General features: G+C 74.8%; 50 protein-coding genes (1 of these 50 running past the window's edge). 36 read left to right on the top strand and 14 right to left on the bottom strand.

Annotated features, from left to right (window positions below; all coding sequences use genetic code 11):
* Positions 1–79 precede the first annotated feature (79 nt).
* Entirely contained in the window at positions 80–721 is a 642-nt protein-coding gene (locus ACFQ8T_RS00480) for an HAD family hydrolase (RefSeq protein WP_430544611.1), read from the bottom strand.
* Positions 722–880: 159 nt separating this feature from the next.
* Between ACFQ8T_RS00480 and ACFQ8T_RS00475 the strand changes: the two genes are divergently transcribed.
* Both ACFQ8T_RS00475 and ACFQ8T_RS00470 read left to right on the top strand, forming a co-directional pair.
* On the top strand, positions 881–2,104 hold the full coding sequence (locus ACFQ8T_RS00475) for a hypothetical protein (protein ID WP_430544610.1): 1,224 nt from the start codon (positions 881–883) through the stop codon (positions 2,102–2,104).
* 191 nt (positions 2,105–2,295) lie between these two features.
* Positions 2,296–3,759 carry a zf-HC2 domain-containing protein gene (locus tag ACFQ8T_RS00470; protein WP_430544609.1) on the top strand — a complete coding sequence of 488 codons (1,464 nt, stop codon included), beginning with the start codon at positions 2,296–2,298 and terminating at the stop codon, positions 3,757–3,759.
* 72 nt (positions 3,760–3,831) lie between these two features.
* On the opposite strand, the gene ACFQ8T_RS00465 is transcribed toward ACFQ8T_RS00470, so the two are convergent.
* Positions 3,832–5,463 (bottom strand): M20/M25/M40 family metallo-hydrolase, encoded by a 1,632-nt coding sequence (locus tag ACFQ8T_RS00465; RefSeq protein WP_430544608.1) that lies wholly within the window; start codon positions 5,461–5,463, stop codon positions 3,832–3,834.
* A 131-nt stretch (positions 5,464–5,594) separates the two neighbouring features.
* Positions 5,595–6,860 carry a 23S rRNA (uracil(747)-C(5))-methyltransferase RlmC gene (gene rlmC / locus ACFQ8T_RS00460; RefSeq protein WP_430544607.1) on the bottom strand — a complete coding sequence of 422 codons (1,266 nt, stop codon included), beginning with the start codon at positions 6,858–6,860 and terminating at the stop codon, positions 5,595–5,597.
* A 153-nt stretch (positions 6,861–7,013) separates the two neighbouring features.
* Between rlmC and ACFQ8T_RS00455 the strand changes: the two genes are divergently transcribed.
* Positions 7,014–7,538, top strand: coding sequence for a hypothetical protein (locus ACFQ8T_RS00455; RefSeq protein WP_430544606.1), 525 nt, complete (start codon positions 7,014–7,016; stop codon positions 7,536–7,538).
* Between the two features lie 34 nt (positions 7,539–7,572).
* Here ACFQ8T_RS00455 and ACFQ8T_RS00450 read toward each other — a convergent pair whose 3' ends face one another.
* Positions 7,573–7,995, bottom strand: a complete 423-nt coding sequence (locus ACFQ8T_RS00450; RefSeq protein WP_430544605.1) for a VOC family protein — start codon at positions 7,993–7,995, stop codon at positions 7,573–7,575.
* A complete protein-coding gene (locus tag ACFQ8T_RS00445) occupies positions 7,992–8,621 on the bottom strand; it encodes a DinB family protein (protein ID WP_430544604.1) in 630 nt (209 codons plus the stop codon). Before ACFQ8T_RS00445 ends, ACFQ8T_RS00450 begins: the two co-directional genes overlap by 4 nt.
* Before the next feature lie 183 nt (positions 8,622–8,804).
* Here ACFQ8T_RS00445 and ACFQ8T_RS00440 point away from each other — a divergent pair, with 183 nt between their 5' ends.
* The 8 genes from ACFQ8T_RS00440 (at position 8,805) to ACFQ8T_RS00405 (ending at position 18,153) form a co-directional block, all read left to right on the top strand.
* Positions 8,805–9,452 carry a heme oxygenase (biliverdin-producing) gene (locus ACFQ8T_RS00440; protein ID WP_430544603.1) on the top strand — a complete coding sequence of 216 codons (648 nt, stop codon included), beginning with the start codon at positions 8,805–8,807 and terminating at the stop codon, positions 9,450–9,452.
* Positions 9,453–9,626: 174 nt separating this feature from the next.
* Positions 9,627–10,802, top strand: coding sequence for a hemin ABC transporter substrate-binding protein (locus tag ACFQ8T_RS00435; RefSeq protein ID WP_430544602.1), 1,176 nt, complete (start codon positions 9,627–9,629; stop codon positions 10,800–10,802).
* Entirely contained in the window at positions 10,799–11,905 is a 1,107-nt protein-coding gene (locus ACFQ8T_RS00430) for a FecCD family ABC transporter permease (protein WP_430544601.1), read from the top strand. The genes ACFQ8T_RS00435 and ACFQ8T_RS00430 overlap by 4 nt, the downstream gene beginning before the upstream one ends.
* A complete protein-coding gene (locus tag ACFQ8T_RS00425; protein WP_430544600.1) occupies positions 11,902–12,720 on the top strand; it encodes a heme ABC transporter ATP-binding protein in 819 nt (272 codons plus the stop codon). Before ACFQ8T_RS00430 ends, ACFQ8T_RS00425 begins: the two co-directional genes overlap by 4 nt.
* Positions 12,717–13,976, top strand: coding sequence for a hypothetical protein (locus ACFQ8T_RS00420; protein WP_430544599.1), 1,260 nt, complete (start codon positions 12,717–12,719; stop codon positions 13,974–13,976). Before ACFQ8T_RS00425 ends, ACFQ8T_RS00420 begins: the two co-directional genes overlap by 4 nt.
* The gene (locus ACFQ8T_RS00415; RefSeq protein WP_430544598.1) at positions 13,973–15,352 is read left to right on the top strand and encodes a hypothetical protein; all 1,380 of its coding nucleotides are present in this window, start codon (positions 13,973–13,975) and stop codon (positions 15,350–15,352) included. Before ACFQ8T_RS00420 ends, ACFQ8T_RS00415 begins: the two co-directional genes overlap by 4 nt.
* A 79-nt stretch (positions 15,353–15,431) precedes the next feature.
* On the top strand, positions 15,432–17,111 hold the full coding sequence (locus ACFQ8T_RS00410) for an HtaA domain-containing protein (protein WP_430544597.1): 1,680 nt from the start codon (positions 15,432–15,434) through the stop codon (positions 17,109–17,111).
* A gap of 7 nt (positions 17,112–17,118) precedes the next feature.
* Complete coding sequence (locus ACFQ8T_RS00405; protein ID WP_430544596.1) at positions 17,119–18,153, top strand: WxL protein peptidoglycan domain-containing protein; 1,035 nt, start codon at positions 17,119–17,121, stop codon at positions 18,151–18,153.
* 56 nt (positions 18,154–18,209) lie between these two features.
* Here ACFQ8T_RS00405 and ACFQ8T_RS00400 read toward each other — a convergent pair whose 3' ends face one another.
* Positions 18,210–19,997: a SpoIIE family protein phosphatase gene (locus tag ACFQ8T_RS00400; protein WP_430544595.1), complete on the bottom strand. Its 1,788-nt coding sequence runs from the start codon at positions 19,995–19,997 to the stop codon at positions 18,210–18,212.
* Between the two features lie 92 nt (positions 19,998–20,089).
* Between ACFQ8T_RS00400 and ACFQ8T_RS00395 the strand changes: the two genes are divergently transcribed.
* From ACFQ8T_RS00395 to ACFQ8T_RS00385, 3 genes are all read left to right on the top strand, one after another.
* Entirely contained in the window at positions 20,090–20,917 is an 828-nt protein-coding gene (locus ACFQ8T_RS00395; RefSeq protein ID WP_430544594.1) for a type II CAAX prenyl endopeptidase Rce1 family protein, read from the top strand.
* A 100-nt stretch (positions 20,918–21,017) separates the two neighbouring features.
* Positions 21,018–23,252, top strand: a complete 2,235-nt coding sequence (locus tag ACFQ8T_RS00390) for a SpoIIE family protein phosphatase (RefSeq protein WP_430545079.1) — start codon at positions 21,018–21,020, stop codon at positions 23,250–23,252.
* Between the two features lie 352 nt (positions 23,253–23,604).
* Positions 23,605–24,483 (top strand): LysR family transcriptional regulator, encoded by an 879-nt coding sequence (locus ACFQ8T_RS00385; RefSeq protein WP_430544593.1) that lies wholly within the window; start codon positions 23,605–23,607, stop codon positions 24,481–24,483.
* A 9-nt stretch (positions 24,484–24,492) separates the two neighbouring features.
* Here the strand turns inward: ACFQ8T_RS00385 and ACFQ8T_RS00380 are convergent, their stop codons facing one another.
* Positions 24,493–25,218: a DUF305 domain-containing protein gene (locus tag ACFQ8T_RS00380; protein WP_430544592.1), complete on the bottom strand. Its 726-nt coding sequence runs from the start codon at positions 25,216–25,218 to the stop codon at positions 24,493–24,495.
* Between the two features lie 157 nt (positions 25,219–25,375).
* Between ACFQ8T_RS00380 and ACFQ8T_RS00375 the strand changes: the two genes are divergently transcribed.
* The 5 genes from ACFQ8T_RS00375 to ACFQ8T_RS00355 all read left to right on the top strand — a co-directional run bounded on the left by ACFQ8T_RS00375 (position 25,376) and on the right by ACFQ8T_RS00355 (position 33,134).
* Positions 25,376–26,791: an LVIVD repeat-containing protein gene (locus tag ACFQ8T_RS00375; protein ID WP_430544591.1), complete on the top strand. Its 1,416-nt coding sequence runs from the start codon at positions 25,376–25,378 to the stop codon at positions 26,789–26,791.
* Between the two features lie 504 nt (positions 26,792–27,295).
* Positions 27,296–28,279 (top strand): ABC transporter permease, encoded by a 984-nt coding sequence (locus tag ACFQ8T_RS00370; RefSeq protein ID WP_430544590.1) that lies wholly within the window; start codon positions 27,296–27,298, stop codon positions 28,277–28,279.
* 16 nt (positions 28,280–28,295) lie between these two features.
* Positions 28,296–29,231, top strand: a complete 936-nt coding sequence (locus ACFQ8T_RS00365) for an ABC transporter permease (RefSeq protein WP_430544589.1) — start codon at positions 28,296–28,298, stop codon at positions 29,229–29,231.
* Complete coding sequence (locus tag ACFQ8T_RS00360; RefSeq protein WP_430544588.1) at positions 29,228–31,321, top strand: dipeptide ABC transporter ATP-binding protein; 2,094 nt, start codon at positions 29,228–29,230, stop codon at positions 31,319–31,321. Before ACFQ8T_RS00365 ends, ACFQ8T_RS00360 begins: the two co-directional genes overlap by 4 nt.
* A 49-nt stretch (positions 31,322–31,370) precedes the next feature.
* Positions 31,371–33,134 carry an ABC transporter family substrate-binding protein gene (locus ACFQ8T_RS00355; RefSeq protein ID WP_430544587.1) on the top strand — a complete coding sequence of 588 codons (1,764 nt, stop codon included), beginning with the start codon at positions 31,371–31,373 and terminating at the stop codon, positions 33,132–33,134.
* Positions 33,135–33,227: 93 nt separating this feature from the next.
* Here the strand turns inward: ACFQ8T_RS00355 and ACFQ8T_RS00350 are convergent, their stop codons facing one another.
* The gene (locus tag ACFQ8T_RS00350) at positions 33,228–34,244 is read right to left on the bottom strand and encodes a DMT family transporter (protein WP_430544586.1); all 1,017 of its coding nucleotides are present in this window, start codon (positions 34,242–34,244) and stop codon (positions 33,228–33,230) included.
* Positions 34,245–34,295: 51 nt separating this feature from the next.
* Here ACFQ8T_RS00350 and ACFQ8T_RS00345 point away from each other — a divergent pair, with 51 nt between their 5' ends.
* On the top strand, positions 34,296–35,507 hold the full coding sequence (locus ACFQ8T_RS00345; RefSeq protein WP_430544585.1) for a YibE/F family protein: 1,212 nt from the start codon (positions 34,296–34,298) through the stop codon (positions 35,505–35,507).
* Here the strand turns inward: ACFQ8T_RS00345 and ACFQ8T_RS00340 are convergent.
* On the bottom strand, positions 35,500–36,390 hold the full coding sequence (locus ACFQ8T_RS00340) for a hydrolase (RefSeq protein WP_430544584.1): 891 nt from the start codon (positions 36,388–36,390) through the stop codon (positions 35,500–35,502). The genes ACFQ8T_RS00345 and ACFQ8T_RS00340 overlap by 8 nt on opposite strands.
* Before the next feature lie 72 nt (positions 36,391–36,462).
* Here ACFQ8T_RS00340 and ACFQ8T_RS00335 point away from each other — a divergent pair, with 72 nt between their 5' ends.
* From ACFQ8T_RS00335 to ACFQ8T_RS00325, 3 genes are all read left to right on the top strand, one after another.
* The gene (locus ACFQ8T_RS00335) at positions 36,463–37,854 is read left to right on the top strand and encodes a sensor histidine kinase (RefSeq protein WP_430544583.1); all 1,392 of its coding nucleotides are present in this window, start codon (positions 36,463–36,465) and stop codon (positions 37,852–37,854) included.
* 68 nt (positions 37,855–37,922) lie between these two features.
* Positions 37,923–38,531 (top strand): response regulator, encoded by a 609-nt coding sequence (locus ACFQ8T_RS00330; protein WP_430545078.1) that lies wholly within the window; start codon positions 37,923–37,925, stop codon positions 38,529–38,531.
* A gap of 101 nt (positions 38,532–38,632) precedes the next feature.
* Entirely contained in the window at positions 38,633–39,619 is a 987-nt protein-coding gene (locus ACFQ8T_RS00325; protein ID WP_430544582.1) for a hypothetical protein, read from the top strand.
* A gap of 51 nt (positions 39,620–39,670) precedes the next feature.
* Here ACFQ8T_RS00325 and ACFQ8T_RS00320 read toward each other — a convergent pair whose 3' ends face one another.
* Positions 39,671–40,114, bottom strand: coding sequence for a nitroreductase/quinone reductase family protein (locus tag ACFQ8T_RS00320; RefSeq protein WP_430544581.1), 444 nt, complete (start codon positions 40,112–40,114; stop codon positions 39,671–39,673).
* Positions 40,115–40,324: 210 nt separating this feature from the next.
* Here ACFQ8T_RS00320 and ACFQ8T_RS00315 point away from each other — a divergent pair, with 210 nt between their 5' ends.
* From ACFQ8T_RS00315 to ACFQ8T_RS00285, 7 genes are all read left to right on the top strand, one after another.
* The gene (locus ACFQ8T_RS00315; RefSeq protein WP_430544580.1) at positions 40,325–41,218 is read left to right on the top strand and encodes an ABC transporter ATP-binding protein; all 894 of its coding nucleotides are present in this window, start codon (positions 40,325–40,327) and stop codon (positions 41,216–41,218) included.
* Positions 41,215–42,474 (top strand): ABC transporter permease, encoded by a 1,260-nt coding sequence (locus ACFQ8T_RS00310; protein ID WP_430544579.1) that lies wholly within the window; start codon positions 41,215–41,217, stop codon positions 42,472–42,474. Before ACFQ8T_RS00315 ends, ACFQ8T_RS00310 begins: the two co-directional genes overlap by 4 nt.
* Before the next feature lie 70 nt (positions 42,475–42,544).
* Positions 42,545–42,745, top strand: a complete 201-nt coding sequence (locus tag ACFQ8T_RS00305) for a DUF4177 domain-containing protein (protein ID WP_429763096.1) — start codon at positions 42,545–42,547, stop codon at positions 42,743–42,745.
* Between the two features lie 106 nt (positions 42,746–42,851).
* On the top strand, positions 42,852–44,162 hold the full coding sequence (locus ACFQ8T_RS00300; RefSeq protein WP_430544578.1) for a cytochrome ubiquinol oxidase subunit I: 1,311 nt from the start codon (positions 42,852–42,854) through the stop codon (positions 44,160–44,162).
* A complete protein-coding gene (locus ACFQ8T_RS00295) occupies positions 44,159–45,145 on the top strand; it encodes a cytochrome d ubiquinol oxidase subunit II (protein ID WP_430544577.1) in 987 nt (328 codons plus the stop codon). Before ACFQ8T_RS00300 ends, ACFQ8T_RS00295 begins: the two co-directional genes overlap by 4 nt.
* Before the next feature lie 114 nt (positions 45,146–45,259).
* Positions 45,260–45,472, top strand: a complete 213-nt coding sequence (locus ACFQ8T_RS00290) for a hypothetical protein (protein ID WP_430544576.1) — start codon at positions 45,260–45,262, stop codon at positions 45,470–45,472.
* 78 nt (positions 45,473–45,550) lie between these two features.
* Entirely contained in the window at positions 45,551–47,308 is a 1,758-nt protein-coding gene (locus tag ACFQ8T_RS00285; protein WP_430544575.1) for a PQQ-binding-like beta-propeller repeat protein, read from the top strand.
* On the opposite strand, the gene ACFQ8T_RS00280 is transcribed toward ACFQ8T_RS00285, so the two are convergent.
* Positions 47,279–47,998 (bottom strand): PadR family transcriptional regulator, encoded by a 720-nt coding sequence (locus ACFQ8T_RS00280; RefSeq protein ID WP_430544574.1) that lies wholly within the window; start codon positions 47,996–47,998, stop codon positions 47,279–47,281. The two genes, ACFQ8T_RS00285 and ACFQ8T_RS00280, sit on opposite strands and share 30 nt — an antisense overlap.
* A gap of 204 nt (positions 47,999–48,202) precedes the next feature.
* On the opposite strand from ACFQ8T_RS00280, the gene ACFQ8T_RS00275 reads away from it, so the two are divergent.
* Positions 48,203–50,119: a cation:proton antiporter gene (locus ACFQ8T_RS00275; protein ID WP_430544573.1), complete on the top strand. Its 1,917-nt coding sequence runs from the start codon at positions 48,203–48,205 to the stop codon at positions 50,117–50,119.
* A 22-nt stretch (positions 50,120–50,141) separates the two neighbouring features.
* Here the strand turns inward: ACFQ8T_RS00275 and ACFQ8T_RS00270 are convergent, their stop codons facing one another.
* Together ACFQ8T_RS00270 and ACFQ8T_RS00265 are read right to left on the bottom strand one after the other, a co-directional pair.
* Complete coding sequence (locus ACFQ8T_RS00270; RefSeq protein WP_430544572.1) at positions 50,142–50,951, bottom strand: ABC transporter permease; 810 nt, start codon at positions 50,949–50,951, stop codon at positions 50,142–50,144.
* Entirely contained in the window at positions 50,948–51,859 is a 912-nt protein-coding gene (locus tag ACFQ8T_RS00265) for an ABC transporter ATP-binding protein (RefSeq protein WP_430544571.1), read from the bottom strand. Before ACFQ8T_RS00265 ends, ACFQ8T_RS00270 begins: the two co-directional genes overlap by 4 nt.
* Positions 51,860–51,989: 130 nt before the next feature.
* Here ACFQ8T_RS00265 and ACFQ8T_RS00260 point away from each other — a divergent pair, with 130 nt between their 5' ends.
* The 3 genes from ACFQ8T_RS00260 (at position 51,990) to ACFQ8T_RS00250 (ending at position 54,355) form a co-directional block, all read left to right on the top strand.
* Positions 51,990–53,234 carry a sensor histidine kinase gene (locus ACFQ8T_RS00260; RefSeq protein WP_430544570.1) on the top strand — a complete coding sequence of 415 codons (1,245 nt, stop codon included), beginning with the start codon at positions 51,990–51,992 and terminating at the stop codon, positions 53,232–53,234.
* 10 nt (positions 53,235–53,244) lie between these two features.
* Positions 53,245–53,907 (top strand): response regulator, encoded by a 663-nt coding sequence (locus ACFQ8T_RS00255; RefSeq protein ID WP_430544569.1) that lies wholly within the window; start codon positions 53,245–53,247, stop codon positions 53,905–53,907.
* A gap of 67 nt (positions 53,908–53,974) precedes the next feature.
* On the top strand, positions 53,975–54,355 hold the full coding sequence (locus ACFQ8T_RS00250; protein ID WP_430544568.1) for a hypothetical protein: 381 nt from the start codon (positions 53,975–53,977) through the stop codon (positions 54,353–54,355).
* 22 nt (positions 54,356–54,377) lie between these two features.
* Here the strand turns inward: ACFQ8T_RS00250 and ACFQ8T_RS00245 are convergent, their stop codons facing one another.
* Entirely contained in the window at positions 54,378–55,169 is a 792-nt protein-coding gene (locus ACFQ8T_RS00245) for a deoxyribonuclease IV (protein WP_430544567.1), read from the bottom strand.
* Positions 55,170–55,231: 62 nt separating this feature from the next.
* Here ACFQ8T_RS00245 and ACFQ8T_RS00240 point away from each other — a divergent pair, with 62 nt between their 5' ends.
* Positions 55,232–56,056 carry a hydroxymethylpyrimidine/phosphomethylpyrimidine kinase gene (locus tag ACFQ8T_RS00240; RefSeq protein ID WP_430544566.1) on the top strand — a complete coding sequence of 275 codons (825 nt, stop codon included), beginning with the start codon at positions 55,232–55,234 and terminating at the stop codon, positions 56,054–56,056.
* A gap of 21 nt (positions 56,057–56,077) precedes the next feature.
* Positions 56,078–56,114, top strand: partial view of an acyl-CoA dehydrogenase family protein gene (locus tag ACFQ8T_RS00235; protein WP_430544565.1) — the 5' portion only. It continues 1,631 nt past the right edge of the window; 37 of the gene's 1,668 nt are visible here — the first part of the coding sequence; it begins with the start codon at positions 56,078–56,080; its stop codon lies off the right edge, out of view.

Genomic DNA, 56,114 nt, shown 5'->3' with positions numbered 1-56,114 from the left:
CCCGGGGCCCCCCCGGGCGCCCCCCCCCCCCCCCGGGCGGGCCCCCCCCCCCCGGGGGGCCCCCCCCGCCCGGCGCCGGTCACGCGCCGTCGCGCACGAGGGCCGGGAGCTCCGCGAGGGTGCGGATCCGGTGGCTGGCGGTCGAGAAGTCCTGCGAGGCCGTGAAGTCGTGGTGGACGACGGCGCAGTCGATGCCCGCCGCGACCGCGGCGGCGAGGCCCCGCGACGAGTCCTCGACGACCACCGCCTCCTCCGGCGCGGCCCCGAGGGCCCGCAGGGCGGTCAGGTACGGCTCCGGGTGCGGCTTGGCGTGCACGTAGTCCTCGCGCACGAGCACGACGTCCATGAACGGCAGGATGTCGCGGCCCTCGTGGATGAGGTCGAAGTCCACGCGACGTGACGTCGTCACGATCGCCATGCGGACGTGCGGCGCCAGCGCCGCCAGGACGTCGAGGACGCCGTCGATCTCGATGGCCTCCGTGCGCAGGTACTCCTGGTAGTAGCGGTCGCGGACCGCCCGCTGGCGGTCGATGGTCGCCTCGTCGATCCCGGCGGCCCGCGCCTGGGCCCAGGTGGCCTGGCCGTGGTGCATGTCGCGCAGGTACCGGTCCCGGTCCTGCGTGAACCCGACGTCCGCGAGGGCCCGCTCCCCGGCCCGGTAGTACCAGGGCTCGGTGTCCACCAGGACGCCGTCGTGGTCGAAGAGCACGTACTCCTTCACGTCCCCGAGCCTGCTCCACCTCCGCGCGGGCGTCACCGTCGTCCCGCCCCCTGAGACCTGCCTGGACGGGGGCTTGCCGGGACCCTGGGGTGCGCTGCCATCATGAGCCCCGCGAGCGCGCCGTCGGCGCGCCGCTCGAGACCCAGAGACGGGGGCACCGTGACCGAGACCGGCGGTGACGACGCGCCGGCGCGCGCGGGCTATGTCGACGACGCGATCCGGCGGATGCGGGTCGCCGCCGCGGCCGCCGGGCGCGGGGGAGCGCCCGGCGCGGCCGGGACCGCCGACCCCGAGGTGCTGCGCACCGCCCTCGCGACCCTCTCGCCCGACGACCGGCGCCTGCTGTGGGCCACGCACGTGCAGCGGCAGGGGCCGTCGGCCGTCGCCGCCGCGCTCGGCACGCACCCCCGCGCGGCGGCCCGCCTCCTCCCGCAGGCGGAGCAGGCCCTCGCGACCGCGCTCGCCGACGCGCACGCGCCGGGCTGCCCGCCGGGCTGCGCCGGGACGCGGCGTGCTCTCCTCGACCTCGTCCAGGGCCGGCTCGCGGCCGGGCAGGAGACCGGGGTCGAGGACCACCTCCTGGACTGCGCCGCCTGCCTGCGGGCGTTCGTCGACGTGCGTGAGCCCGCCTGGGCGCTGCGGGACGCCGGGCCGCGGCTGCTTGCGGGCGGGTGGCACCCTCCCGCGGTCGCGGTCGCGGTCGTGGCGGCCGCGGAGACCTCGTCCGACGCGACGTCCGACACGGCGTCCGGCACTGTGGCGGGCGCCGCCCCGCGGCCCGCGCGCCGACAGAGCTGGCTGATCGTCGCGGGCACGGTCGCGTGCGTCGCCGTGGCGGCCGTCGCGATCGCGCTCGGCAGCGGCGACGCGGCGCCCGCGGCCCCGGAGACCGGCTCGTCTCCGGGGGCGACCCTCGTGGGGACCGTGCCCGCCGGCGCGACGTCGCCCGGGGCGACCCCGTCGCCGGCCTCCCGCGACGACGGCCCGAGCGCGGGGCCGACGCCGTCCGTGGACCCGTCGGCGACGCCGTCGGGCGAGCCCTCCCCGACCGTGTCGTCGGACGACGACGCCCGGACGTCCGACCCGTCCACGTCGCCCACGTCGTCGGCCGGGCGCGACGACGAGCCGACCTCGTCGTCGAGCTCCCCGTCGACAGGGTCGTCCGGGTCGTCCACGTCGGATCCGTCGACGCACGACCCCGGCACGTCGACCGGCGACCCCGACCCCGAGCCCTCCGACACGGAACCGTCGGAGCCCGCGCAGGAGCCCACGGAGGAGCCCGCGCCGACGCCGACCCCGACGGACTCCGCGACCCCGCCGACCACGCCGACCGCGACCCCCGATCCGGAGCCCACGGACGAGACCGACCCGCCCACGGAGTAGCCAGAAGTGCCGGTTCGCGGACCATTCCGCGGCCCCGGCGGGCGTCACCACGCCGCGCACCCCTCGGGGCAGGGGATTTGCCATCGCCCCGTAGGCCGCTGCGATCATGTCCCCCGGCGCGCCCGTGCCGCGCGCCCTGGACGGCCCGCGACGACGGGCACCCACGAGCATCGGCAGGACGGGGGCGTCGCGTGACCGCGATCCACGACGGCGACGCGCCCGCGCGCCGGGGCGCCGTCGACGACGCCATCCGGAAGATGCGCGCCGCGGCCGCGGCGGACGGGCGCGACGACGCCCCCGGGGCCGCCGGCACGGTCGACCCCGCGGTGCTCCGCACGGTGCTCGCGACGCTGCCCCACGACGACCAGCGGCTGCTGTGGGACAGGCACGTCGTCGGCCGCGAGGTCTCGGCGATCGCCACCGAGCTGGGCATGCACGCCCGCGCGGTGCTGCGCCGCCTGCGCCAGGCCGAGGAGCGGCTCGGCGCCGCGTTCGCCGCGGCCCACGCCCGTGCGTGCCCGCCCGGCTGCCTCGACACGCGGCAGTCGCTGCACTCCTACGTGCGGCACCGGCTGTCGCCCCCGCGCCGCACCGTGCTCGAGGCGCACCTCTTCGGCTGCCAGGGCTGCATGCGTGCCTTCGTCGACGTGCGTGAGGCCGGCTGGGCGGTGCGCGACGCCGCCCCCCTGCTGCTCGCGGGCACGGCCGCCGGGGCTGTCGCGGGCGCCCCCGTGGTCGTCGGCGCGCTCGGCGCCGGCACGACCGGCGCCGGGGCGGTCGCGTGGTCCGGGCCGGTCGGGGCCGCGCTGCTCGCGGCCTGGGAGTGGGTGCGGGCGCTCGCGCTGCGGCTGGGCCAGCTCGGCAAGGCCGGGATGATCGGCGCGGGCACCGTGGCGGGGGTCGCGGTCGCGGCCGTCGCGGTGGCCCTGAGCGGCGGGGCCGGCGGGCCTGCGGCGGCTCCGCCCGTGCCCGGTCCGACGTCGTCGGCAGCGGCGCCCGCCCCGGGGCCCGGCGACACGGCCTCGCCCGACGCCCTGCCCGGGCCCGAGCCGAGCGCGTCCACCTCCGCCGAGCCGGCTCCGTCCGAGGACCCCTCGGCACCACCGGCGACCGACGGCCCGACGACGGCCCCGACGACCGAGCCGACGACGCCCGGCACCACGCCGACCACGCCGCCTCCGGCCACGCCACCGGGCACCCAGCCGGGCACGCCGCCGTCGTCGCCGCAGCCCAGCGGCCCGGAGACCGAGCCGACGCCGTCCCCGGCGCCGTCCGGCTCCGCCGGCCCCTCGCCGACGACGTCGCCCAGCCCGTCGCCCTCCACGCCGACCTCGACGCCGACGGCCCCCACTCCCACCCCGACGCCCACGCCCACCCCGACGCCGACCCCCGTGCGGACGACGGTCACGGTCACCACGTCCGGTCTGCGCGGCGTCGACGCGGTCACGACGACCGACCCGGACGCGACCGTCGTCAAGGTCGCCGAGGACCGCCGCTGGCTCCGGGCCAAGCAGTGCGACGGCGGCTGGTACGTGGCGTCGTGGCGCAACGACGTCGGCGAGCTGACGGTCACGGTGGAGGCGCCTCCGGGGGTCGACCCCGGCGTGACCGTCAAGCGCACCTACAACTGGCCGGCGTGGATCTGGTCCTGCTGACCGACGCAGGTCGAGCCCGCCGGGACCGGATCCCGACGGGCTCGACCGGCGTGCGGTGCAGGTCGGCTGAGGTCAGCGCGTGGCGAAGCCGTGCGCCCCGCGGTGGTGACCCCCGCCGTGGCCGTGGCCATGACCGTTCCCGTGGCCATGACCGTGGCCATGACCGTGGCCGTGGCCGTGGCCGTGGCCGTGGCCCGGCCGACCGGGCTCGACGCCGTTGACGGCCTCGGTGCTCCACGCCAGCTGCTGCGCGGCGTGCCCGATCGCGCGGGACATGATGTCCAGCGCCTCGAGGCTCACGTTCGACAGGTCGTCGCCCGCGGAGTGGTAGTTCTGGTCGAGGGCCTCGCCGGCGACGCCGCCGAAGATCGCGGCCTCCTCCTCCGTCTTGATCGCGTCCGCGCCGGTGAACAGGCCGGAGGCCGGGATGCCGTTGCTGATGAACGCGTCGTAGTCGGAGCGGCCGGAGAACTCCGAGTCCACCCACGCCTGGTCGATCCCGTCGAAGTAGTCCGTGAACACGGCCTCGGTCGCGACGGAGCCCTCGGGTACCTCGACCGGGGCGGGGAACGTCGACTCGTTCGCGTCGTACACGCCGATCGTGTAGTTCGGCGAGCCGACCATGTCGAAGTTGAGGTAGGTCGCGATGTCGTCGAGGGCCTCGGGGTCGTTCGTCACGAGGTCGTCGACGTAGTGCGCCGACCCGACCAGCCCGAGCTCCTCGGCGCCCCACCACGCGAACCGCACGGCGTTGTTGAGCTTGGCGCTCTTCTTGTTGAGCTGGACGGCGGTCTCCAGGATCGCCGCCGAGCCGGTGCCGTTGTCGTTGATGCCCGGGCCCTCCGGCACGCTGTCGAGGTGCGCGCCCAGCATGACCACGTTGTCGTGCCGCCCGCGCTTCGTCTCCGCGATGACGTTGAACGTCTCGGCGGTGCCGATCACGGCCTGGAGGTCGAACGAGACCTGGAGCGCGGGGTCGGCCTCGATCGCCGCGACGATGGCCGCGCCCTCCGCCTGCGTGACGCCCACGGTCGGCGCGTAGCCGTCGTTGCGCTCGCCCAGCGTCCCGTTGAGGGCACCGTCGGTGTTGTTGTAGATGATGAGCCCGGCGGCGCCGGCCTCACCGGCCGCGAGCGCCTTCGCGGCGAACGCGCACGCCCCGCGCTGCACCACGGCGATCTTGCCGGTGGCGTCCACGCCGGCCCACGAGTCGTCGTGGGGTGCCTCGGGGTCGTCGCTGGCCGGGCAGCCGTCGGCGATCGCGGGCTGCACCGCGGCCGCGGTGACGCCGTCGTCGGGCGTGGACGTCGAGTACGTCATCGGCACGGGGTCGAACTCGACGCCGGGGACGGTGACGGACAGGTCGAGCACGTCGAAGGTGTCGAACTCGAAGTACTGCCGCTCCGGCTGGTACCCGGCCTTGCGCAGGGTCTTCTCGACGTACCGGGCAGACGCCTCGTAGCCGGGGGTGCCGGCGGCGCGGTTGCCGTCGTTGTCGTCGGCGATCTCCTGGAACGCCACGAGGTGCCGGAAGACACGCTCGCCGGTGACCTTCTTCGACAGGTCGGGGCCCGGCACGTGGGTGCCGTGCCGGCCGGTGGCGACGGCGGGTGCCGCCGTCGCCGTGGGGGTGAGGGACGCCGCGACGACGAGCCCGCCGAGGGCTGCGGTCGCGACGGCCGTGCTGAACGTCCTTGTTCTCACGGTCGACCTCCTGGTGGTGACCCCGCGCGCCCGGGTCGGGCTCACGACGCACGGCGCGACGCTGCGGGGTGCGGTTGGCGCGAGCGTAGGCCCGGGAGGCGCTGCAGGAAACCCCTGGGGCGCGACGTCCCTCAGCCGCGCTCGAGCAGGACGAGCACCTCGTAGTGGCTGGTCTGCGGGAACATGTCGAGCAGGCGCGCGCGGGTCGGACGCAGCGAGGGCATCCGCGCGAGGTCCTCGGCGAGCGTGACGGCGTTGCAGCTGGAGTAGAGCACGTGCCCGACGGCGGACTCCTCGAGCCGGCGGGACAGGTCGGCGCCGATGCCGCGCCGCGGGGGGTTGACGACCACCAGCTCGGGGGCGACGCCGTCGCGCGGGGACCCGGGCACGAGCTCGGTGGCGTCGCCGGCGGCGAAGCGGACGCCGGCCACGGCGTCGGCCCACCACGCCGCGTCGTGCCCGGCGACGACGGCGTCCGCGGGCAGCGCGGCGAGCCCGTCGCGGGTGGCGCCCGCGCTCGTCACGGCCTCCGCGGAGATCTCGATCCCGGTGACGGCGCGCCCGGGGGCGGCGCAGTGCAGCGCGAAGCCGCCGACGCCGCAGTAGAGGTCCCACAGGGACGCGGGCGCCACCTCGTCCACCCACGCCCGGGCCTGCGCGTACAGGGCGGTGGCGACGGCGGTGTTGGTCTGGAAGAAGCTCTGCGGGCGCAGGTGCAGCGTGATGCCGTCCGCGCCGACGCGCATCGGCAGCGCGTGCCGCTCGGTGAGCACGATCTCCAGGTCGCCCTCGAGGACGGCGGCGTGCACCGGCTGCACGTTGACGCTCACCACGGCGACCTGCGGCAGCTCGTCGAGCAGCCACGGCAGGTGCTTGCGCAGGCGCGCCACGGGCTCCTGGCTGCGCAGCACGAACCGCACCATGAGCTCGCCGTCCGGGGAGAGGGTCACGAGCACGTGCTTGAGCTCGCCCCGCCACGCGGACTCGCGCGGCGGCTCGCGGCGGCGTGCCCCGCGCGACGGCGAGGTCGCGTCGTAGGGCTGCAGCCGCGCCCGCGTGATCAGCGCGGCCAGGACGGGGAACGACTCCTGCAGCGCGGGCGGGTACAGGCCGCAGTCGGTGAGGTCGATCCCCTGGCCGGCGAACGGGCCCGCCGCCGACCCGAGGATGCCGAGCACCGGCTCCTCGACGGTGCCGCTGACCACCATCTTCGCCTTGTTGCGGAACCCGGACTCCGGGCCGGTGACGGCGGGGAGCCAGTCGATGCGGGCCTCAGGGACGGCGGAGCCGAGCAGCGCGCGCACGTGCGCCACCTTCTCGTCCACCTGCGTGGGGTACGGCGTCGCGAGGAGGGTGCACGAGTGGCAGCGGCCGGCGTCGAAGTGGGGGCACTGCACGGGTCTATTGTCGCCGGGCCCGGGCCTGCTGTCGCCCACGGCAGCGCTCGGGTGAAGCTCGTCACGAGAGCGGGTGAAACGAGGCCGCGACGACCGTCGGGGTGGGCCGACGACCGTACGCTTCCCGGACCCGACTCGTCGAAAGGCCCTCCCATGCTCCGTCGCATCGTCGTGGTGCTCGTCGCGGCCGTCGTCGGCCTCGGTGCCGCCCTGCCAGCGCAGGCCGCCACGGTCTACCCGACCAGCCTGACCCTCAACGCCAAGCCGGAGCCGGTCGCGGTCGGCGGCACGGTCACCATGTCCGGCACGCTGAAGTACAAGAAGGCCGGGCGTTGGGTGGTGCCGAGTGCCGGCAAGAAGCTCGCCGTGTACTTCGACCCGGCGGGTGACGCGAAGCCGGTGCGGATCACCACGCTCAAGACGAACAGCAAGGGCGCCTACAGCTACAAGCACTCGCAGTCGCGCTCGGGCACGTGGGTCGTCAAGTACGCCGGTCAGTACAACCTCGCGGCCGACCGCGCGACGGACTATGTGCGCGCGTACGTGAAGGGCCCGTGGAACTACCCCGGCCCGGACCTCGACTGCTCCGACGTCCGCAAGAAGGTCTGGGTCGGCAGCACCGACTACCACCGCCTCGACGCGGACGGCGACGGCTGGGGCTGCGACTCCTGGGGCTGAGCCCCTCCGCACGGCTCGGCCCGGAGGCCTCGGATCAGCCCACGAAGAGGCAGAACGGGTGGCCCGCCGGGTCGGCGTAGACCCGCAGCGGCTCCTCCGGGTCGTCGGACCGGTCGAGCAGGAGCCGCGCACCGAGCGCGAGGGCGCGCTCGTGCTGGCGGTCCAGCGCGGCGACGTCCGGAACGGTCGCGTCGAGGTGCAGCTGCTGCGGCACGCCGTCGTCGGGCCAGGTGGTCGGCGGCAGCGACGCCACCTGCTGGAACGCGAGCGGCACGCCGCCCGGGTTCCGCAGCACCAGCCAGTCGGCGCCGCGCTCGTCCGGTTGCCCGGGGCCGGGTGGCTCGTCGCCGGCGCGGTACGCGAGCCCGAACAGCTCGCGGTAGAACTCCGCGAGCCGGCGCGCGTCGGTGGTGTCGAGCACGACCTGCCGGATCGTGGGGACGTCCGGGGCGCTCATCGGGCGGCCCCGGGGAACTGCTCGGCGGTGCCGCGCAGCCTGGTGGTGAACGCGGCGTAGTCGAAGCCGTCGGCGAGGTTGTCGTTGCCGGCCCGCATCCCGACGGCGCCGTCGGCCTCCTCCCGGAGGATGTCGGCGTGGCCGGCGTGCCGGCTCAGCTCGGTGGAGACGTGCACCAGGATCTGGTGCAGCGTGACGTCGCGGTTCCCCTCGCGCCACCACCAGACGCGCCCGGGCGCGTCCAGCGGCAGGGCGTCGATGGTGGCGTCGGCGAAGTCCCACACCTGCCGGTACAGGCCGACGATCTGCTCGACCGACTCGTCCTCGGTGGCGAAGAACTCCGCCTGGAGCGCGTCCGCGTCGGCGTCGGGAGCGTCGGCCGCGGCCAGCCACGGTGCGTCCTCGGGACGCGGCCAGGGGCGGCCGAAGACGTCGCCGAAGTAGCCGATCTCCACCGTGGCCGCGTGCTTGACCAGCCCGAGGAGGTTGGTGCCGGTCGGGGTGCGTGGCATCCGTGCCTCTCGCTCCGACAGCCCCTCCACCTTCCACAGCAACGCTTCGCGCGCACCGCGCAGGTAGCGGTGCAGCACGGTCTTGGCGTCCGGGGGCAGCTCGCTCGTCGTCATCGGCCCAGCCTGCCGGGCGGCACCGACAGTCCGCGCGACGGGTCCCGCCGACCACCGTGCAAGACCAGGGTAGGCAACCCTTACTTCGGCTGTTATGGTGACGCCCGGTCGTGACGAGCTGTCACTACCTCGGTACCTGCCGGTCGTCCATGGCCTGGCACGACACCCGATGCTGGAGGTCCCATGACGGTGCTCGCGGACGTGACCGCGCTCTCGACCCGACTGCGCGAGGGCACACGCGCCGAGCACTCGCAGGCGGAGTCCGAGGGCTTCGTCGAACGGCTCCTGTCGGGCGGGCTCGACGTCGCCGCGTACGCCGACCTCGCCGCGCAGCAGCTCGCCGTCTACACGGCGCTCGAGCGGGCGAGCGAGCGGATGCGGCAGGACGAGCGCGGCGCCGCCCTCGTCTTCGACGAGCTCACCCGCGTGCCCGCCATCGAGCGGGACCTGGCCCACCTGTACGGCGCCGGCTGGCGCGACGTCGTGCGGGCGCTGCCCGCGACCGAGCGCTACGTCGCGCGGCTCGACGCCGTCGGCGGCGACGTCGCCTGCTACGCGGCGCACGCCTACACGCGGTACCTCGGCGACCTCTCGGGCGGCCAGGTCATCCAGCGGATGATGCAGCGCCACTACGGCATGGGCGCGGCGGGCCTGGAGTTCTACGACTTCCCCGAGATCCCCAAGGCCAAGCCGTTCAAGGACGTGTACCGCGAGCGCCTCGACGGGCTCGACCTCGACGACACCGAGGTCGCGCTCGCCGTCTCCGAGGCGCAGGAGGCGTTCCGCCTCAACCGCGCGATGTTCGTCGAGCTGGGCGTCGCGCACCCCTGACCCCCGCGGGCGCGGGCCCGGGTGACGTGGATCACCCGGGTCGACGCCTGCCTCGCGCGTGACAACTAAGGCCAGCCTCGCCTAAGTTAGGCATGCCTCAGCAGGACTCCGGCGCGAGGTCGCGTCCGGCCCGGCCCCCTCTCGGCGGCCGCCCCACCAAGGAGAGAACCCCGCATGTCCTCCCGCCCGGTCCGGCACGCCCGCCGCGCCCTCGCCGCCCCGCTCGCGCTGCTGGTCGCACCGCTGGTCGCGCTGGTCCTCACGGGCTGCACCGCCCTCGGTCCGGGCGGCGTCGTCGAGCAGGCGGCCGCCGTGGACACCACGCCGCTGTCCGAGCTGGACGTGCTCGACGACCCGCGGGAGTGGACCGGGGAGACGGTCGCGCGCACGGCCGAGACGCCCGTCGCCCCCGTCGCGGACGACCCGCAGCCACAGCTCCCGGTCACCGTCACCGACGCCCAGGGCACCGAGGTCACCGTCACCGACACGAGCCGGATCCTGGCCCTCGACCTGTACGGCACCCTGTCACGCACCGTCTTCGAGCTGGGCCTGGGCGACCGGGTGGTGGGTCGCGACACCTCCTCGACCTTCCCCGAGATCGCCGACCTGCCGCTGGTGACGGCGAACGGCCACGAGCTGACCGGCGAGGCCGTCCTGGAGCTCGCGCCCACGGTGATCCTCACCGACACGACGCTCGGCCCGTGGGACGTGCTCATGCAGATGCGCGACGCCGGCATCCCCGTCGTCGTGCTCGACCCGCACCGCAGCGTGAAGACGTCGGGCGACCTCGTGCGGTCCGTGGCGGAGGCGCTCGGGGTCCCCGAGGAGGGCGCGGAGCTCGCCGAGCGCACGCAGGCCGAGGTCGACGACGTCGTCGCGCAGATCGCGGAGCTCGCGCCGCCGGAGAAGGACGACCGGCTGCGCGTCGCCTTCCTCTACGTGCGCGGCCAGGCCGGGGTCTACTACCTGTTCGGCGAGGGCTCCGGCGCGGACTCCCTGGTCGAGTCGGTCGGCGCCGTCGACGTCGCGTCCGAGATCGGCTGGCAGGGCATGCGGCCCGTCAACGACGAGGGCATCGTCGCCGCGCAGCCCGACGTGCTCCTCATGATGTCGAAGGGCCTCGAGTCCGCGGGCGGGGTCGACGGGCTCCTGGAGCGGCTGCCGGCCCTCGCCCAGACCCCGGCAGGGGAGAACCGCCGCATCGTCGCCATGGACGACTCGCAGATCCTCGCGTTCGGCCCCGAGACGGCCGCCGTGCTCGACGCGCTCGCCCGCGCGCTGTACGCCCCCGAGAGCCTGGCGCCCACGAGCGTCTCCACCGGGGGCCCGGCCGCCGGGAGCCACGGGTGACCGCGACCGCGCCGCGCGCCCCGCGCGCGGCCCTGCCCGACGCCGACCCGGCACCGCTGCCCCCGGCCGTCCCCGCCCGCGTGGCCTGGTTCTTCGGCGGCCTGACGGCGGCGCTGCTGGCGCTCGCCGTGGTCGCGGCGGGCTCGGGGCACCTGCACATCCCGCCCGCCGAGGTGCTCGGCGGGCTGGCCCGGGGCCTCGGCCTCGAGCTGGGGCCGGAGCCCTCCCACCCGAACGGGTACGCGGCCCTGTGGACGATCCGCTTCCCGCGCGTGGTCATGGCGATGCTCGTGGGGGCGGCCCTCGCCGCCGCGGGCGCGCTCATGCAGGGCGTGTTCGGCAACCCGCTCGCTGAGCCGGGAGTCGTCGGCGTCTCGTCCGGCGCGGCCGTCGCGGCGTCGGCGACCATCGTGCTCGGCGTGAGCGTCGCGGGTCCCTGGACGACGGCGGGCGCCGCCTTCCTCGGCGGGCTCGTCGCGACCTTCGCGGTCTACGCGCTCGCCCGTTCCGGCGGGCGCACGGAGGTCGTGACGCTGGTCCTCACCGGCGTCGCGATCAACGCTGTGTGCGGCGCGGTGCTGGCCCTGTTCACCTTCCTGGGCGACACCCAGGAGCGCGAGCAGATCATCTTCTGGCAGCTCGGGTCCCTCAACGGCACCCGGTGGGCGTACGTCGCGATCGTCGCGCCGCTGGTCGTCGTCGGGCTCCTCGCGGCGGGCGCGATGGCGCGCCGGCTCGACCTGCTCGCCCTCGGGGAGCGCTCCGCCCGGCACCTGGGGGTGGACGTCGAGCGCCTGCGCGTCGTCGCCGTCGTCGTGGTCGCGCTGCTCACCGCCGCGGCCGTCGCGTTCTGCGGGATCATCTCGTTCGTCGGGCTGGTGGTCCCGCACCTGGTGCGCATGGCCGTGGGCCCCGGGCACCGCGTGCTCGTGCCCGCCAGCGCGCTGGGCGGCGCCGTCCTGCTGCTTGCCGCCGACCTGGTCGCGCGCACCGCCGTGCCCTACGCGGACCTGCCGATCGGCATGCTCACCGCGCTCGTCGGCGGGCCGTTCTTCCTCTGGCTCGTGCGGCGCACCCGCCGGCAGGCGGGGGGCTGGGCATGAGCGCGCTGCTCCAGGTGCGGGGCGCCACCGTGCGGGTGGACGGGCGCGCCGACGGCGCCACCCTGCTCGACGCCGTCGACGTCGACGTGCTCGTCGGCGAGGTGCTCGTCGTCGTCGGCCCGAACGGCGCGGGCAAGTCGACGCTGCTGTCGGTGCTCGCCGGGGACCGGCGGCCCGACGAGGGCACCGTGACGCTCGACGGCGCCCCCGTCGCGGCCGTCCGACCGGCGGAGCTCGCCCGCCACCGCGGCGTGCTGCTGCAGGAGAACCAGGTCAGCTTCCCGTTCCGCGTCGTCGACGTCGTGCGCATGGGCCGGGCGCCCTGGCGTGGCACCGACGCGGAGGACCGTGACGACCTCGTCGTCGCGGACGCCCTCGCCGACGCCGACGTCACGCACCTCGCGGCGCGCCGCTACCCGACGTTGTCCGGGGGCGAGAGGTCGCGCGCGTCGTACGCCCGCGTGCTGGCCCAGGAGCCGCGGCTCCTGCTGCTCGACGAGCCCACCGCCGCGCTCGACGTCCGGCACCAGGAGCGCGTGCTGGCCCGGGCCCGCGACCATGCCCGCGCCGGCGGCGCCGTCGTCGTCGTCCTGCACGACCTGGCGCTCGCCGCGGCGTGGGCCGACCGCGTCCTCGTGCTCGCGGGCGGCCGCGTCGCCGCGCACGGCGTGCCCGCCGACGTGCTCACCGGCGCGCTGCTCACCGACGTCTACGACCACCCCGTCGACGTGCTGCCCCACCCCGTCACCGGGTCGCTGCTCGTGCTGCCCCGGCACGGCGCGCCGCTCCCCACGCTCGCCGAGGACCTCGCATGAACCCCACCCGTCCCGCCGCCCGTCTCTCGGCGCTGCTGGCGCTGCTGCTCACCGTGGCCCTCGGCGCCGGCACGCTGGTCGCCACCGCCCCGACCGCGCAGGCCGCGGCGCGCGTGTCCGTCTCCGGCCTGGACGGCGCCGCGCGCGCCGCCGCCGACGGCCCCACGACGCTCACGCTGCACGGCAGCGGGTTCCAGTCCGTGAAGAACGCCTTCGGCGGCGTCTACGTGCTGTTCGGCTGGGTGTCCGACCCGTCCGGCGGGTCGTGGCGGCCCAGCGCGGGCGGGGCCACCGGCGAGACGTTGCGGTACGTGCCCGACTCCGAGGCCGCCGACAACGCGGGCTACCAGCGCTTCGTGGCGTTCCCCGGGTCGAGCACCGCGGCCGAGGCCAACGGCGGCACCATCGCGTCCGACGGCTCGTGGTCCGCGACGCTCGTCGTGCCCGGCGCGCGCTTCCAGACGGTCGACCGGTCCGGCAGCGCCGTGGACGTGGACTGCACGCAGGTGCGGTGCGGGGTCATCACCATCGGGGCGCACGGCGTCGCGAACGCTGCCAACGAGTCGTTCACGCCCGTGTCGTTCGACGGTGCGGACGCGCCCACGGCCTCCGGCACCGGCGGGGACGGCGGCTCCGGCGGTTCTGGCGGATCCGGCGACGACGCCCCGGGCAGCGAGAGCGCGACCCCGGGCGAGAGCGCGCAGGGGACCTCGGGTGAGGCCGCGCCTGCGGACGGCGGGACCTCGTCGGGCGCCGGCGCGAAGGCCGAGCTGCCCGGCAAGGCCACCGTGGGCGTGGACAGGGCGACCGCCGTGGCGGGCCGGGTGCTGAGCTTCGCCGGGCAGGGCTTCGAGCCGGGGGAGCAGGTGGTCGCGACCCTCGACGACGGGGTGCTCGCCGTCGGCCCGCTCGGCGCGGGCACCCACGGCGAGGTGGCGGGCCTGCTCGAGCTGCCGTCCGACCTGCGGCTCGGCACCCACGTGCTCCGGCTGACGGGCGCGTCGTCCGGGCGGGAGCCCGAGGTCGAGGTGACCGTCACACGCGACCCCGCCGAGGCGGAGGCCGCCGACGCCCTGGTCGCGGCGGCGAGCGCAGACGGAGGCGCCGGGGGCGCCGGGCCGCTCGGCCTGGCGTACAGCCCCGCCGAGCTCGCCGTCGGTGCCGCCGCCCTGCTGCTCCTGCTGCTCGTCGTGACGTCCGCCGTCACCGCCGCGCGGCGGCGCCGTGCGGCCCGCGCCGCGGAGGTGCGGCCGTGAGCGCGCGCCGCGCCCGCGCGGCCCTCGGCGCGGCGGCACTGCTCGCGCTCCTCGCCGTCCCCCCGGCCCCGGCGCTCGCGGCGGACGACCCGGACGACGTCATCCCCCTCACCGTCACCGTGCCCCGGCGCGACGGGGACGGCGACGGCGGCGGCTCCGCGACGCTGACCGACGCCGAGCTGCGGTGGGCCGTGAACACCGAGGCGGGCTCCGGCAACTACGTGGGCTGCAACTTCCTCATGGCCGGCACGCCGGGCACGGACGGGAACACGGGCGGCAGCCGGATCTGGGACGACGGCGACGCGGCGCTCTACCACGGCCGCGCCGGGGACGTGCGGGTGCTGCGCACGGTCGGCACGGGCGCCGCCGCGACGCAGCGGCAGGCGACGTTCGGCACCCGGTGCACCGGGCCGACCGGCGAGCAGGTCACGCTCTCCACCACCACCGGCGCGGAGGTCGTGCTGGCAGGCGGCCGGGGGACGCGGGCCGCCGACGGGTCCGTGGAGATCCGCTGGGCCGGCTCGTTCACGGTCGTGTTCTACGGCGGTATGACGTACTGGTGGGCCGGCGACCCGGTGCTGCGGCTCGACGCCGACGGGGACGGCACGCTCACCGCGACCGCCGGCGGGTACGCCGCCGACCGGGAGGACGTCACGCGGTGGGGCCGGCTGCCCGCGACGCGGGTGACGCTGGCGCGGTTCGACGGCGAGAAGCTCACCGGCAGCAAGGGCGGGTTCCTGCGGCCCGCGTACTGCGGGGTGCGCGCCGACGTCGGCAGCAGCGCCGCGCAGGTGCGCCAGGACCCGGCCGGGTCGTGCTGGGGCTCGTTCCCGCAGAGCCTCGTCGACTTCCAGCAGCGCACCGGGCAGGCCTCGTACTGGTACTCCTCCGGGCACCGCGACGCCGCGAAGCCGCCCGCCGTCGTCGGCGTGAGCTTCGACGCCGCGCAGAGCATCGGCAGCACGCCGCCGGTGAGCGGCGTCGGCACGGGGTCCGGCACCGGGTCGGGCGCGGGCGACGGCTCGTCCGCGCCTGCCGGTCCCGGCCCGTCGGGCGGCGCGTCCGGCCCCGTCGGTGCGCCGGGCCCCGGGACCGACGCGCTCGGCGGACCGGGCGGGCTCGGCGCCGCCGGCCCCGCCACGCCCCGCTCGCCCGGCGCAGCGACGCTCGCGGCGGCCCCGCTCACCGCGTTCCCCGCGGTGCAGGCGGCGACGCTCGGCGGCGCGGCCGCACCGCTCGTGCCCGACCTCCTCCGCACCGCCGACGGCACCGGAACCGACCGCCTCGCCGTCGCCACCACCGGGCTGCTGCTCGCCGCGTCGGGGGCCGTCGTCGGCTTCCGCCGACGCTGGCTCGTGCTGCCCTTCCGGCCCTAGCCGGCAGCGCGCCCAGCGGCCGCTCAGACCCCCGCCCCACCCCACCTCCCCTCCCTCCACGAACGAACGGACAACAGACATGTCGAAGACCTTCGGTCCGGCCCGGTACGGCCGGCTGGTCGCGGGCGCCGGGGCGCTCGCCGTCGGGCTCGGGGCCGCGCTCGTCGCGGCGCCCGCCGCCCAGGCCGCCGAGCCGCGGGACGTCGTCGCGGACAGCGGCAGCGCCTCGTGGGGCTTCCGCGAGAGCTTCCGCCGCTACGTCGGGCTCCAGACCGCGGCCCTCCCGCCCGTCGGCGCGGTGCCGGTGGGCGAGCGCATCACCCTCGTCGAGCCGGCGACGTTCGACGTGGACGGCACCCCCGCCGCCACCGTCGACACGACGCCGCCGAACGAGACGCTGCCCTACCTGCTGCCCGTCACGGGCGGCAGCGTCACGGACGCCGACGACCTCGCCGTCGAGACCTCCGGCGGCGCGGTGTTCCACTTCCCGTCGCACGCCTTCACGGTCACGGTCGAGAACGTGGGCATCGAGGTCACGGGCGGCGTCGGGAAGGTCGTGGGCGACCTGAGCGTCGTCATCCCGGAGAACAACCTGGACTACGAGCCGGGCACCTACGGCGGCGACGACGTCGTCCTCGGCGACGTCGCCACCACGACCGTCGACGTGTCGGGCGACCAGGTCTCCGTCACCGCCGACGGCGTGACGCTCACCGCGGCCGGCGCGTCCGCGCTGCAGGACTTCCTCCAGGCGGGCGCCGAGCTCGACGACCTCACGGTCACGGCGGACCTCGCGGCCCCCGCACAGACCTGGAACCCGGCGGTGTCGCTCTCGAAGAGCGACGGCTTCGACCCCGCGACGACCGGCACCCTCACCGTGACGGGCAGCGGCTTCGACCCGGCCGCCAACATGGCCACCCGCCCGCCGATCACCACCGGCCAGCCGACCGGCGTGTACGTCGTCTTCGGGAAGTTCGCGCAGGACTGGCGGCCGTCGGACGGCGTCGCGTCGTCGGCACGCACGGTCGTCAGCCAGAAGTGGGCGCTGCCGGAGCCGTCGTACTCGCAGCTCAAGGCGTCCAACCCGAACGTCGCCGACCAGCTCGTGCTGCTGAAGGAGGACGGCACGTTCTCCGCAGACCTCCAGGTGAAGACGGACGACGCCGACGGCGTCTACGGCGTGTACACATACGCCGCGGGCGGCGCGGCCGCCAACGCCGCGCAGGAGCTCGCCGTGCCCGTGGCGTTCACGCCCGCCGGTGGCGACGGCGAGAACGTCGACGTCGAGGTCACGGTGCCCGAGGGTGACGGCGGTGGCCCGGTGGAGCCGGAGCCCGGCGAGTTCACGTGGACCATCGCGTCCGGCGGGGCGGTCAGCCTCGGCACCGCCACGCAGGGCGACGCGGCCTTCACCGCGAGCGGCGACCTGCGCCGCGTCACCGTCACCGACACGCGCGCCGGCAGCCCGGCGTGGAGCCTCACTGGCACGGTGACGGACTTCTTCGCCGGCAACCGGTCGTTCAGCGGCTCCGCCCTCGGCTGGACGCCGGCGCTCGGCGCCAACACCGGGGGTGCCGTCGCGGGCGCCGAGGTCGTCGCGGGCTCCGGCTCCGGGCTCAAGGGCGGCGCGACGCTCGTCTCCGCACCCGAGGGGCACGCGGCCGGCTCGGTCGCCGTGGACGCCGGTCTCGACCTGAGCATCCCGCTGTCCACTCCGGCCGGGGAGTACACCGGCGTGCTGACCCTCACCGCGGTGGGCTGACCTGCCCGTGAGCACGCACCACCGCCCGTCGTCGCGGCGCGCCCCGTCCCGGGCGCGCGCCGCGGCGGCGGCCGTCCTCGCCACCGCCGCGGTCGCCGTCGCGGCCCTCGTCCTGCCCGCCCCGGCGGCGGCGCACGCCGCGACCGACGACCTCACCTGGTCCCTCGCCCCGAAGGACGGGGCGCAGGGCGCCGGGCGCGCCAACTTCGCCTACGACGTCGAGCCGGGGGAGCGGGTCCGCGACGTCCTGGTCGTCACCAACCGCTCCGCCGCGCCGCTCGAGCTGTCGGTCTACGGGACCGACGCGGTCACCACGCCGAGCGGGCACCTCGACCTGCTGCCCGCCGACCAGGAGCCCGCCGACCTCGGGTCGTGGCTGGCGCTCGACGCCGGCGACGACGGCACGGTGACGATCGAGCCGGGGGAGTCGGCCGACGTCCCCTTCGCCCTCCGGGTCCCCGACGAGGTCACCCCCGGCGACCACGCGGGCGGCGTCGTGACCTCTCTCCGCCAGCAGGTCGGCGACGGCGCGCTCAGCGTGGACCGCCGGCTCGCGCTGCGCGTGCACGCCCGGGTGGGCGGGGCCCTCGCGCCGGGCCTCGCGGTGTCCGACGTCGACGTCGTCGTGCACCCGAACGCCAACCCGGTGGGCGCGACGCGCGCCACCGTGACCTACACGCTCGCCAACACCGGCAACGCGCGCGTGGTGCCGACCGAGACCGTCCGGCTCACCGGGCCGGGCGCGAGCGCCGTCGCCGGCGGCGAGCCGGCCGACGAGCTGCTGCCCGGCGCCGTCGTGCGCCGCACCGTCCAGGTCGACGGCGTGCGCCCGACGTTCCGCGTCGCGGCCGACGTCCGCGCCGACGGGCTCGTCGTCGGCGTCGGCGGTGGCGGTGCCACCACCGCGACCGGCACCGCCGCGGGCTGGGCCGTGCCCTGGGCGCTGCTCGGCGTCGTCGTCCTCGTCGTCGCTGCCGCGGTCGGCTGGCCGCTGTGGCGGTCCCGCCGCACCCGCGAGGTAGTACCGAGCCCCGCGAGGTAGTAGCGAAACCCGCGCGGTCCGCTACTACCTCGGCAGGTTCCGTACCACCTCGGCGGTCAGCGGACCCGGGCGGCGAGCACGGCCACGTCGTCGCGCTGCTGGCCGTGCACCATCCGGTCGACGAGCCGCTGCGGCAGCTCCGCCGTCGTGCTGCCGTGCAGGTCCGCCAGCACGGCGCGCAGGTCCGCGGCGCGGGCGGCGAACGTCGCGGTGCGCGACTCCACGAGACCGTCCGTGTACAGCAGCAGGGTGTCGCCGGGGCCGAGCTCGGCCGCGTGGTCGCGGCGCACGACCGACGGGTCGACGCCCAGCATGAGGTCGGGGCGGCCGTCGAGCTCGTGCACGCTCCCGTCGGCGCGCAGCACGACCGGCCGCGGGTGCCCGGCGCTGGCCCACCACAGCCGGCACCGGTCGTCGCCGCTGCCCGGCTCGCCGCGGCCGGTGCGGTCCAGGCGTGCGACGACGGCGGTGCCGCTGGCCGTCAGCCCGAGCCCGCGGTTGGCGCGGTCCAGCTCGCGCAGGAGCCGCGCCGGCGGGGCGTCCTGGCACCACGCGAGGGTGCGCAGCATGGCGCGCAGCTGGCCCATGCGGGCGGCGGCCTGCATGTCGTGCCCGGTGACGTCGCCGATCATCAGCACGGTCGAGCGCGGGTCGAGCTCCACCGCGTCGTACCAGTCGCCGCCCACCTTGTCCGTGCGGGTCGCGGACGCGTACGTCGACGCGAGCTCCAGGTACGGCACGCGGGGCAGGTCGGTGAGCATCGCGGCCTGCAGCGTGGTGGCCACGCGGTGCCGGTCCTCCAGCACGCGGATGCGCACCAGGGCCTGCGCCACGCACGACGCGAGCGTGGCGGCCGTGCGACGGCTCTCGTCGTCGTGCTCGTGGGGGCCGCGCCAGAGCAGGACGACGACGCCGAGCAGCTGGTCGTCCACGACCATCGGCACCAGTGCGAGGCCGCCGAGCGACGGGTCGATCCACGGCTCCCAGGTGGGCTGGTCGCGCAGGGCGGCCGCGCCGTCCCGGTAGAACGCGGACCGGCGGGCGCGGGCGACGGCCGCCACCGCCGGGTCGTCGAGGCGCCAGTGCCGCGGCAGGTAGGGGTAGGCGCCGTCGCGCTCCACGAGGGTGAGGCCGGACCCGCCGGGCGCCGCCAGCGCGAGCGCGGCCCACACGGTGCCCAGCCCGGGGCCCGACGTGCGCAGCGCGTCCACGATCTCGTCGAGGGTGGTCGCGGCGGCGAACCTGTCGGTGAGGTCGAGCAGCATGCGGGTGCGGCGCGTGGCGTGCACCGCCACCTGCTGGATGCGGTGCGCGCGCTGCCGTTCGAGGCGCAGACGCAGCTCGGCGGTGCAGGCGGCGGCCAGGTCGGCCAGGGTGGCGAGGTCCGTGGCGCTCCACGCGTGCGCCTCGGTGTCCAGCGCGCACACCGTGCCGACGGCGGTGCCGTGCCGGTCGAAGATCGGGAAACCCGCGTACGACCCCATACCGAGCTCGGTGACCGTCTCGCGGCTCGCGAAGCGCGGGTCGGCGCGGAGGTCCTCGACGACCAGGGGCTGGCCGGTGCGGACGGTCTCGCCGCACAACGGCTCGGTCAGGGTGGTGCGCCGGGTGGCCTGGTAGGGGTCGGGCAGCCCGAGGGCGCCGGGGTACACCTGCGAGTCCGGGAGCACGAGGGTCACGAGGGCCGTGGGGACGTCGACCTGGCGCTGCACGAGCCGTGCGAAGCGGTCGAACGACTCGTCGGCGATCGGCCGCGCGAGCCCGGCCGCGACGAGCGCCTGCACGGCGCCGGCGGTCGGGGCGTCCTGGGCGGGGGCCGTCCTGTCGAAGGATCGAGACGTCACGGGCGCGCGCCCCCGGCACGGCTCTGCGCTCCGCGACCCGCGACCATGCCCCGGATTCTTCCACGCAGGCCGCCGGATATCCTCGCCGAACGATGGACGTCACCCGCCGTGCCCCCGCCGCGCTGCCGCGGATCCTGGCCGCCGCCCTCGTGTCCGCGTCGGCCGTGCTGCTGTTCGCGGTGCACGTGCGCCCGCTCGCCTACGTGCCGCTCGTGGCCGGCGTCGCGCTCGGCCTGCTCGTCGACCGGCGGCTGGGCCGCGACCTCGCGCTGATCGCCGTCGCGCTCGGCATCATCTCGACGATCTCCCTCGAGGCGGACCTGTCCGACGCCGGGATGGCGCGGTTCGCCGTCGTGCTGTCGCTGGCCGTGCTGGTGCCGTGGGCGGCGTCGCGGTACTGGTTCCGCGACGACGACGGCGCGGGGGCGGTACGGTTCCCCGTCGCGACGGGCCGGCGCTGGTCGCGCGGGCAGTATGTCTACCTCGTCGTCGTGGTGGCGGTCGGCTACCTCGTGCTGCCCTGGTACTTCCTGGGCTCCGGTGCCTACCTCAACTGGCCGGAGCTCGAGAGCGGGCAGGACGTCGCCCGGCTGTTCGTCGGCGTCAACGCCGTCGGCATCTGGGACGAGCTGTTCTTCGTGTGCACGGTGTTCGCGCTGCTGCGCCGCCACTTCGGGCTGTGGACGGCGAACGGGCTGCAGGCCGTGATCTTCGTGTCCTTCCTGTGGGAGCTCGGCTACCGCGAGTGGGGGCCGCTGCTCACCGTGCCGTTCGCCCTGGTGCAGGGGTGGATCTTCGCCCGCTACAAGAGCCTCCCGTACGTCGTGACCGTGCACCTGCTGTTCGACGCCGTCGTCTTCGCCGTGCTGGTGCACGGCCACCACCCCGAGCTCTTCGACGTCTTCGTCACCGCGCCCTGAGGCAGGGCGCTGTTTGGCGCGTGCGCCCCGCTGTGGGAGGGTGCGCCCATGCCAAGACGCGGCAGCTGAGCACGATCGAGCCCGGACGGGTGTGGACGACATGCAGGACCCCGAGCACGGCCCGGACGACGACGCTCTCGACACCTGCGCCGCGGAACCCATCCACGTGCCCGGCACGGTGCAGCCCCGCGGGGTGCTGCTCGTGCTGCACGACGACGTGGTGGTGCAGGCCTCCGCCACGCTGCCCGAGCTGCTCGGCCCGCAGCCGGCCGACGTCCTCGGCCGGCCCCTGACCGCCGTGATCGGCGCCGAGGCCGTGGCGGCCCTGCGGCTCGAGGACGTCACCGAGGGCGGGCCGCTCGCGGACGGTCTCCGGCGCGTGACGCTGGACGGCCGCACGTGGGTCGCGTCGACCCACCGCAACCCGCAGGGCGCCGTGGTCGTCGAGCTCGAGCCGCTCGCGGACCAGGCCGCCGACCCGGCGGAGCCGTACCGCGCCGCGTACACCGTGCTCGGCCAGGCGGCGACCGCCGGCTCGCTGGACGAGCTGTACGACCTCACGGCGCGCGGGGTGCGGGAGGTGACGGGCTTCGACCGGGTGATGGTCTACCGGTTCGACGAGGACCACCACGGCCAGGTCGTGGGCGAGGCGCGGCGTGCCGACCTCGAGCCCTTCCTCGGCCACCGGTACCCGGCCGGCGACATCCCGCCCCAGGCGCGCGCCCTCTACGAGAAGAGCTGGCTGCGCCTCATCCACGACGTCGCGTCCGTGCCCCGGCCCCTGGTGCCCGCGCTGCTGCCGGCCGCCGGAGAGCCGACCGACCTCTCGTTCGCCGGCCTGCGCGCGGTGTCGCCGGTGCACGTCGAGTACCTGCGGAACATGGGCGTCGCCGCCTCGATGTCGATCTCGCTGCTGCAGGGCGGGCGGCTGTGGGGGATGGTCGCGTGCCATCACGTCGCCGGCCCGCACACGCCGTCGCTCGAGGTCCGCGCGGCGGCCGAGGCGCTCGCGGCGGGTCTGTCCCTGCAGATGGTGGTGCGTGCCGCCGCGGACGACGCGCAGCACGCCCGCGAGGTCTCCCGTGCGCTCGAGGCGCTGGTCCGGGCGGAGGACGACCCGGTGGCCGACGCCGTCGCGCAGCCGGGGCTGCTGCGGATCCTCGGCGCCGACGGCGCGATGGTCCGCACCGGGGACGCGACGGCGATGGTCGGGCTGGTCCCGGACGAGCCCGAGGCCGTGGTCGACGTCGTGCGGCGGACGGCGCGGCCCCGGAAGGACGGCGGCACGGAGCCGGTGTACGCGTCGCACGACCTGCGGGCCGAGCACCCGGAGCTGGCCGACCGGCTGGGCGACGTCGCGGGCGCGCTCGTCGCCCCGCTGCCCGACGGGGACCTGCTCGCCCTGTTCCGCAGCGAGGTCGCGCGCGAGGTCACGTGGGGCGGCGACCCGCACGAGAAGACGGTCGACCGGGACGAGAGCGGCGCGGTCGTGCGCGTGAGCCCACGACGGTCGTTCGCGGCGTGGCGCGAGGCCGTGCACGGCACCTGCGAGCCCTGGTCGGACCACGACGTCCGTGCGGCCCTCGTGGCGCGCCGGACCGTCGTCGAGCTCCTGTACCGGCGGTCCCGGCCCGACCTGGGCGCGGCGCTGGTGCTGCAGCACTCCTCGCTTCCGGCGGAGCTGCCGACCGTGCCCGGGTGGCGGCTCGAGGCCCGCTACCGGCCCGCGGACGGCGGCCGGGTCGGGGGCGACTGGTACGACGCGTTCGAGCTGCCCGACGGCCGCACCGCCCTCGTCATCGGGGACGTCGCCGGGCACGGGCTGCCCGCCGCGTCGGCGATGACCCAGCTGCGCAACGGCCTGCGCTCCCTGCTGCTGGAGCACCGTGACGTCGCGACGGCGGCGGCCGGCCTGGACCGCCTCGCCCGGACGCTCCTCACCGACGACATGGCCACGCTGCTGGTCGGCATCCTCGACGTCGACCCCGAGACCGGCTCGGGCGGCGTCGACTACGTCTGCGCCGGGCACCTGCCGCCCGTCGTCGCGGACGCGGACGGCGCGCGGTTGGTCGAGGTCGTCCGCAACCCGCCGGTCGGGGCGATGCGCGAGACCGTGCGCGCGGGCCGCGTCGACCTCGCGCCCGGCGAGTCCCTGCTGCTCTACACCGACGGCCTCGTGGAGCGGCGTGGCACGCGGATCCTGGAGCGGCTGGAGGACCTCCGCTCGACCGTGGGGCTCACCCGCGACCTCGAGGTCATCGAGCACAAGCTCGCCGGGCTCGAGTCCGACGACGACTCCACGATGCTCATGGTGACGGCCCTGGGCCGCGGCTGACGGCGGGCGCCCGTCGTCGTCCTCACGCTCGAGCGCGCTCGCGCTCGCGGTCCGGCGGCGCCGCCGGACCGACGCCGGCGGCAGGCGGCGCGCGGGGGCGGGCCGGTGCAGCGGGCGATCGTGCCGGCGCGGGCCGCCGTCGATCCGGGCGTTCGAGGAGCCGTGCTGGGCGGCGACGGGTGGGCGCATGGTGGTCCTCCTGGGCGTGGTGCGGTCGGCCCTCGCGGGCGTTCCCAGGCTCGCCGCGGCCCCGGCACGGATCAACGGCCGATCCGGCTACGCTCGTTCACCCCGGGTCAACGATCGGTCGCCCCGGGCCGAGGGGGCACGGCGGCGAGGGGTGCGACGGGGCGTGGAGCTGCGTGAGATCGAGATCTTCCTGACCCTCGCGGAGGAGCTGCACTTCGGCCGGACGGCGGAGAGGCTGCACGTCTCGGTGTCGCTCGTGAGCCAGTCGATCCGCAAGCAGGAGCGGGCCGTCGGGGCGGTGCTGTTCGAGCGCACCAGCCGTAAGGTCGAGCTCACCGCGGTGGGGGAGGTGCTGCGCGCGGGCCTGCGTCCCGCGTACGAGGGCATCGGCGCCGCCGTCGCCGCCGCCACGGCCGCGGCGCGGCGCGTGGCCGGCACGCTGACGCTCGGCTTCATGGGCGGGCAGGCGCACGAGCTGGAGCCCGACCTCGCCCGGTTCCGGGCCCGGCACCCCGACGTCGAGCTGCGCTTCCGTGAGGTCGTCTTCAGCGACCCGTTCGCCGCGCTGCGGCGCGGCGACGTCGACCTCCTGACGACGTGGCTCCCCGTCGAGGAGCCCGACCTCACCGTCGGACCCGTGCTGCGGTCCGAGCCGCTGCGGCTCCTGGTGGCGACGGACCACCCGCTCGCGGCGGCGGGGCGCGTCGACGTCGAGGCGCTCGCCGAGCACGCCGTGCCCGCGGTCCGCGGGGCGGCGCCGCCGGCATGGCTGGCCGGCGTCCTGCCCGAGCGGACGCCGGCCGGGCGGGAGGTCCCGCGCGGACCGGCCGCCGCCACCTACCAGGAGATCCTCGCCCTCGTCGCCGCGGGGAAGGTGGTGTGCCCGGTGCCCGACGAGGGCCGCCGCTACTTCCCGTGGCCGGGCGTCACGTACCTCCCGCTCGACGGCGCGCCCGCGGTGCGCTGGGCGCTGGTGTGGCGCTCCTCCGACGCGACCCCGCCGCTGCGGGCCTTCGTCGCGGAGGTCGCCCGCGAGGAGTGAGCCGACCCGTCAGCCGGGGAGCTCGTCGAGCAGCCGGGACATCCGGTCGATCTCCGCGATCTGGTCCGCCGCCACGTTCGCGGCGAACTCCTGGACCGTCTCGTCCCGCCCGGCGGCGCTGAGGTCGTCGACCATCTCCAGCGCGCCCGCGTGGTGCTTGATCATGCCCTCGAGGAACAGCCGGTCGAACGCGGTGCCGTCGGCGTCCGCCAGGGCCGTCATCTCGGCCTCGGTCAGCATGCCGGGCATGGAGCCGTGGTCGTGGGCCTGCGGGGCGCGCGGCCCGCTCCCGTCCGACGGCGCGGCCGACGCCGTCGCCACCGCGGGCACCGGGAGTCCCTGGTCCTCGAGCCAGCGGCTCATGTAGTCGATCTCGCCGTCCTGCGTCAGGCGGATGCGGTCGGCGAACTTCGCGAGCGGCGCCGACCCCGACCGCTCGGGGACCAGCTGCGCCATCTCCACGGCCTGGGCGTGGTGGCCGATCATCCGCGTCATGAAGTCGGCGTCGGCCTCGGTGACGACGTCGGCGTCGCCCATGCCCTCGTAGTCCTCGGGGGCGATGGTCTCGGCGGGCTCGCCGGGCTTCCCCGGCGCGAGAACGGCAGACGACGGCGTCGGTACCGGCGCGGGCTCCTCGGCGGTGCACCCGGCGGAGAGCCCCAGGGCGAGCGCGACGACGCAGGTCAGGGCGGCGCGACGGCCGCCCGTCCGACCGATCCGGGGGTCTGTGGTCACCGGAAGATCCTCTCCTGAGGTTGTTGCCACGGCGTAAAAAGATGCCCGCACACCTGGTGGGGAGGATGCTTCCAGACAACACTCAGTGTGACCAACACAACGATGTGTGGCGCTTGCGCGTCGTCCAACCCTGAGTTCACGGAAGAGGAGTCCACGGATGCGGAGTTCACGGACGAGCAGTTCACGGACGAGAGGCGTCGCCGGTGTCGCCCTCTCGCTGACCCTGGTCGCGGGGGCGCTGGGGCTCGCGGCCCCCGCGTCGGCGTCCGACGCCCCCGAGCCCGACGTCCCGCCGGGCGAGGTGGCGTCGTCGAACATCGAGCACCTCAGCAACAACCCGAAGAACGGCGCCCTGCAGGGCACCGGCTCGGACATCGCGTTCCAGGGCAAGTACGCCTTCGCGGGCAACTACGACGGCTTCACCGTGTACGACCTCTCCGACCCGGAGGAGCCCGTCCAGGCGCTGCAGGTGTACTGCCCGGGCTCGCAGAACGACATCTCCGTCTACGGCGACGTCCTGGTGCTCTCCACCGACTCGTCGCGCAGCGACGACTCGTGCGCCTCGACGACCCGGCCCGCGACGGAGAAGGACGCCTGGGAGGGCATCAAGGTCTGGGACATCTCCGACCCGCTGGAGCCCGAGTACGTCAAGTCCGTCGAGACGGCCTGCGGCTCCCACACCCACTCCCTGGCGCCGAGCAAGAACGGCAAGGACCTGTACGTCTACGTCTCGTCGTACAGCCCGAGCTCGACCTACCCCGACTGCCAGCCGCCGCACGACATCATCTCGGTCGTGAAGATCCCCGTGAAGAACCCGGCGGCCGCCACGCTCGTGGGCACGCCGAACCTCTTCCCGGAGGGCGGCTACGAGGGCGACCCGGACCGGCGCGCCTCGGCGACGTCCGGCTGCCACGACATCACCACCTACGCGCAGAAGGACCTCGCGGCGGGTGCGTGCATGGGTGACGGCATCCTCATGGACATCAAGGACCGTGCCCACCCGAAGGTGATCAGCACGGTCCGGGACACCGAGAACTTCGCGTTCTGGCACTCGGCCACCTTCAACAACGACGCGACCAAGGTCGTCTTCACCGACGAGCTCGGCGGCGGCGGGCTGGCGACCTGCACCGGCGAGTACGCCCCGGAGCTCGGTGCCAACGGCATCTACGACATCGAGAAGGAGCGGAAGAAGGGCGGGAAGCACGAGACGAAGCTCGTGTTCCAGAGCTACTACAAGATCCCGCGCATCAACGACGCCACCGAGAACTGCGTGGCGCACAACGGCTCGCTGATCCCGGTCAAGGGCAAGGACCTCATGGTCCAGTCCTGGTACCAGGGCGGCGTCTCGGTGTTCGACTTCACCAACTCGAAGAAGCCGCGGGAGCTCGCCTGGTTCGACCGCGGCGCGGGCGTCTCCAGCGGTGGCACCTGGTCCACCTACTGGTACAACGGCTACGCCTACTCGAACGACCTGGGGATCGGTTTCGACACGTTCGACATCGACGACCGGATCGACGGGAAGGCGAAGACCGACCTCAGGTCGCTCAACCCGCAGATGCAGCAGAAGTTCTGAGTCGCTGAGCCCGGCAGCGGCCGGGAGGGTCGACGGCGGCCGGTCTACCCACGGGTGGGCCGGCCGCCGTCGTCCGTCGGCGCTCCGGCCCGATAGGTGGCCGGGACGACGATCGTGATCGAATCGATATGTTCACCGGTCCAGAACGCGCCGACCTGCAATTTTATCGGCCTTATGGTGTGTTCTGCGTCTCATCTCCGGTGCGCTGAACGCCCGTGTGACAAGACGTGAACCACGGCGAAACAGAGCGCGAGTAAGGTCAGCGACTGTTGCACAGGTCTATCGTGAGGCGCCCTGCCAAACCAGCCCGGCCTGCGCTTTCGTCATCAGTGCGCGCGGCCCGCACCCACCGGGCAGGGGCCACGCGCGTCGTCGGGCCACGAGCCCCCAGTGCACAGGGAAGTCCATGCGTGTCGCGCCTCTCGCCATGCTGACCGGGAACCAGCCACCCGGACGAGGGGGCACCCCCGTGCCCGCACCGACGAGCGTGGTCGGTCACGACTGATGGGCCGGTTCCTCCTGCGGCGTGGTGCGAACTACGTCGCGATGCTCTTCGTCGCCGTCTCGGCGACGTACCTGCTGGCCTCGGTCTTCATGGACCCCCGGTCCAACTACCTGTCGCGCAACCCGCGCCCGCCGATGGACTCCATCAACGCGTCCCTCACGGCGGCGAACATCAACGACGAGGACCCGCTGCTGCTGCGCTACTGGCGCTGGCTGACGGAGATCGTCCTGCACTGGAACTGGGGCCTGAGCCCCGACCAGGAGCCGGTGGCCAGCGCGGTCGCGACGCGGATCGGCGCGTCGACGCAGCTCGTCACGCTCGCCACGGTGCTCGCGATCGTCATCGGCGTCGCGATCGGCGTCTACACCGCGATCCGCCAGTACAAGTGGCAGGACCGCGTGCTCGGCGGCTTCGCGACCTTCTTCCTCGTGATCCCGACGGCGGTGCTCGCGCTGTTCGTCGTCATCGCCGCGATCTACATCAACGAGGCGCTCGGGTTCCGGTTGTTCTACGTCACCGGGTTGCACAGCTACGAGGGCGACAACCCCTGGTTGTGGCTGCTCGACCTGGCGCAGCACCTCATCCTGCCGACCATCGTGCTGACGATCATCGGCGCCGTGAGCTACCACCTCACGCAGCGCACGTACCTGCTCGACACGATGAAGGCCGACTACGTGCGCACCGCGCGGGCCAAGGGCCTGCCGCTGCACCTCGCGATCCGCAAGCACGCGCTGCGCACGTCGCTCATCCCGACGGCCGTCAACGTCGCGTTCTCGATCGCGACGGTGTTCACGGGCGCCGTGATCACCGAGACGATCTTCGCGATCAACGGCCTGGGCCGGTACTTCGTCACGACGATCGTCAACAACGACATCAACGGCGCGACGTGCATCGCGGCGTTCGCCGGCGTGTGCACCCTCGTCGGTGCGCTGCTGGCCGACCTCGTCGTCGCGTGGCTCGACCCGCGCATCAGGATCAGCTGAGAGGGGCTGGACAACCATGGCTGACTCCGAGCTGACCGTCACCGCCGCCGCCGTCCTCACGGCGGAGGACGAGCAGAGCACCGGGCTGCGGCGCACCGGGCGCTTCACCCTGATCGCCAGGCGTTTCGCGCGCCGCCCGTCCGCCGTCGTCGGGCTGGTGCTGCTGGTGCTGCTCGTCGTGTTCGCGTTCGTGGGCCCGCGCATCGCGCAGTGGGGCTACGACGAGCCCGACTTCCTCGCCCTCGCCCAGGCGCCGTCCGCCGAGCACTGGTTCGGCACGACGACGGGCGGGTCCGACGTCTTCGCCCTCGTGGCGCGCGGCCTCGGCCGCTCCCTCGCCATCGGCATCCTGTCGTCCGTGGCGATCACGGTGATCGCGGCGATCGTCGGCACCACCATCGCCTTCTTCGAGGGCTGGGTGGAGCGCGTCGGCATGTGGGTCCTCGACATGCTGCTGGTGATCCCGTCGTTCCTGCTCATCGCGATGATCGTGCGCTCGTCGTCCGGCGCCAACGGCTGGATCTGGCTCACGTTCGGCATCACGGTCTTCGGCTGGATCGGGTACGCCCGCGTGCTGCGCACCCTGACGCTGTCGCTGCGCGAGCTCGACTACGTGCACGCCGCCAAGTACATGGGCGTGCGGTCGTTCACGATCATCCGCCGGCACCTCATCCCGAACCTCGGGTCGGTGCTCATCATCCAGACCGTGCTCGGCGTGGTCGCCGCCGTGAACTCCGAGACGGCGCTGTCGTTCCTCGGCCTCGGCATCAAGGCGCCGGACACCTCGCTCGGCACCATCCTCCAGGCGGGGCAGAGCGTCATCCTCACCGCGCCGTGGGTGCTCATCGCCCCGTCGATCGCGCTGGTGCTGCTCACGTTCTCCGTGCAGCTCATCGGCGACGGCCTGCGCGACGCCATCGACCCGAACTCCCGGTCGGGAGGCCGAGCATGAACCCCGTCCTGAGCGTGCGCGACCTGCACGTGAGCTTCGCCTCGGAGGCCGGCACCGTCCGCGCCGTCCGCGGCGTCAACTTCGACCTCATGCCCGGGCGGACGCTCGGCATCGTGGGGGAGTCGGGGTCCGGCAAGTCCGTGACGTCCCTGTCGGTCATGGGGCTGCTGGACGAGAACGCCCGCGTCGAGGGCTCCATCCGGCTCAAGGGCACGGAGCTGCTCGGGCTGAGCGAGCTCGAGCTGTCCAAGTACCGCGGCAACGAGATGGCGATGGTCTTCCAGGACCCGCTGTCCGCGCTGACCCCGGTCTTCTCCATCGGCGACCAGCTCGCCGAGGCCCTCGACCTGCACCAGGACCTGAACCGCAAGCAGGTCAAGGAGCGGTCGATCGAGCTGCTCGACCTGGTCGGCATCCCCAACCCGGCCGAGCGGCTGCGGGCGTACCCGCACCAGTTCTCCGGCGGTATGCGCCAGCGGGTGATGATCGCGATCGCCATCGCGAACGACCCGGACGTCATCATCGCCGACGAGCCCACCACGGCCCTCGACGTGACGATCCAGGCCCAGGTGCTCGACGTCCTCAAGAAGGCGCAGCGCGAGACCGGCGCCGCCGTCGTGATGATCACCCACGACCTCGGCGTCGTGGCCGGCGTGGCCGACGACGTCCTCGTGATGTACGCCGGCCGCCCCGTGGAGCAGGCGCCCGTCGACGAGCTGTTCGCCCGGCCCGCCATGCCGTACACGATGGGCCTGCTGGGCGCCGTGCCGCGCCCCGACCGCGGCGAGAGCCGTCGCCTCGTGCCGATCCAGGGCAACCCGCCGTCGCTGGTCGACCTGCCCGTCGGCTGCCCGTTCGCCGACCGCTGCCCGCTGGTCGAGGACCGCTGCCGCACGACCGAGCCCGACCTGCTGCCCGTCGCCGGCCGGCCCGAGACGCTCGCCGCGTGCGTGCGCGCCGACGAGCTCGCCGAGCAGGGCGTCACGTTCGAGGACGCCTACGAGGTGGCCGAGGCCGCCGAGTCGGAGCTCGAGGCGGTGCCCCGCGAGCAGCGCGAGGTCGTGCTCGAGGTCGAGGGCCTCAAGCGGCACTTCCCGCTCACCAAGGGCGGCTTCCTGCGCCGCCGCGTCGGCACCGTCAAGGCCGTGGACGGCGTCACGTTCGACGTGCGCGCCGGCGAGACGGTCGCGCTGGTCGGCGAGTCCGGCTCCGGCAAGACGACGACGCTGCTCGAGATCATGAAGCTCGAGGCGCCGCAGGGCGGCCGGGTCGCCGTGCTCGGCAAGAACCTCGAGGAGCTCTCGAAGCGCGAGCGCGCGGGGCTGCGGCGCGACCTGCAGATCGTGTTCCAGGACCCGATGAGCTCGCTCGACCCGCGCATGCCGGTCTACGACGTGCTCGCCGAGCCGCTCAAGGTGCACGGCTGGTCGCGTCAGAAGGTCAACGCCCGCATCGACGAGCTCATGAAGCTGGTCGGCCTCAACCCCGACCACGTCGACCGGTTCCCGTCGCAGTTCTCCGGCGGCCAGCGCCAGCGCATCGCCATCGCGCGGGCCCTTGCCGTGAACCCGCGGCTCATCGTGCTCGACGAGCCGGTGTCGGCCCTCGACGTGTCGATCCAGGCGGGCGTCATCAACCTGCTCGAGGACCTGCAGGCCCAGCTCGGCGTCGCGTTCCTCTTCGTCGCGCACGACCTGTCCGTGATCCGGCACATCTCCAGCCGCGTGGCCGTGATGTACCTGGGGCAGGTCGTCGAGTCCGGGGACACGGAGGCGGTCTTCACCGCGCCACGCCACCCGTACACGCAGGCCCTGCTGTCGGCCGTGCCGCTGCCCGACCCGCAGCTCGAGCGCGGGCGCAAGCGCGTGGTGCTCGAGGGCGACCTGCCCAGCCCGGTGGAGGAGATCCCCGGCTGCCGCTTCGCGAGCCGCTGCCCCGTGCGCGCCACGCTGCCGGCCGACGACCAGCGGCGCTGCGACACCGTGCTGCCCGTGCTCACGGGCGGCGACGACCAGCTCGCCGCCTGCCACTTCCCGCTGACCAGGACGTCGGCGGGCCCCACAGACGTGCGGGAGACCACCCGCGCCTGACCCGTCCGGGTCATCTACCCCACCGGGTAGACGCTTCTCAAGGAGAATCATGACAACGATCCGCAAGAAGGGCGTCGGTGCGGTCGCTGCTGCCGCGGTGCTCGCGCTCACCCTGGCCGCGTGCGGCTCCGGCGGTGGCGACGACGAGGGCACGGCCAAGGGCAACGGCGACACGTCGATGACGACGCAGCCCGCCGACGGCGTCCCCTCCTCGTACAAGGGCGAGCTGCCCATGCCCGAGGCCGGCAAGGCGTACAACAACCCGCAGGACCGCGACGCGGTCGAGGACGGCGGCACGCTCACGCTGGCGACGTCCGAGGTCACGCCGAACTGGAACGCGTTCTCGGTCGACGGCAACACCCGCTACATGGGCGACTTCTGGAAGCTGTACCAGGCGTCGCTGTGGGACTACGACGTCGCGGGCAACCCGACGCCGAACCCGGACTACCTGTCGAACGTCGAGGTCACCAGCGAGGACCCGCTCGTCGTCACGTACGACGTCAACCCGAAGGCCACCTGGAACGACGGCACGCCGATCGACTGGACGGCCTTCGAGGCCACCTGGAAGGCGCAGTCGGGCACCATGAAGGGGTTCAACCCCGTGGGCACCACCGGCTACGACCAGATCAAGTCGGTGAAGAAGGGCAAGGACGACAAGCAGGTCGTCGTCACGTTCGACACGCCGTTCTTCCCGTACCAGTTCCTGTTCATCAACCTGATGCACCCGGACAGCCTGGACGCCAAGACCTACACCAAGGGCTGGGTGAACGAGCCGCACAACGAGTGGGCCGCCGGTCCGTTCATCGTCGACTCGCAGGACGAGACGCAGGCCACCTTCGTGCCGAACCCCAAGTGGTGGGGCGAGGCGCCGAAGCTGGAGAAGATCGTCTTCAAGCAGATGGACGACGCCGCCTCGATCAACGCCTTCCAGAACGGTGAGATCGACTCCGTCGGCGTCGCCGCGGCCGACCGCCTCAAGGTGGCGCGCGGCATGGACGACGTGCAGATCCTCATCAACTACGCCCTGTCGACCGGTGTGTTCACGCTGAACACCAAGGCCGAGGCGCTGCAGGACATCGCGGTCCGCAAGGCCGTGACGCAGGCGACCGACGTCTCCAAGCTCGCCGAGATCGACTTCCAGGGTCTCGGCTGGGAGGAGGACCCGGCCGGGTCCGAGGTCATGTCGCCGATCCAGGACGGCTACGAGAACAACATGCCGGCCGACGCCGCCTTCTCGGTGGAGAACGCCAAGGCGACGCTCGAGGGCGCGGGCTACACGCTCAACGAGGAGTCCGGCTACTACGAGAAGGACGGCAAGCCGGTCCACCTCAAGTACACCTTCTTCGGTGACAGCCCGACGCAGACCGCCATGGCGAACGCCGTGCAGGCGATGCTCAAGGCGGCCGGCATCGAGGTCGAGCTCGACAACCAGGACCCGTCGAAGTTCTCGGACACCGTCCTCGGCGGCAAGTACGAGATGCTGATCATGGCCTGGTCGTCCTCCGACCCGTACGGCTACAGCACCTCGGGCTGCCAGCTCTACTGCTCCGACTCGGACTCGAACTTCACGTACATCGGGACGAAGGAGATCGACGAGCTGATGAAGAAGCCGGGCACCATCGAGGACATCCCGGCCGCGATCACCGCCTTCAACGAGGCGGAGAAGAAGGCGCTGGAGCAGTACGGCACCTTCCCGATCGACTTCGGTCCGGAGATGACCGCTGTGAAGAAGGGCCTGGCCAACTTCGGCTGGCGCACCTCCGGGTTCGAGGGCCTCGCCCCGCACCCGGAGAACTGGGGCTGGCAGAAGTGACGCACCGCGTCACCCGCTGAGCACCACGCACGACGACGCCGCCTCGACTGCCCGGTCGGGGCGGCGTCGTCGTGCCCGGGAGCGACCGGGAAGTCAGCGGCGGCGGCGCAGCGCGCCCTCGAGGAGGGGGACGGCGACGGCGACGAGGGTGAGCGCCGCGCCGACGTAGGTCGCGACGCCCGGCGGGGCGACGGCGGGGGAGACGACGTCGAGGACGAGCGCACCGACCACCTGGCCCGCGATCATCCCCAGCCCGAGCAGCAGCACGCCGATGCGCTGCACCACGGCCGCCTGCAGGGCGATGAAGACGATGCCGAGCAGGCCGCCGGAGTAGAGCAGCAGGTCGGCGGGAAGCCGGGTGGGCAGCGAGCCGGTGGGGGCGCCGTCGACGACGAGGGACACCCCGAACACCACGAGCAGCGCCGCCGTCCCGACGAGGAAGCTCACGAACGTGGCGGCCAGCACCCCGCCGTCGCGGCCGCCGCCGTCTGCAGGGCGCACCGCCGCGCGCACGCGGCCGTTCAGCGCCTGCTGGAACGACTGCAGCACGCCCGCCACGAGGGGGAACAGCGCCAGCCCGAGGGCGGCGGTCGCCGCGCCCGCGCCGGAGACCACGACGACGGCGACGACCGTGAGCACGGGGCCGAGGGCCCGGCCCACGGTCACCAGGCGCACGCCGCCCGGCGCGAGCCCGAGCCGGTCGATGACGAGGGAGCTCACCGACTGCCCGGCCACGAGCGCGATGGTGAACACGGCCACGCCGAGCGCGTCGACCGTCAGCCCCTGCGACATCACGTAGAACGCGCCGCCGAGGCCGCCCAGGCACTCCCACCAGCGCAGGCCGCCCGAGGAGCCGCCACGGCGCAGGCCGGCGGCGACCTGGCCGAGCGCCGACCGCCCGGCGCGGGAGAACGGGAGCGCGAGGGTGAGGAGCACCAGGCCCGAGCCGAACGACAGGGCGGCCGTGCCGAACGCCGTGCCCGTCTCGGTGGCGAGGGTGCCGTTCACGCGGCTCTGCAAGGCGGCGGCGAACCCCGCGACGATCGCGAGCGCCACCCCGACCGCCCGCCCGGTCCCGGGGCCTGCGGCGGGATCGGGCGTCTGGTTCACCCCGGGAGTGTACGTCCGGGAAACCGGCGGGCCCCGTGTGAGGATCCGCGCATGACGCCCGCCCCGGTCCACGGCCGTGCCGACGGTCACGCCCACTCCCACGGCGGTCCGGTCGCGCCGGCGCCCACCCGCACGCGGCTCGTCATCGCCTGTCTCGTGCTGCCCGCGATCGTCGCGACGGCGCTCGGGATGTGGATGCTCTGGCCGAAGGCGGGCGAGGTGCCCGACCGCATCCCCGTGGTCGTGGACGGGAGCTCCTTCGTCGAGGTGACGGTGGCCGGGCCCCCGGGCGAGGACGCGTCGGGCGAGGTGACCCTGCCGATCGAGCTGCCCGACGGCGGCGCGTCACGCATGCAGGTCGACCCGCGGTTCGACTTCGAGACCGGCGACGGCCTGGTGGCGCTGCACATCGGCGACCTCCAGGGGGAGATCGCCGCCCCCTACGTCTTCATGGAGCACCAGCGGGAGCTCCCCCTGGCGCTCCTCGCCGGGGCGTACGTGCTCGTCGTCCTCCTCGTGGCCCGGTGGCGGGGCCTCGCCGCGATCGCCGGGCTCGGCGTCGCGTTCGCGGTCTTCCTCGGGTTCACGTTCCCCGCCCTGCTCGCAGGCAAGGACGCGATGGCGGTCGCGCTGGTGACGTCGTCGGCGGTGATGCTCGTCGTGCTCTACCTGGCGCACGGGCTGACGACGCGGACGTCGGTGGCGCTGCTGGGCACGCTGGCCGGCCTGGCCCTCACGGCCGCGATCGGCACGTGGGCCACGTCCGCCTCGAAGATCACGGGCGCGACGTCGGAGACCGCGCAGATGCTGCCGTCGATGGCGGCCGGGGTGGACCTGCAGGGCATCGCCCTGTGCGGGCTCGTGCTGGCGGGCATGGGCGTGCTGAACGACGTCACGATCACGCAGGCGTCGGCCGTCTGGGAGCTGCGCGCGCTGGCGCCGCTGGCCTCGCGCCGCGCCCTGTTCGCGCGGGCGATGCGGATCGGTCGTGACCACATCGCGTCGACGGTGTACACGATCGCCTTCGCCTACGTGGGCGCCGCGCTGCCCCTGCTGCTCACGGTGTGGCTGCTGGACCAGTCGCCCGTGACCGCGCTCACCTCGGGCGAGATCGCGGAGGAGATCGTCCGCACGTTGGTCGGGTCGATCGGCCTCGTGCTCGCCATCCCGATCACGACGGCGATCGCGGCGGTCGTCGTGCCAGGACCGTCGGACGCCGTCCCGGCCCTGCCCCGGCGCGAGCCCGCCGAGGCCGTCACGTGAGGTGGTCGAAGTCGCCGCGCACCCAGGCCGCGTGGCGCTCGGCGGAGCGCAGCACGACGTCGCGCGCGTCGGCCGGGATGACGCCGTCGAAGTTGTTGTAGAGGCGGTCGAACGGGCGACGGGCGACGTGCTCGGCGACGCGCGTCACGACCGCCCCGGACAGCGGGATGCGGTTCGGGTAGCTGCGCATGAAACTCGCCGTGCGGTCCGGGTTCGCGAAGATCGTGTCGCCCGACAGCAGCACGCCGCGGCCGTCGGCGCCGGCCTCCCAGTGCACCACGGCGGAGCCGGGGAAATGCCCGCCGGGCTGGCTGAGCCACACACCGGGAAGGATCTCCCGCTCGCCCGCGGGGCCGGGGGCCCAGGTCTCGATCACCGGATCGGGGCGTGCGACCCAGCCGGCGTCGGCCTCGCTGACCAGGACCGGGACGTCGCGTCCCGTGACGGCGGACAGCCGCCGTGACCACTCGACCTGCACCCCGAACATGTGCGGGTGGCTCGCGGCGACCGCGACGACGCCGCCCTCGCCGGCCAGGCCCGCCACGGCGTCCACCGCCGCGTCGTCGACGAAGCCCAGCGGGTCCCACAGCAGCGCACCGGCCGACGTCAGCACCAGCTTCGACTGCTGCCCGATACCGACCCCCGGCGCGACCTCGAGGGCGACGAGCCCCGGTTCGAGCTCGCGCACCGATATCGCGCAGCCCTCCGCGGCCAGCTCCTCGAGGGTGGTCCACGCCTGTCCCGACACCGGCACCCACTGCCGCTCGTCCGCGCAGATCGCGCACGTGTCGGGGCGCTCGGCGTGCTCGACCGCGCAGGTGCGGCACACGGAGACGGTGAGGGCTGCGGGGGGCGTCGTGTCGATCCCGGTGATGGTGGTCACGCCGACCATCCTGCCCCGATCTCCGCCTCGTGGGGGAGGCGGGACCCCGGGCGGTCTTCCTACGCTGGCCGGATGCCGCAGCGACCTGCCGGGTGGACCGCCCGCCTCTCCGACTGGTGGGGGATCGACTCCGGGTGGGAGCGCGTGCCCGCCGACCCCGCCCGCGCCTACCGCAACGACCTGTGGCTCGGGGCCGCGTTCGTCGTCGTCTCCCTGGTGGGCGCCGAGCTCGCCCGCAGCATCGGGTACTTCGAGGACGAGACGGCCCCGACCTGGCTGCTCTACCTGCTGTCGGCCGTGGGCGCCGCGCCCCTCATGTGGCGGCGCCGGTTCCCGCTGGTCGTGCTCTCCGTGGTGTACCTGCACTTCCTCGTGGTGGGCCTGACCGTCCCGATGGTGACGATCCTCGTGCCGCTGCAGGTCGTCTACTTCGTCGCGCTGTTCAGCGCGGTGGCGTGGGCGCGCGACCGGCAGGCGATGGTGCTCGTCGTGGGCGCCGCGCTGCTGGCGATGTTCGGGTGGCTGGCCTGGCAGTTCGCCGTCGGGGCGGGCATCGACGGCATCGTCGAGTCGATGGGGCTGGCCGACGAGCGGCCCGGCCTGGTCGACCCCGGGGTCGCCTTCACCGCGTACAACCTGCTCATCAACGTCGCCTACTTCTACGGGGCGGTCGTGGCCGGCCAGCTCATGTGGCACGGCGCCCGCCGCCGTGAGCAGCTGGAGGCGCAGGCCGCGACGATCGAGCGCCAGACGGCGGAGCTCCAGCGGCAGGCCGTCGTCACCGAGCGGCTGCGCATCGCCCGCGAGCTGCACGACGTCGTCGCGCACCACGTGTCCGTGATCGGCATCCAGGCCGCCGCCGCCCGTCGGATGCTCGCGGGCGACCCGGCCGCCGCGGCCGAGCCGCTGGCCACGATCGAGGGCGAGTCGCGCGAGGCCGTGGCGCAGATGCGCGGGCTGCTCGGCACGCTGCGGGGGGTCGAGGACGGCGACCCGGGCGGGACCGGGGCGGTCGGCGGGCGCGCGCCGGAGCCCGGGCTGGCCGACGTCCCGGCCCTCGCGGACGACGCCGGGCTCGACGTCGACGTGCGGGTGGTGGCCGAGCCGGGCGCCGTCGACGCCGTGCCCGCGCCGGTCGGCCTCAGCCTGTACCGCACCGCGCAGGAGGCGCTGAGCAACGTGCGCAAGCACTCCACGGCCCGGTCCGCACGCGTCGTCGTGCGCGTGGACCGCCGCCCGGCACGGCGTGACGACCCGTCCGCCGACCGGTTCCCGCACGGCTTCGCCGAGGTGGAGGTGCTCGACGACGGCCGCCCGCGCCCCGGCTCCACGGGCACCGGCCTCGGGCTGGTGGGCGTGCGCGAGCGCGTCGCGACGCACGGCGGCGTCGCCGACGTCGGGCCGCGTGCCACCGGCGGCTACCGTGTGCGGGTGCGCCTGCCCCTGCCCGAGGACCGCCCGTGACCAGCGCCGACGCGCCCGTGCGGGTGCTTCTTGTCGACGACCAGAGGCTGGTGCGCTCCGGCTTCGCGATGATCCTGTCCGTCGAGCCCGACGTCGAGGTCGTGGGCGAGGCCGCCGACGGCGCGCAGGCGGTGGAGCAGGTGCGGGCGCTGCGCCCCGACGTCGTGCTCATGGACGTGCAGATGCCGGTGATGGACGGCATCGAGGCCACCCGGCGCATCGTCGCCGACGACCTCGCCAAGGTGCTGGTGCTCACCACCTTCGACGACGACGCCTACGTGGACGACGCCCTGCGCGCCGGCGCGTCCGGCTTCCTGCTGAAGAACTCCGACGCCGACCGGCTCGTCGACGCCGTCCGCACCGTCGCCGCCGGGCACGCGCTGCTCGCGCCGGAGGTCACCCGTCGGGTCATCGAGCGCATGGTCTCCGGGGAGCGGCCGGTGGCCGCGCCGTCCGGCGCCGACCCGGCGTCGTCGGACCCCCGGCTGGACCAGCTCACGCCGCGGGAGCGGGAGGTGCTGGTGCTCGTCGGCCAGGGGCTGTCGAACGCCGAGATCGCGGGCGAGCTGTTCCTCGGCGAGGCCACCGTCAAGACCCACGTCTCCAACGTGCTGGCCAAGCTCCACCTGCGCGACCGCGTCCAGGCCGTCGTCCTCTACCACCGCACCCTGACGTAGTACCTGGTGACGGCTCCCGGCGCGGAACCGTCACCAGGTACTACCTCGAGGGCTGTGGACAACGCCGGCTGTCCGCCGTCCCGCTCAGCTTGGCTGCTGCCATGCCTCGTCGGATCGACGTCCCCTCGCCGCTCGCCCGTCTCGCCGCCCACCAGGAAGGCCTGGCTTCCGTCGCCCAGTGCCGCGAGCACGGGCTGACGGGCCATCAGGTCGCCGCGCTCGTCCGGCAGGGACGATGGCGGCGCGCCATGCTCGGTGTCCTCGACACCGGCATCCCCTCGGCGCGGGACGACGACCCGTACGACCGACGTCGGCGCCGGGGCGCGATCGTCGGCCCGCTCGCGTTCCCCGGCTCGGTCGCGACCGGCCTCGCCTCGCTCGTGCTGCAGGGTGCACAGGGCGCGCCGCGGCGGGTGCCGCCGGAGGTGACCTTCCCCGACGGCACGCCTCGCCGGAGCAGCAAGCCCGTCCGGATCCGGCGGGAGCAGCTCCGCCGGTGGGTGGTCGTCGACGGCATCCCCTGCGTCCAGGCAGACCTGGCCCTGGCCCAGGCGGTCCCGGAGCTCGAACGCCGCGACGCCGTCGCACTCATGGACTCGGTGCGGTATCGACGCCTCGTCACGGAGGCCGAGTTCCGACACGCCCGCGAGGCCGCCCGTGGTCGTCGTGGCGCCGCGCGCTCGAGAGCGTGGTGGGACGAGTCGGACGGGCGGGCGGAGTCGCCGATCGAGACCCGGGCGCGGCTTGCCTGCACGGACGCGGGCTTCCCGCCCGATGCGCTCCAGCTCGAGATCCACGATGAGCGCGGCCGGTTCCTCGCGCGCGCGGACCTGGCCTGGTTCCTGCCCGCCGGAGGGGTCGTGCCCGTGGAGCTCGACGGGCGGGAGGAGCACTCCACCCCCGAGGCCGTGTTCCGCGACCGGACTCGGCAGAACGCCCTGGTCGCCCGCGGGGCCAGGATGCTGCGGTACACGGGACGGGATGTCATCGGGGGAGCTGTCGTCGCCGATGTCGGCCGCCTGCTCGATCGGGTGGGCTGGGCGCCGCGCCCCTGGCCTGCCGACACCCCGTTGGTGCTGTCGGCGTAGTACCTGGTGACGGTTCCCGGGGCTGAACCGTCACCAGGTACTACGTCGAGGTCAGGCGCGCGGGGTCAGCCGGATGACGGGCAGCTCACGGTCGGTGCGGTCCTGGTATCGGGCGAACGCGGGGGAGACGGACGTGACCGTCCGCCAGGCGGCGGCGCGCTCGACGCCGTGCAGCTCCTCGGCGACGACGGGCACGGTCCGGCCGCCGGTCGTGACCGTCGCGCGGTCGGGGTGGGCCGCGAGGTTGAGGTACCAGGAGGGGTTCGCCCGAGCGCCGGCGGCGGACGCGACGACGATCCAGCTGCCGTTCCCGCCGGGGAAGCCCCCGACGGGGGCGGACCGCTCCTGACCGGTCCTCCGGCCGATCGTCGTCAGGGCGAGGAGGTCGCCGGTCGACCGGCCCGCCCGCCGTGCGACCCGTCGGTTCCGGCCGGCGAGGAAGCGGCCGCGGGGCTGGTGGGCGCCGCGGGTGCCCTGCGGGTGCGTGAACGACATCGTGCTCTCCTTCGTCGGGGCGGCGGGTGCTCGCCGGTGGGTCCTGCGTCCTGTCGCACGTTGCCAGGGGCGGACGGCCGCCGGTACCGACCGGCGGCCACCGTGCCGCGACGAAAGTCGGGGGTGGCGCGGCTCCGCCGGCAGGGGGAGGCGCGGATCTCCGCCGCCGGGCGGATCCGCCGCGGGGTCGCGGTCCGTAGCGTCGTCGTCATGGACAACGACTCCCTCGAGGTCCGGGGCCTGACCCGGACGTTCGGCGACCTCACGGCCGTCGACGACGTCTCGTTCGCGGCCCCGCCCGGGCTGCTCACCGGGTTCGTCGGCGGCAACGGCGCCGGCAAGACGACGACCATGCGCATGATCATGGGCGTCCTCGCGCCCACGGCGGGCGAGGTCCGGTTCGGCGGCGACCCGGTGACGCGCGCGGACCGCCGCGCGTTCGGGTACATGCCGGAGGAACGCGGGCTCTACCCGAAGCAGCCGGTGCTCGACCAGCTCGTCTATCTCGCACGCCTCCGCGGCATCGCGGCCCCGCGGGCCCGCGCCGAGGTGCTGGACATGCTCGACCGGCTCGGCCTCGCCGGGCGCTCCAAGGAGCACGTCGAGAAGCTGTCGCTCGGCAACCAGCAGCGCGTGCAGATCGTCGCCGCGCTGATGGGCACGCCGCGGCTGCTGGTGCTCGACGAGCCGTTCAGCGGCCTCGACCCCGCCGCCGTCGACGGCATGGTCGACCTGCTCGCCGAGCACACCGCCCGCGGCGTGCCGGTGCTGTTCAGCTCGCACCAGCTCGACCTGGTGGAGCGGCTGTGCGAGCGGCTCGTCATCCTCAAGTCCGGCCGCGTCATGGCGGACGGCGCGCCCGCCGACCTGCAGCGGACCGGCGCGCTGCGCCACCGGCTCGTCACGAGCGGCGACGCCGGCTGGGTGCGCGGCGTCCTCGGCGTGCACGCGGTCGACGTCGACGGGCCCGTCGCGCTGCTCGAGGTGGCCGACGACGCGGCCCTGCAGCGGCTGCTCGCCACCGGCCTCGAGCGCGGCGGCGTCCGCGAGCTCACCCCCGTCCGGCCCACGCTGGCCCAGATCTACCGCGAGGTGACGGCATGACCACCACGACCCCGACCCGCCCGGACACGCCGGGCACCCTCGACCGGACCGGCGAGGAGAGCACCCGCGGCGCGTGGCTCGTCGTGATGAAGCGCGAGATCGTGGTGCGCGCCCTCAACAAGACGTTCCTCGTGGGGCTGCTCGTCTCGGTCGCGATCATCGCCGCGCTGGCCGGGTTCATGGCCTGGCAGGGCGGCAAGACCGACAGCTTCACGGTCGCCGTCCCGGCGGGCGACGCCGCGGCGACGGCGGCGGTCGAGTCCGCGGCCGCGATCCCCGAGGACCAGGGCGGCGGCGCCGAGCTCACGACCCTCGAGGTGCCCGACGGCGCGACCGCCCGCGCGGCGCTCGCCGACGGCGACGCGGACGGCTGGCTGCACCCTGCTGACGGGAGCGCGGACGGGGGCGACGGCGGCTGGGTGCTCACCGGCGAGGCGGACCCCGACAGCACGCTCACCCGCCTGCTCACGGCGGGGGTGGCCGCGGAGACGCTCGACGCCAACGCGCAGGCCGCCGGCACCACGACCGCCGAGCTCACCGCGGGCGGCACCCTGACCACGGACCGGGTCGACGGCGACGCCGTGGACTCGCAGACGTTGTTCTTCGCGTCGTTCGCCCTCGCGCTGCTGTTCTTCATCGGGGCGCTCGGCTCCGGGCAGATGATCGCGGGCAGCGTGGTCGAGGAGAAGCAGTCGCGGCTGGTGGAGATCATGGCCACCGCCGTGCCGCTGCGGCACCTGCTGGCCGGGAAGATCCTCGGCAGCTCGGTCGTGGCGCTGGCGCAGAACGTGGTGTTCGCCGCCGTCGGCCTCGCGGCCCTGTCGTTCACGCCGACGGCGTCGATCCTGCCGTCGCTGTCGACGTCGCTCGTCTGGTTCGTGCTCTTCTTCGCGGTCGGCTTCCTCGGCCTCGCGGCCCTGTACGCGGTGGCGGGCGCGCTGGCGTCGCGCACCGAGGACCTGCAGCACACCACCACCCCGATGACGATGGCCATCATGGGCGTGTACTTCCTGACGTTCTCCGCCAGCGGCACCTTCGAGACGGTCCTGTCCTACGTCCCCGTGGCGAACGTCGTCTCGATGCCCGTGCGCGTGCTGTCCGGCGACGCCGCGTGGTGGGAGCCGATCGTCTCCCTGCTGATCCTCGCCGCGTTCGCCGTCGTCGCGCTGCTCGTGAGCGAGCGGGCCTACCGCGGCGCGCTGCTGCAGACCGGCGGACGCGTCGGCTGGCGGAGCGCCCTGACGGCGCGCGCCTGACCGGCGGCCCGCGCCCGCACCGAAGCCCTCCACCGACACCGTCCACGAACACCGACGAGGGAGCCCGGCCATGACCGCACCGACCACCGCGTGGGAGCACAAGGTGCTCACCTACAAGCTCGCGATGCGCGGGTTCGACTACGCCCAGATGGAGCGCGACCTCAACGACCTCGGCCGCGAGGGCTGGGAGGCGGTGGGCACGCTGTCGCCGAGCTACGGCGCCGGCCAGGCCATCGAGGTCGTGGTCGTCGTCAAGCGCCCCGCCGCCTGAGGTCGGCCGTGGGGGTAGGGGAGTCCCCCGAAATCGCTCAGGGTTGTCCCCCGAAGGTCCCGAAAACCCTGGGATCGCGGGGCTCGGGCGCCCTAGCGTCAGCCGCATGACCGCCGTCGACGCCGCCCGCCTGCAGTTCGCGCTGCTCGCCGGGACCCACTTCCTCTTCGTCCTGGTGACGCTGGGGCTCGGGCCCGTCGTGGCGATCCTGCAGACCCGGTGGGCTGCCGGCGCCGGCCGGGCGGCGACGCTCGAGACCGCCACCCGCTTCTGGGGGCAGCTCTACCTGGTCAACTACGCGCTGGGCATCGCCGCCGGCATCGTCATGGAGCTGCAGCTCGGGCTCCACTTCCCGGGCCTGCTCGACGTCGCCGGTGGCGTGTTCGGCGCCCCGCTGGTGATCGAGACGATGGCGGCGTTCTTCCTGGAGTCCACGTTCCTCGGGCTGTGGGTGTTCGGGTGGCACGTGCTGCCGCGCTGGGCGCACACGGCGGCGTTCTGGGCGGTGGTGGTCACCGGCTACCTGTCGGCGTTCACCGTGATGGTGGCGAACGGCTTCCTGCGGAACCCGGTCGGGTTCGAGATGGTGGAGGGCGTCGCCCGCGTCACCGACGCCGCGGCCCTGGTCACCAACCCCGCGGCGCTGCTGTCCGCGCTGCACGTGGTGGGCGCCTGCCTCATGGCGGGCGCGTTCCTGCTGGTGGGCGTCAGCGCCTGGCACCTGCGCCGGGCGCCGTCGCGGCTGCCGGGCGTGATCGCCGCGGGCCTGCCGGGCGCCGTCATGTCGCCGGAGAACGACGTGTGGCGGCGCTCGATGCGGATCGGGCTGGTCGCAGGCACGGTCGGGGCGTTCGTCGCCACGAGCTTCGGGTACGCGCAGTTCGCGTACCTGCAGCACGTGCCCGGCGGCGACCCGCCGGTCGTGGGCATCGCGTACGGGGTGATGCAGGGCGTCGCGGGCCTGGTGTTCGTCGTCGGGTGCGTGCTGCTGCTCCTGTTGCCCGGCAACGTGCTGTTCCGCCTCTGGCGGCCGCTGCGCACCGGCCTCTACGCCATGCTCACCGCGCTGCTGCCCGTGCCGTTCCTCACCGCGCTGCTCGGGTGGGCGGCTCGCGAGATCGGCCGCCAGCCGTGGGCGATCGCGGGCGTGCTGCGCACCGAGGACGCCGTCTCCGGCGCCTCCGCGGGCGCGGTGATCACGTCCCTCGTCGTCCTCGTCGGCGTGATGGCCACCCTCGCCGTCGTCGACTGGTCGGTGATGGCGCGCCTCGCCCGCCGCGGCACCACGCGCCTCGCCCTCGGCGCCCCGCCCGCCCAGGTGCTGCACGACGCCGACGACGACGGCGACGGGCGCGACGACGGCGGCACCCGGCGCGACGACCGCGCCGAGCTCCTCACCTTCGGAGGCACCCGATGAACGCCCTCGGCTGGGGCCTGCTGCTCGCCGTCCTGCTCGCCGGGTGGGCCGCGCTCGACGGCGCCGTCCAGGGCGGTGTGCCGCTGGTGCGCGCGCTCGGCGGCCGCAGCGACGCGCGCCGCCGCACGGTGCTGGCCACGGTCGCGCCGTTCCTGCTGCTGGGGGAGGTGTGGCTCGTCGCCGCGGCGGGCGTGCTGCTCGCCGCCTTCGGCCACGTCGAGGCGACGCTCTGGGCGGCCGGGTACCCGTTCGTCGTGGCGCTGCTGGTGGCCTGGGTGGTGCGCGACGCCGCGCTCTGGCTGCGCAGCCGCCTGCCCTCGCCGGTCTGGCGCCGGGGGTGGGACGCCGTCGGGCAGGCGGCGAGCCTCGCGCTCCCGGCGGCGTTCGGCGCCCTGTCCGGCGTCGCGTGGGTGCGGTTCTCCGTGGTCGGGCCGCAGGCCGACGGCGGCTCCGGGGCGGCGCAGGCGCTCGCGCTCGGGCTGCCGGTCGTCACGGCGGGGCTCGCCGTCGCGACGGCGCGGGTGCACGGCGGGCTGGTGGTCGCCGCCCGGGCGCCCGAGGCGATCGCGCGGGAGGCCCGGCGGCGTGTCCGCCGCGCCCTCGTGCCGGCCGCCGCGCTCGCCACCCTGGCCGCGCTCGGCGCGCTCGCCGTCGCGGCGCTCGGGACGGCGTCGGCGCTGGTCGCCGCCGTCCTGCTCGTCGCCGTCGCGGGGGTGGCGCTCGCGGCCCGCTTCGACCTGGACCGCGGCGTGCACCGCACCGGCGTCGTGCGCGCCTCCGGCCCGCTGCTCGCCGTCGTGCCGGTGGCCGCGACCGCCGCCGTCGTCGGGCCCGCGGTGCTCGCCCTCGCCGCGCCCGCGGCGGTGCTGCACGGCCTGACGTGGCCCGTGCTGGGCGCGTTCGCCGCCGTCCTCGCGGCGCAGGCGGTGAGCTGGCGGGTGCTGGTGCGCCCGCTCGGGCCGCGCACCGCCGTGTTCCTCTGAGCGCTCCGCCGTCCGGGTCCTGACGTGGTCGTGACGCCCGGGCAACACCGCGGAAACCGGCGCCGCGCAGCATGGGGACGAGCGGCCGCCCGGGCCGCGCGAAGGAGGTCTCCCATGGCTGCCACGATGCCCGTCCCGACCCCCGTCCCCGCCCCGTCGCGGGCGGTCCTGCCCTCGCCGCACTCGGCGGCCGCCTCCGGGGCGGGGCGTCGCGCCAACCCCGGCGACCGGCTCACGGTCGACCCCGACGACCGCCGTCGGCGTGCCCGCACCGCGCTGCTGGAGCTCGCCGTCGCGCGCTCCGTGGAGCGCCGCCGGGCGCTCTGAGCGGCGGTACGAGCGGGCCCTGAACAGCGGGGGCGCGCACGGGTCGCCGGGCACGCGGGCCAGGCTTAGGTTCGAGAGGTGGCCCGACGACGCGGCGCCCGCCCGGACGCCTACACGTTCGACCTCGACGCGGACGGCGCGGCGCCCGACGACCTCGAGGATCCCGCGGACGCGCCGGTCGTCCGGGCCACCCGGAGCGCGGGGTCCCGCGGCCCGCTCCTCATCGACCTCGACCCCGACGACGTCGACGACGACCCGGGTGACCTCGCGCCGCCCTCGGACGCGGAGCCGCTCTCGTGGCACCGCGCGCTGGACCGCGCTCGCGTCGCCCTGCGCGGCCGCCGACTCGTGGCGGCGGTGGTCGTCGTCGCGGCGGCGCTCACGGCGGTGGTCGTCGACACGGTGGGCGACCGCGGCCGCATCGCCGCCCTGCGCGCCGCGCCCGGCGGGGTCCTGGACCTGAGCGCCGAGCCGCACGAGGTGTGGCGGGTCGAGGCGGAGGGCAGCGTGCCCGGCGGACTCATGGCGGTGGCGGGCGGGCTGGTGGTGGCGCAGCGCCAGGAGACGCTCCTCGGACTGGACGTCGAGACCGGCGAGCGGCGCTGGCAGGTGGCGCTCCCGGCCGGCGCGAGCTCGTGCGGCCCGGGGATGCAGGTGTGGTCGGGCGGCGTCCAGGCGGACACGGCGGACCGGATCGTGTGCGTGACGGCGCGGCCCTCCGACGGCGGCGCCTCGGAGGGCGACAGGGTGCGGCGCAGCACGGTGACCGTGGTCGCCGCCGACGGCACCGTGGAGGGCACGCGGGAGGTGGAGGGCTCCCCGGCCGAGCTCTACCCCGGCGGCGACGGGTCGCTGGTCTCCGTCGAGTGGGTGGGCGAGGCGTCGCCCGTGGACCCGCGGGTCGCGGACGACATCGTGGCCGGCGTCGCGGACGCGGGGGCCATCTCGGACGGCTACGACCTGCGGGTCCGGGTCGAGGACGCGGTCACGGGCGACCGGCGGTGGCAGCAGACGATCCCGTTCGACGGCGCGGTGGACCCGTCGTTGTGCGTGCGGTGGTCGGACGACGGCACGACGTCGGGGGTGGACCTGCGCGGCGGCGTCCAGACGGTGGTCACCGACCGCCTGCTGTGGCTCGGCGGGTGCGGCATCGACGCGTGGTTCACGCCGGACGGCGGTCGCCTGGACCGCCCGGCCGACCCCGGGACGTTCGAGGGGTTCTCCGTGGAGCCGCTGACCGGCGGCGGCTACGCGGTGCGCACCGACGCCGACGACCTCAGCGCCGACGACCCCACCGCCACCGACCGCATCCTGCGCGACGACGGCACCGAGGTGCGCGAGGTGCGCGGGCGGTACCTCGTGCCGCTCAGCACGGACGGGGGCGGGGACGGTGTGCACCTCGCGCGGCGCGGCGCGGCGACGGTGGCGACGTCCGACGACGGGACCGAGCTGTGGCGCACCGACGTGCGCAGCACCAGCGTGCTGGTGCGGACCGCTCAGGTGGCAGTGCTGGTGGACGAGGGCCGGCGCGTGTACGGCGTGGACCTCGGTACGGGGGACGTGCTGTGGGTGCGCCCCGACCTGGTGGAGGGGCTCGACGCGATGGGGGCGTACGGGCCGCGGTTCGTCGACGCGGCGTTCACCGACGGGCGGCTGGCCGCGTTCGTGGTGCCGGACTACGCCCGAGGCGACGTCGTGCACTGGGTAGCGCTCGACGCCGCCTCGGGCCGTCAGCTGTGGCAGGTCGAGCTCGGCGGCGACGGCTGGGGGGTCCAGCTCGCGGTCGCCGGCCGGCTCGTCCGCTGGTCACCGACCGAGATCGTCGGCCTCGGCTGACGGGTCGTCGGCGTCGTCGGCGTCGGCGTCGGGGGCGACGTCGTCCGCGAGCACGAGGTAGACATCGCGCCGCGCCTTGTCGAGCACCGCGGCCGCGGCCTCGGCCTGCGTGCGCGTGCCCGCTCGGGCGACCTGCTCGACGGCGCCGCCCAGGGCGCGCATCGCGTGGTGCAGCTCGTGCCCCTGGCGCCGCGGGTCCTCCGCGACCTTCTGCCACGGGGTGCCGAGCTCGTCGCGGTGCTCCTCGACGTACGCGCGGCCGGAGTCGGTGAGCGACGCGAGGCGGCGTCCGCCGTCGTCGGCCACCGTGACGAGGCCCTCGTCCTGGAGCTGGGAGATGGCCGGGTAGACGGCGCCCGGGCTGGGGCGCCAGCGGCCGTCCGTGCGCTCGGCGAGCTCGGTGATCACCTGGTAGCCGTGCATCGGCTGCTCGGCGAGGAGCAGCAGCAGGGCGGCGCGGATCTCACCGCGACCGGCGCGGCGGCCGCCGCCCCGGTGGCCGCGGGGTCCGAAGCCGGGGCCGAAGCCCGGGCCGGGAGGGAACCCGGGGCCGAAGCCGCCGGGGCCGGGGAAGTCGCCCCGGCGGCGGCGGTCGCCGCGCGGGCCGGGCTGACGGTCGAAGGGGTGCCGGTCGAAGGACCGGGGGTCGTAGGTGCGGGGATCGAAAGAGGTGTCTCGGGGGGTACGCATGAGCGGTGTCCTCACTGGTTCGGGATGGATGGTCGGTGTCGCCCGGGGAGCGCCGGCGGCGCCTCGACCTCGGGCGGCGACGTATCTAAGATAGGACGCGATATATCGTTAGGACAACCCTGGAAGCTGTGACGTGGGTCACTCTGATACCGGTTCGGTGACGGGGCCAGGAGAACGCGCGGAGGTGCGCCTACGTTGAACGGCATGGAGGTGCTACTCGTCGCGGTGCTCGCGGCGGTCGTCGTCATCGCCGTCACCGCGCTGGCACCCCGGGCCGGGGTCGCCGCACCGCTGGTCCTGGTGCTGATCGGCGTCGCCGTGAGCTTCGTCCCCGCCGTCGCGGCCATCGAGATCGATCCCGAGATCATCCTCGTCGGCGTGCTGCCCGCGCTGCTCTACGCCTCGGCGGCCTCGTTCCCCTCGATGGACTTCCGGCGCGACTTCACGGCGATAGGCGGGATGGCCGTGCTGCTCGTCGTCATCACCGCGGTGCTGCTCGGGTTCGTGTTCTCGTGGGTCATCCCCGGCATCGACCTCGCCGCGGGCATCGCGCTGGGCGCCATCGTCAGCCCCACGGACGCGGTCGCGACGTCGATCATCAAGAAGCTCGGGGCGCCGCAGCGCGTCGTCGTGATGCTCGAGGGCGAGGGGCTGCTCAACGACGCGACGTCCCTGGTGCTGCTGCGGTCCGCGATCGCCGCGACGGCCGCGAGCGTCAGCCTGTGGGGGGTGGTCGGCAGCTTCTTCAAGGCCGTGCTGCTCGCCGTCCTCATCGGCGTGATCGTCGGCCGGCTCGGCCTGTGGGCGCGCGAGCACCTGCGGCACGCCGCGCTGTCCACCGCGGTGTCGTTCGTCGTGCCGTTCGTGGCGTACCTGCCCGCCGAGGAGCTGGACGCGTCGGGCATCGTCGCCGCCGTCGCGGCCGGCCTCGTCACCAGCACGCTCTCGGCGCGGCACCTCAGTCCCCAGGACCGGGTGGCCGAACGGATGAACTGGCGCACCATCGAGACCCTGCTCGAGGGCGGGCTGTTCCTCGCCATGGGCCTGGAGGTGTTCGGCCTCGTCCAGGACGTCCGCGAGGCGCACGGGTCGCTGTGGACGGCGGTCGGCGTCGCGGCGCTCGCGGCGGTCGTCGTCATCGCGCTGCGCGCGCTGTTCGTGCTGCCACTGCTGCGCTACCTCGCGGCCCGGCGCCGGCGCGCGGAGCAGGTCCGGGAGACGCTCGACCGGATGGAGCAGCGGGTCTCCGCGAAGCTCGACGAGTTCACCGACCCGCACGGGATCATCACGCCCGACGCCGCGAAGGCGCTCTCGGCCGTGTGGACGCAGGGCGACCAGCGCGTGTGGGAGGCCGGCAACCCGCGCCGCCAGGTCCGGCGGGTGCAGCGCCGTGTGCAGCTCGAGGCGGAGAAGCGACGTACCGCGGCTGCGGGCGGGCTGTCCGACGACCAGAAGGAGCGGATCCGGCAGCGCCGGATGGACCGGATCGCCGAGTTCCGCAAGCGGTTCACCCGCCGGATCGCCGACGTCGACTACCTGCTCGCCGCCCCGCTCGGGCCGAAGGAGGGCGTGGTCATCGTGTGGGCCGGCATGCGCGGCGTCGTGACGCTCGCGGCGGCGCAGACCCTGCCCAGGGAGGACTTCCCGCAGCGGTCCCTGCTGGTGCTCATCGCGTTCGGCGTCGCGGCGGGCACCCTGCTGGTGCAGGGCGGCACGCTGCCGTGGGTGGTGCGACGGCTGGGGCTGGCGGGCGTCACGTCGTCGCGGTTCGACGAGGGCACGCAGGGGCTGCGCGAGATCGTCGACGGCACCGCCCGCGATCTGCTCGACGACCCGGGGCTGCGCCGCAAGGACGGCACCCCGTACGCGCCGTACGTCGTGGAGCGCGTACGGACCGTCGTCGTGCGCGAGCAGGCCGACCAGGACGAGGAGGAGGCGACGCCCGAGGAGCTGTCGGCCCAGTTCTTCGAGCTGCGCCTCGCGACGATCTCCGCGCAGCGCAAGGCCCTGCTCGAGGCCCGAGCCGTGGGGACCTACGACTCGGACCTGCTGAGCAGGGCCCTGGACCAGCTCGACGCCGACCAGATCGCCGTCGAGATGCGCGGGCACCTCGACGGCTGATCCGGCCGGCCGGCCGATCAGGTCAGGACGACGAGATCTCGCTGCGCGCCGTCCGCCACAGGCCGCCGGCCAGCGGCGCGACCACCCAGATGAGCGTCGCGGTGGCGAGCTGGGCCCAGCCCTGGCCGTCGAGCGCGCTGCCGAAGAGCAGCGGCTGACCCGCGGTGCCGAGGTCGATCCAGGGCAGGACGTCGGCCATGCCCGGCACGAGACCGCCCACGAGGCCGAACAGCGTCGGCGCGAGCAGCAGCGTGACGATCGCGGCCGGCGTGCTGCGCAGCAGCAGTCCGAAGCCCACGCCCTGCGCCATGAACAGCACGACGGAGAGCGCCAGGTAGAGCACGGCGCGCACGGAGACGTCCCAGGCAGGGTCGGCGTCGCGGAAGGCGACGACGAGCAGGTGCGCGAGGGCGGCGAGGCCCACGGTGAGCACGAGCAGCGCGAGACCGGAGCCGATCGCGCCGACCACCTTGGCCAGCCCGACGCGCGTGCGGCGGGGTTCGAGCGTGAACGTCACCAGCGCGGTCCGCTGGGACCACTCGGACGTCGCGGCGAGCACGCCCACGATGGGCAGCAGCATCGCCATCGGCGTGGTCGTGCCGACGACGAACGCGCTGAACGAGTGGTTGCCGCCGTTGACCGCCATCATCACGGCGAGCACCGCCGCGGTGATGATCGCGATGACGGCCAGCATCCAGCGGCCTGCGCGGGTGTCGAGCTGCTTGCGCCACTCGACGAGCGTGAGGGTCGCGAAGGACACGGGGCGCAGGTCGGCGCCCGGACGGTTCGTGCGGCTCGCGCCGGCGGCGCGGGTCGGGGTCGCGGTGGTCATGCCGACACCTCCATGCGGGTCTGCTCGCGGGCGTCGTCGGCGGTGAGCTCGAGGAAGAGGTCCTCGAGGCCGCGGGAGTCGGCGGCGCGCAGCTCGGCGAGCACGACGCCCGCGGCGGCGGCCGCGCGGCCGACGTCGATGGGCTCGGCCTCGACCGACAGTCCGCCGGTGGCCAGCTCCTCCACGCCGGCGCCGCCCTGGCGCAGCGCGAGGGCGAGCGCGGCGTCGTCGGTGGAGCGGACGAACGCGCCGGCCTGGCGGAGCAGGTCGTCCTTGTGGCCCTCGGCGACGACGCGGCCGCGGCCGATGACGACGATCCGGTCGGCGACCGCCTCCATCTCGCGCAGCAGGTGCGACGAGAGCAGCACGGTGCCGCCCCGGGAGGCGAAGTCGTCCAGCAGGTCGCGCATCCAGCGGATGCCGGCGGGGTCGAGGCCGTTGGCCGGCTCGTCGAGGATCAGCACCTCGGGGTCGCCGAGCAGCGCGGACGCGAGCCCGAGCCGCTGCCGCATGCCGAGGGAGTACTGGCCCACGCGGCGGGCCGCCTCGCGGTCGGTGAGTCCCACCAGGTCGAGCGTGGTGTCGATGCGGCGGCGGTCGACGCCGGTCATGAGGGCGGCGAGGGTGAGCACCTCGCGCCCGGTGCGCCCGGAGTGCTGGGCGCCGGCGTCGAGCAGCACGCCCACGCGCCGGCCGGGGTTGGCGAGCGCCGTGAACGGCTTGCCGAGCACGCGGGCGGAGCCCGACGTGGCCGGCGTGAGGCCGGTGATCATGCGCATCGTCGTGGACTTGCCGGCGCCGTTGGGGCCGAGGAAGCCGGTCACGTGGCCGGGCTCGACGGTGAACGACACGTCGTCCACGGCCACGGCCGGCCCGTATCTCTTGGTGAGGTGCTCCACGGTGATCATGGCTCCACCCTGCCCGGGCGCGGGCGGACGCCGCGTCCGGCGAGGGGATGGTTCGTGTCCTCCTTCCGGAGGATGCGGCACCTCCGCCCGGCGGATGCCCGCGGTGCCGCCGCTGCCTAGGCTCGACGTCGTGCCGACCGCCCCTGCCCGTCCGTCCCGCGCCCGCCGGGTGTGGGGGGAGACGTGGCGCGTGCTGGTCGCCCTCCTTGCCGGCCTGACGGTGATGGTCCTCGTGGCCTGGGAGGTGGACACCGGTCAGCGGCAGATGACCGACGCGCAGTGGGCGCTGGACTTCCTCGTGGGGCTGGTCGGGCTGGGGCTGCTGCTCCTGCGCCGCAGGGCCCCCCTGACGATCGCGCTGGTGCTGTGCGCCGCGGCGACGGTCTCGTCCCTGGTGGTCGGCGCCGAGACCATCGCGGTGATCTCCCTGGCCACGACGCGGCGGTGGTGGAAGATCGCCGTCGTCGGGGTGGTGTTCGTGGCCGCGGGACGGGTGCACAGCACGCTGCACCCGTACGTCACCCCGGAGTCCTACGACCGGTGGATCGAGCTCGTCGGCGGCGCGGTCATGTACGCCCTGTTCGTGTGGATCGGCGCGTACATCGGCCTGCGCCGGGAACACCTCGCGTCGCTGCAGGAGCGGGCCGAGACGGCCGAGCGGGAGCAGGTGAGCCGGGTGGCGCAGGCGCGCACGGCGGAGCGGACCCGCATCGCCCGCGAGATGCACGACGTGCTGGCGCACCGGATCTCGCTCGTCGCGATGCACGCGGGGGCGTTGGCCTACCGCACCGACCTGCCGCCGGAGAAGGTCGCGGAGACCGCCGGCGTCGTGCGGGACAACGCGCACGCCGCGCTGACCGAGCTGCGGGAGGTGCTGGGTGTGCTGCGCGACCCGCTCGCCGGGGACGGGGAGGGTGGCGCGCCGCCGGAGCCCCCGCAGCCGTCGCTGGCCGACCTCGCCGAGCTGTTCGCCGAGGCCCGCGCGAACGGTGCCGACGTCCGGGTGGAGGGGATCGAGGACCTGGCCGAGCGGGCCGCGGGGCTCGGCGAGGCGGTCAGCCGGCACGCGTACCGGATCGTCCAGGAGGGGCTGACGAACGCGCGCAAGCACGCCCCGTGGGCGCCCGTGGCCGTCGCCGTCACGGGCGCGCCGGGCGAGGGGCTGACGATCGTCGTGCGCAACCCGGTCCGCAGCGTCGGGCCCGTGCCCGAGGCGTCCGTGCCCCCGCCGTCGGGCCTCGGCCTGGTGGGGCTCACGGAGCGCGTGGAGCTCGTCGGCGGCCGCCTGTCGTACGGCACGACGGCGGACCCGGCGTCGCGCGACGGGCGCGCCGCGGCGTTCGTGCTGGAGGCCTGGCTACCGTGGGCGGCATGAGGTGGGCGGCATGAGCGGGACGACGCGTGTGGTGCTGGTCGACGACGACGCGCTGGTGCGCTCCGGGCTCACGCTCATCCTGGGCGGCGACGCGGACCTGGAGGTCGTCGCGACGGCGTCGGACGGGCTCGAGGCGCTGGACGTCGTGGCGCGCGAGCGGCCCGACGTCGTCCTCATGGACATCCGCATGCCGCGCCTGGACGGCATCGAGGCGACGCGCCGCCTCCGGTCGGTGCCCGACGCGCGGGTCATCGTGCTCACCACGTTCGACGCGGACGACATGATCGTCGAGGCCCTCCGCGCGGGCGCGGCCGGGTTCCTGCTCAAGGACACCCCGCCGGACCGCCTGGTCGCGGCGGTCCGGGCGGCCGCGGCGGGGGAGCCGACCCTGTCGCCCCGCGTCGCGGAACAGCTCATCGCGCGGGTCACCGACCGGTCCGCGCCCGACGGCCGCCGGGCCGCCGCCGCGCGGCTGGAGACGCTGACCGAGCGCGAGCGCGACGTCGCCCTCGCCGTCGCGCGCGGGCTGTCCAACGCCGAGATCGCCGCCGAGCTCTACATGAGCGTCCCGACCGTGAAGACGCACGTGTCGCGCATCCTCACCAAGCTGGACGCCGCCAACCGCGTGCAGGCCGCCATCGTCGTGCACGACGCCGGGCTGGCCGCGAGGTGACGGGCCGAGCCGCTCGGTCGCACGACGAGGCCCGAGCGCGGACGATCCCCGGCGCGTGGTGCGTGCCGTGACCTATGTCCGGAGGCTGACCGTGGCGCTCCGTGCGCGCAGCGCCCCCGAGCCGATGATCGCCGTCGTCGTGCGCGAGGTCGAGGCCTCGCCCCTGCGGGACGACACCGTGCTCGAGCGGGAGCTCGGGACGCCGGAGGACTACGCCGCGGCGTTGGTGCCGGATGCGCCGGTGAGGCGCCGGACCGGGCCGGTCATGATCGGCGGGATCGTCGCGGCGGTGGTGTGGCTCGCGCTGGTTCACGTCGGAGACGTGGTCGGGTGGCACCTCAGGGACACCCTGGGCCCGCTGGCGTCCGTTCCCGCCCTCGTGCTGCTCTTCCTCGGGGTGTTCGGCCAGTTCCTGTCCGACTACGCCCGGCGTCCCGGCGACTCCTGAGGCGGCCCGGTCCGCCGCGGCCTCAGGCGGCCAGGCGCTCCCGCAGCCACGCGATGTCGGGGCCCATGTCGCCGTGCGTCTCGCACACGACGGGCGCGCCGGCGGCGGCGACCACGCCGACGAGCAGCTCGGGCGGGATGTTCCCGTCGCCGAAGTGCGCGTGGCGGTCGGCGCCGGAGCCCGCCGTGTCGCGGGAGTCGTTGGCGTGCACCAGGTCGATGCGGCCCGTGATCGCGCGGATGTCGTCGACGGCGGTCGCGAGGTCGATGCCCCCGGCCCAGGCGTGGCAGGTGTCGAGGGTGAAGCCGACGTTCTCGGCGCCGTTCGCCCGCATCACCGCTGCCCAGAGCATCTCCAGGCGGTCGAGGCGGCGCGCCATGGAGAAGTCGCCGCCCGCGGTGTTCTCGATGAGCACGGGCACGTCGGTCTCGAGCGCGTCGATCGCCTTGCGCCAGTTGTCGAAGCCGACGTCCGGATCGTCCTTCGCGGTGACGTGCCCGCCGTGCACGACGACGCCCTTCGCCCCGATCTCGCCGGCGCCGGTCATGATCTGCTGGAGCAGCTTGCGGCTGGGGATGCGGATGCGGTTGTTGGTGGACGCCACGTTGATCACGTACGGCGCGTGCACGAAGACGTCGAGGCCCGCGGCCGCCGTCTCCTCGCGGAAGGCCTCCGCCCCGCCGGGATGGTCGAGCGGCGGCACCTTCCAGGCCTGCGGGTCGGAGAGGAACACCTGCACCACCTCCGCCCCGATCTCCTTCGCCTGCGCGACGGCGTCGGTCCGGTCGACGTGGGCCCCGATCTTCACGCTCATGCGCCCACCCTACGGATCGCGCCCGACAACGCCCGCCCGCCGCCGTCGTAGGCTGGCCCACCATGAGCACCACGCCGCCGCTCGCGTACGTCATCGCCGGGTCCGAGGCCACGGGAGGGGCCGGGATCCAGGCCGACCTCAAGACCTTCCAGCAGCTCGGCACCTACGGGGTGGGGACGCTGACCTGCATCGTCTCGTTCGACCCGAAGCACGACTGGGGCCACCGGTTCGTGCCCGTGGAGCCGCAGGTCATCGCGGACCAGTTCGAGGCCGCGACGTCCACCCACGCGCTCGACGTCGTGAAGATCGGGATGCTCGGCACGCCCGCCACGATCGACGTCGTCGCCCGCTCGCTGGAGACGCAGCCGTGGCGGCACGTCGTCCTCGACCCGGTGCTGATCTGCAAGGGCCAGGAGCCGGGCGCCGCCCTCGACACCGACACCGCGCTGCGCGAGCGGGTGCTGCCGCTGGCCACGGTCGTGACGCCCAACCTCTTCGAGGCCAAGACGCTCGCCGGGATGGACGACATCACCTCCGTCGAGGAGCTGACCGAGGCCGCGCGCCGCATCCACGCCCGGCTGGGCGACGGCCACGGCCGCCGGTACGTCGTCGCGAAGGGCGGCGTCGAGCTGCCCGGCCCGGACGCCGTCGACGTCCTGTTCGACGGCGACGAGGTCACCGTCTTCGCCACGCCGAAGGTGGGCGAGGAGCGCGTCTCCGGCGCCGGGTGCACGTTCGCCGCGGCCATCACCGCGGAGCTCGCCAAGGGCGCCGACGTCCACACCGCGGTCCGGGTCGCGAAGGACATGGTGACGCAGGGCATCGAGGCACGCGTCGAGGCCCGCACGCCGTTCGACACCGTGTGGCAGGGCGCGTACGCCTCCTGACGACCTGAGGAAGGAGCCGCCGTGACCGTCGACGAGGACGTGCGCGCGGGCGGGCACC

The sequence above is a fragment of the Isoptericola sp. NPDC056618 genome, assembly GCF_042792715.1.
Lineage (GTDB): Bacteria > Actinomycetota > Actinomycetes > Actinomycetales > Cellulomonadaceae > Isoptericola > Isoptericola nanjingensis.
The sequence above is the reverse complement of the archived record's forward strand: the minus strand, read 5'-3'. Positions and strand labels throughout refer to the sequence as shown.

What these genes read in the sequence shown, in the direction of transcription:
- ACFQ8T_RS00455 (WP_430544606.1), top strand. Translation starts at nt 7,014, where the DNA reads ATGCTCCGTCGCATCGTCGTGGTGCTCGTCGCGGCCGTCGTCGGCCTC.
- ACFQ8T_RS00450 (WP_430544605.1), bottom strand. Translation starts at nt 7,995, where the DNA reads ATGAGCGCCCCGGACGTCCCCACGATCCGGCAGGTCGTGCTCGACACC.
- ACFQ8T_RS00445 (WP_430544604.1), bottom strand. Translation starts at nt 8,621, where the DNA reads ATGACGACGAGCGAGCTGCCCCCGGACGCCAAGACCGTGCTGCACCGC.
- ACFQ8T_RS00440 (WP_430544603.1), top strand. Translation starts at nt 8,805, where the DNA reads ATGACGGTGCTCGCGGACGTGACCGCGCTCTCGACCCGACTGCGCGAG.
- ACFQ8T_RS00435 (WP_430544602.1), top strand. Translation starts at nt 9,627, where the DNA reads ATGTCCTCCCGCCCGGTCCGGCACGCCCGCCGCGCCCTCGCCGCCCCG.
- ACFQ8T_RS00425 (WP_430544600.1), top strand. Translation starts at nt 11,902, where the DNA reads ATGAGCGCGCTGCTCCAGGTGCGGGGCGCCACCGTGCGGGTGGACGGG.
- ACFQ8T_RS00420 (WP_430544599.1), top strand. Translation starts at nt 12,717, where the DNA reads ATGAACCCCACCCGTCCCGCCGCCCGTCTCTCGGCGCTGCTGGCGCTG.
- ACFQ8T_RS00410 (WP_430544597.1), top strand. Translation starts at nt 15,432, where the DNA reads ATGTCGAAGACCTTCGGTCCGGCCCGGTACGGCCGGCTGGTCGCGGGC.
- ACFQ8T_RS00395 (WP_430544594.1), top strand. Translation starts at nt 20,090, where the DNA reads ATGGACGTCACCCGCCGTGCCCCCGCCGCGCTGCCGCGGATCCTGGCC.
- ACFQ8T_RS00390 (WP_430545079.1), top strand. Translation starts at nt 21,018, where the DNA reads ATGCAGGACCCCGAGCACGGCCCGGACGACGACGCTCTCGACACCTGC.
- ACFQ8T_RS00375 (WP_430544591.1), top strand. Translation starts at nt 25,376, where the DNA reads ATGCGGAGTTCACGGACGAGCAGTTCACGGACGAGAGGCGTCGCCGGT.
- ACFQ8T_RS00370 (WP_430544590.1), top strand. Translation starts at nt 27,296, where the DNA reads ATGGGCCGGTTCCTCCTGCGGCGTGGTGCGAACTACGTCGCGATGCTC.
- ACFQ8T_RS00365 (WP_430544589.1), top strand. Translation starts at nt 28,296, where the DNA reads ATGGCTGACTCCGAGCTGACCGTCACCGCCGCCGCCGTCCTCACGGCG.
- ACFQ8T_RS00360 (WP_430544588.1), top strand. Translation starts at nt 29,228, where the DNA reads ATGAACCCCGTCCTGAGCGTGCGCGACCTGCACGTGAGCTTCGCCTCG.
- ACFQ8T_RS00355 (WP_430544587.1), top strand. Translation starts at nt 31,371, where the DNA reads ATGACAACGATCCGCAAGAAGGGCGTCGGTGCGGTCGCTGCTGCCGCG.
- ACFQ8T_RS00345 (WP_430544585.1), top strand. Translation starts at nt 34,296, where the DNA reads ATGACGCCCGCCCCGGTCCACGGCCGTGCCGACGGTCACGCCCACTCC.
- ACFQ8T_RS00335 (WP_430544583.1), top strand. Translation starts at nt 36,463, where the DNA reads ATGCCGCAGCGACCTGCCGGGTGGACCGCCCGCCTCTCCGACTGGTGG.
- ACFQ8T_RS00330 (WP_430545078.1), top strand. Translation starts at nt 37,923, where the DNA reads ATGATCCTGTCCGTCGAGCCCGACGTCGAGGTCGTGGGCGAGGCCGCC.
- ACFQ8T_RS00325 (WP_430544582.1), top strand. Translation starts at nt 38,633, where the DNA reads ATGCCTCGTCGGATCGACGTCCCCTCGCCGCTCGCCCGTCTCGCCGCC.
- ACFQ8T_RS00320 (WP_430544581.1), bottom strand. Translation starts at nt 40,114, where the DNA reads ATGTCGTTCACGCACCCGCAGGGCACCCGCGGCGCCCACCAGCCCCGC.
- ACFQ8T_RS00315 (WP_430544580.1), top strand. Translation starts at nt 40,325, where the DNA reads ATGGACAACGACTCCCTCGAGGTCCGGGGCCTGACCCGGACGTTCGGC.
- ACFQ8T_RS00310 (WP_430544579.1), top strand. Translation starts at nt 41,215, where the DNA reads ATGACCACCACGACCCCGACCCGCCCGGACACGCCGGGCACCCTCGAC.
- ACFQ8T_RS00305 (WP_429763096.1), top strand. Translation starts at nt 42,545, where the DNA reads ATGACCGCACCGACCACCGCGTGGGAGCACAAGGTGCTCACCTACAAG.
- ACFQ8T_RS00300 (WP_430544578.1), top strand. Translation starts at nt 42,852, where the DNA reads ATGACCGCCGTCGACGCCGCCCGCCTGCAGTTCGCGCTGCTCGCCGGG.
- ACFQ8T_RS00295 (WP_430544577.1), top strand. Translation starts at nt 44,159, where the DNA reads ATGAACGCCCTCGGCTGGGGCCTGCTGCTCGCCGTCCTGCTCGCCGGG.
- ACFQ8T_RS00290 (WP_430544576.1), top strand. Translation starts at nt 45,260, where the DNA reads ATGGCTGCCACGATGCCCGTCCCGACCCCCGTCCCCGCCCCGTCGCGG.
- ACFQ8T_RS00280 (WP_430544574.1), bottom strand. Translation starts at nt 47,998, where the DNA reads ATGCGTACCCCCCGAGACACCTCTTTCGATCCCCGCACCTACGACCCC.
- ACFQ8T_RS00275 (WP_430544573.1), top strand. Translation starts at nt 48,203, where the DNA reads ATGGAGGTGCTACTCGTCGCGGTGCTCGCGGCGGTCGTCGTCATCGCC.
- ACFQ8T_RS00270 (WP_430544572.1), bottom strand. Translation starts at nt 50,951, where the DNA reads ATGACCACCGCGACCCCGACCCGCGCCGCCGGCGCGAGCCGCACGAAC.
- ACFQ8T_RS00265 (WP_430544571.1), bottom strand. Translation starts at nt 51,859, where the DNA reads ATGATCACCGTGGAGCACCTCACCAAGAGATACGGGCCGGCCGTGGCC.
- ACFQ8T_RS00255 (WP_430544569.1), top strand. Translation starts at nt 53,245, where the DNA reads ATGAGCGGGACGACGCGTGTGGTGCTGGTCGACGACGACGCGCTGGTG.
- ACFQ8T_RS00245 (WP_430544567.1), bottom strand. Translation starts at nt 55,169, where the DNA reads ATGAGCGTGAAGATCGGGGCCCACGTCGACCGGACCGACGCCGTCGCG.
- ACFQ8T_RS00240 (WP_430544566.1), top strand. Translation starts at nt 55,232, where the DNA reads ATGAGCACCACGCCGCCGCTCGCGTACGTCATCGCCGGGTCCGAGGCC.